We start from the raw sequence: 55,381 nt of genomic DNA, 5'->3' as shown, positions 1-55,381 counted from the left end.
ACCATACAACACCCAAGGGGTTTTGATGGACTCGATGTAAGAACATTGAATGTGTATAAATAGAACTTAACATCAGTTTTCCAGATTAAAGAATTTGCTTGGCGACCATAGCGATTTGGACCCACCTGATTTCCATTCCGAACTCAGAAGTGAAACGAATTAGCGCCGATGGTAGTGTGGGGCTTCCCCATGTGAGAGTAGGACATCGCCAGGCTTGCTTACTGTTTTTAGATTTTAAAAAATCTAAAGGCAAAACTGAGATTTAGCATTATTTAAGTAAGACTAAATTTTAGTAAAAATTTGTGGAGAGATGGCTGAGTGGTTGAAAGCACCGGTCTTGAAAACCGGCATACGTTAATAGCGTATCTAGGGTTCAAATCCCTATCTCTCCGCCACTATTAAGAAGCCTCGCTAGAAATAGCGAGGCTTTTTTCATTTCTGACGTTTGAGAATTAGACGGGATTTGCATCAAATCTCAAGTCAGTCGCGACTTAGGATTAGTCGTCCTCGAACTCAGTCACTACAAAGAAAGCCTGTTGAGAAAACAACGGGCTTTTGTCGTTTCTGATTCTTGGAAAGTAGCTTTGAGGCGTCTGAATCAACCTCCCAACCGAACACGCTCCAAACTAAGCGCCTTTACTCTTCGTCTATTGAGAAGTCTTGTGCTACGCGTACCTTGAGGCTTTCTGCCATCTTCGCCTCGTAGGGTTATAGAAACTGTCCTCCAGAGAAAGTGATTGAGCTTTCTCCTTGCCATTCCTATCTCTATTGCATCAGCAAAAGAGCGTTTCTACTCGCAGCAGCATTCAATGTGTATTAGCGCTTCTGAGCCTCCTCTGATGATGAATATGACTTTGCTTTAGCTTTTACAACAAACGTTACCCAAGCGCTATATGGGGTTCTCACATCGAATAAGTGCATAACATTACTCCTAGTTACTTCTTTGGCCATCACTACGCTTTACTGTGTTCTGAAGGAGGTTTTCCCTCCTAACCATTTAAAACCAGTCGCTATGTCTTGCAGAAAGTGATCGCGGTTGCTTCACGTGGTTCTTAGTGACACGAAGAAGAGCAGCTTGGAATGAACGACATAAGCTTTGATGATTATTTCTAATCAGGTGCAGTCAGTAGAGAGAACTCTGCTCTTGGGGGAGTCAGTCGTACGATGATAGGGCATGAAGAATTGCAGGCAATAAAAAAGCCGACAGTAATCTGTCGGCTTTCTACTTTCGGAACCGCTTAGTTGTTTTGAACTAGCGTTAGCGCTTTACGAGAGACCTCGTGAGCCGCTTTTGTTAGGTTTTGCTTCTCTAGTGTGTCTGCTAGGTAAGCATAGTCAGAAACGTCTGAGCGAAGTTTTAGCGCAACCTCAAAGTGCTCTTGCGCTTCTTGCCATTTTTCTTGGCGGAAGAAGAAGTGCGCTAATGCACTTTGCGCCGCTGCGTTTTCTGGTTCACGCTTCAAGACACCTTCCAAGAATACGATGACTGGGTGGCTATCCGGTAAGTTTAGCTCTGGCAGTAATTGGTAGAGCTCTGGTGTTGGGCTTTTCTTCAGCGCTTCTTTGATTACTGTGAATGCTTCGTTATCTGCTTTACGTGAGATGAGCTCGTGAGCAAAACAACCGATCAAATGAGCGTCTTGTTTTACCTTACGTGGCAAACCATTCCAGTGTGAGATAAGACCTTCGCTGCCTTGCTGCTGAGCAACTTCGTGTAGCAAGCCGCATTGTGCTTTCTGAATCAGTTCCGCTTGCTCTTCTTCAGTTACCAGTTTCGCTTTGCTTAACTGAGGCATCAGATCGATCAGCGGTTGCCACAGCTTAAGCTGCATGTAAGTGGTTTTCAGCAGGTTAAGAACAATCGAGTTATTCGCGTACTGACCTTTCAATGCTTGCAGTGTATCGAATGCAGATTCGAATTCGTTATCACGAATGAACTGTTTCGCGCGAGTCAACTCTACCGCTAGGTGCGCGTTTTCTTGCTGGCTTGCCAGTTCTAGGTACTGGTCACGCTTGGCTTTGTCACCTTGACCTTGCGCAGCTTCTGAAGCCACTAAGTAACACAGAAGAGGCATATCGTGGTGGTTTGCCCAGCGTGTTACTTTCTTCTCTGCGCCTTTCCAGTCACCTTCAAGTAGCTTGATGATACCTTCGTTGGTGTAGCGACGAGAGCGACGCATTTTGCGCACACTAAAGTAATTCCATGTGCTTGAGCTTGCGTAAACCACTTTCTTGACCACGTATTCTAGGAAGAACAGCGCCGCCAAGGCAGCAATCACGAAGATCACTAGAGTGGTTACACTCATCTCAATGGTTTTGTTGGCAATTGAGATCAGGACATAACCTTGCTGACCTGAGAATTGAGTGCCAACGAATAAGCCAGCACCAAGAACAACAAATAGGAAAATAAGACGAACCATTACTTATCCTCCGTACCTGTCATTGTGGTCACTTCACGACGTAGGCGCTCACGAATCACGTCGGAGAGTTGGTTTTGGCTTTCTAGCTTCGCAGGGTATTCAACTTGAATGTCTTGCTTGCTCAGTTGGCTCAGTGTTTTGTTGAATTCTTTCACCGAGTTATCGTCTTGGTTGAAGAATGCCATTGCCCATTTGTCTGCTGTCTCTAAAGAGGTGGTGTAGATTTCACCTTGCTCTTGGTAAACCGCTTTGATTGCCGTCTCTAACTTCGCTTTGATGTTTTCTTTCAAGTAGAAGTGTTGTTGTGGTGACAATAGAGGGATTACGTTGCCGTCACGAGTGCGGAAGGTGATGAAGTTTTCTGAGAAGTCTTTTAATGACGTCATCAGGTTATCTTGCCAGTTTGCAATGTCTTCAGACACTTGTTGCTTCTCTACCGCTGCCGCTTCTGGTAGCAAAGCATTCGCAAGTGGCAGTTTGTCGACTTGCTGCTGTAGGGCAGTGAGGCGCAACACCAAGCCATCACGGTCTACCAAAGGAACAACACGCAGCTTAGTAATGTCATTTGCCATGGCTTTACGCAGACCGACCAAGCTTGGGTCGTTCAGCGCTGCGATACGTTGGTCCGCGCTTTCCATCAATTGAGTAGCACTTTCTACGTCGTGCTCTAGGAACAATTTACGACCTGCCAGTTTTACTAGGTAGTCAGCTTCTGCCAGTAACCAGTCGTTTGGACGACGACCTTTCACATCAGCGACTGCCAGTTGCAGGCTTTCGATGCTCTTTTGTTGCTGACCCAGTACCACTTCAGCTTTGTGAGTGACAGTGGTCGCTTTTTCAATGGTTTCTTCTTTTACTTGGCTAAGCTCTTGCTTCATTGCTGATTGAGCTTGTTCCAGTTGGCTTTGCAGTTGAGCGATCTGAGTTTGGTATTCAGATTGCTGCTCAAGCATTTTGTAAGTGAGACCACCACCAAAAATCAGTGATAAGACGATAGCGACAGTACCCAGCTTGACGCCGCGTTTGCCTTGCTTCTCTTCAAATTCAACTTTGTTTGGCTCTGCTGGTTTGGTTGGCTCTGCAGGCTTTGATTCTGCCTTGCTTGGCTCAGATTCCTTCTTAGGCGTGTCTTTTTCAGCTAGCGGTGCCGATGTAGTTTCTTCGGAAAGGTTTTTATCGTTATTCTTTTGGTCGTTATTTTTACTTGTCATGCCTATATCCTGTGTAGCTAGGGCTGGAGAGCAGCCAGTAATTCTTGGTTGGATGCGCTTCCTGTGCACCTGACCTGAGTGAAGCCCCGTTGAATTGCGATGTCAGCGATTCGCTGACTGGGGATATACAACTCTTGTTGATTAAGCCAAGTCAATTGCTCTGACGTCAATTGGCTGCACAAATAATCCAGTTGTTCACCACTGGTGACGATAATCTGGTCGATTTGTTGGGTTTTCCATAGTGAGACACAGCTTACTGGATCGAATGGGATAAATTCTCTCTTATAAGTCTCACTATAGTGAACTTTTGCTCCACGTCTCACCAATGCATCTTTTATCAGCTCTCTACCACCGTTGCCACGAAGGATCAGAACTGTTTGTTTTTCTACATTGTTTAGCTCGGGAAGCTGCAACAAGTGTTCACTATCACTGACTTGTGGATAGTGTACTTTCTGTTGGGTACATTTGCTCAAATAGTGTGCTGTTTTTTGACCAACGGCAAGGTATACAGCCTGCTTAGACCATGATTTAGCGTGGTTCTGCAAGATTTGCTCTGCGCATTGCACCGCATGTTGGCTAACAGCAATGATGATTTGAGCGGTTTCAATGTATTTGGAGAGTTGTGTGTCGCTGAGATCGGCGACGATGTCGATCAGAGGATGATGAATTGCAGTTTTGCCGTGCCTTTCGAGCAGAGAGCAAAGCGCCATGCCTTGCTCTCCCGGACGAGTGACCAACACTGCCATGATTATTCGTGGTCTGCGTACAGTTTGGTTAGGATGTCGCGCGCACCGTTTTCAAGTAGCTCGTTAGCCAGTTGAACTCCGAGTGCTTCGGCATCGTTGCGGTGACCGCGAATTTCACCACGCACAATTAGGCTGCCGTCTGGTTCACCAACCAGTGCGCGTAGCCAAATGTTGTCACCATCAAGCAGTGAGTAACTGCCGATTGGCACCTGACAACCGCCTTCAAGGGTGAGGTTCATCGCGCGCTCACAGCGTACGCGATCTGCTGTGTCTTGGTGGTTTAGTGGCTCAAGCAGTTTAAGTAGACGCTCGTCATCCACACGGCACTCAATACCCACCGCACCTTGACCTACTGCTGGTAGTGATTGCTCTGGCTCGATAAAGCTACGGATGCGCTCTTCTAGCTCAAGGCGTTTCAGACCTGCCGCTGCAAGAATGATTGCATCGTATTCACCTGCATCTAGCTTACCTAGACGAGTACCTACGTTGCCACGCAACTCTTTGATAACTAAGTCTGGGCGGTATTCTTTTAACTGACACTGACGACGCAGGCTACAAGTACCTACAACTGCGCCTTGTGGCAGTTCATCAATGTTGTTGTAAGTGTTAGAAACGAACGCATCACGTGGGTCTTCACGTTCACAAATCGTCACTAAGCCAAGACCCTCAGGGAAGTCTACTGGTACATCTTTCATTGAGTGCACCGCAAGGTCTGCACGACCTTCGAGCATTGCCACTTCTAGCTCTTTCACAAACAAGCCTTTACCACCGACTTTAGCTAGCGGTGTATCCAAAATGATGTCGCCTTTGGTCACCATAGTAACCAGCTCAACTTCCAGACCTGGATGAGCGGCTTGAAGTGCGTCTTTTACATAGTGAGCTTGCCATAGGGCAAGAGGGCTTTTTCGAGTTGCAATGCGAATTGGCGTAGATTGTGTCATGGTCTTCTCAATGCTGTTTTAGTTTTGCCTAATCCTACCACTCAACGCGTGAAAGTCTTAATGTTAGTTAGGCTTCTCTTGGTGTCATGAATCGAATTACATGACGTTATGAAAATAGTGTGACTGGATTCTCATTTAGGCTAAGGACTATTATTAGTTATAGGTGAATACAAGCGACACTACTGCGCTATCGATTTTTGCGACTAGTGTGGGGTTTTCAGACCACAACTATTTGCGGGTGGAAATCTTTACCAACTCTGATGAAAGTGTTAAATTGATCACGTTTTTACACCATTTTGGTTTAAAACATCAGCAGATTTTCGTGATTGTTCAACCAAGGAACTTCCCTTGCAGGCTTACACCCAAAAACTTATTCAGCGATTAGATAACCTGAACCAGCAACGGATCGACCGTGCGCTGGCGCTTATGGATTCGCAAAGCCAGCAAGTCTTCCACTTGATTCCTGCCTTGTTGAACTACAACCATCCTGTTATTCCCGGCTACTACGATGCAGACGTCCCTTATGGTGTGTTTGGTCTAGAGCTGAACGATCTCCAACAGCAATTCCTTGATGATACCCAACTGACAATCGGTCAACCGCTTAAGGCAGCAGAGCAACCTGCGATCTTAGGTTTGTATACCATGGGCAGTACCTCTTCTATTGGTCAAAGTACTTCAAGTGATTTGGATATTTGGGTGTGTATCTCACCGGAGATGGATAACGACCAACGTGAACTGCTGACCAACAAATGCTTGCTGATCACCGATTGGGCACAAAGCCAAGGTGTAGAAGCGAACTTCTTCTTAATGGATGAAGAGCGTTTTCGTAGCAACCGTTCTGAAGAGATGACCGGCGATAACTGTGGTTCTTCTCAGCATCTATTACTGCTGGATGAATTCTACCGTTCGGCGGTTCGTCTGGCAGGACAGCGTTTGTTGTGGCAAATCGTGCCACCAGAAATGGAAGAGTGTTACGACGAGTACGTTGCACAACTTTGTAAAGATGGCTACATCAACTGTGATGAGTGGATCAACTTTGGTCAGCTTAACCGCATTCCTGCTGAAGAGTACTTCGGTTCGAACTTGTGGCAGCTGTACAAGAGTATCGATTCCCCTTACAAGTCCGTGTTGAAAGCGATCTTGCTTGAAGCTTACTCGTGGGAATACCCGCACACACAACTTCTTAGTATCGACACCAAACGTCGCTTCTTTGCTCACGAGCCTGACTTGTACGGCATGGATGCGTACTACTTGATGCTAGAGAAAGTAACGCGTTACCTAGAGCGAATCCAAGACGACACACGTTTGGATTTAGTTCGCCGCTGTTTCTACCTTAAAACCCATGAAAAGCTGTCTCGTGAACCTGATGTAGGTTCTGTAGCTTGGCGTCGTGAAGCCTTGAGCGACATGATTGCGAAATGGGATTGGGATGAAGCGGTATTGGCGGAGCTCGACGATCGCCGTAACTGGAAAGTAGAACAAGTGAAAGTGGTGCACCATGCACTGTTGGATGCTTTGATGCAAAGCTACCGTAACTTGATTCAGTTTGCGCGTCGTAACGACATTACTTCAGCGATCAGCCCGCAAGACATCAGTATTCTTGCTCGTAAGCTGTACGCAGCATTCGAAGTGCTGCCGGGTAAAGTTACCTTGCTTAACCCTCAGATTTCGCCAGATTTGCACGAACCCGATTTGAGCTTCATTGAAGTAAAAGAGGGTGGGGTGAACAAATCAGGTTGGTACTTGTACAAGCAACCACTGATTGCGCACCGCATTCTTGGTCAACCTTGTCTCGAGCACCATGAGTACTTGAGTAAGTTAGTTTCTTGGGCGTTCTTCAACGGTTTGATTACCGAGTCAACACGTTTGCACGCAGTGGTACGTGAGGCGCAGTTAGACATCGATAAGTTCTACCAAATGGTGAGTGACCTACGTAACACCTTCTCGTTACGCAAGCGTCGCCCGACCATGCAAGCGTTGGGTAGCCCGTGTGAAATTAGTCAGATGGCGATGTTCATCAACTTTGAAAATGACCCGACGGCAGAGTTGTCTGGTCGCTCACTCAAAGTGGATGTGAAAAACACCGATATCTTCAGCTTTGGCCCTGAGCAAATTAACTTGGTCGGCAGTGTCGATTTGGTTTATCGCAACTCATGGCACGAAGTGCGAACCCTGCACTTCAAAGGTGAAACCGCGATGTTGGATGCATTGAAGACCATTCTTGGCAAAATGCACCAAGATGCGATTCCGCCAGAGTCGGTGGATGTATTCTGCTACGCGAAGAACATGCGTGGCGTGATGCGCAATATGGTGTATCAGCTATTGGCAGAGTGTATCGACTTACGTTTGAAGCCGGTTGAGCAAGAGAAACGCCGTCGCTTTAAAGCCATGCGTCTTGCTAACCAAACTTACGGTTTGTTCTTTGAGCGTCGTGGTGTATCGGTTCAGAAACTGGAAAACTCGGTCGATTTCTACCGCAGCATTTCAACCAACAAGCTGAAAGGCTCGCCGTTGTTGATGCTGGATCGTGAGCAAGAGTATCAACTACCAGAAGTAGTGGATGGCTTCGCCAGTGAAGGTTTGGTGCAGTTCTTCTTTGAAGACACTGACGATGGTTTCAATATCTACGTATTGGATGAGTCAAACCAAGTTGAGGTTTATCATCAATTCAGTGGTTCGAAAGATGAAATGATTGCGTCAGTGAACAGCTTCTACACCTCGGTGAAAGATGATAATCGTGTATCGTCGAAGTTTATTAACTTTAACTTGCCGCAGTACTACCAAATTATTCATCCGGAAGAAGGGAACACCTACATTATCCCTTACCGTAATGATGGCTGTACGCCGACTCGCCCAACCAAAGCGGTGAACGCGTAAAACGAATAACAAAAAAGAGCACCTCGGTGCTCTTTTTTTCGTTTAGGTGACTGGTCGTCAAGAAGACCCATTTGGCTTATGCCCAATCGATCGTTTCACCAGCGTGTTTTTCACACTCTTCTTTCACCATTTCAAACAGTTCCATGCCCGTTTTAGAGCAAGTCCATTTGTTGCCGACTAGCTTGAAGTGGAAGCCACCAGACTTCGATGCCAACCAGATCTCATGCATTGGCTCTTGGCGGTTAATGATGATTTGGCTGCGGTCTTCAAACTCTAATGTCATTACGTTGCCAGTGACTTCGTAGTCAATGTCTGCACCTGAATCATCGATGGATTCTTCGATGAGTTGCATCTGCGCATCCACGAGTTGATGAAATTCAGTATCGTTCATCCGTCTATCCTATTGCTTTTCCTGAGTGTGGTGCGATTATAGGGGGCATTGGTTTAATAATCACGATATGCAAAATGAAAAAATTACTTACTGTGTTGTTTGTGATGGTTGCAGCGACACTTGCTGGTTGCGGTCAATCAGGTTCACTTTACATCCCAGATGACGCTCAGCAGAACGAGCAGTCACAATAATTAGCCACCCTTAGGGTGAAATCAGGGTTTAGCAGTCGAATTAATTAAGGGAAGCAAATTTTGGATTACTTCAACTATCAGGATGATGGCCAGCTTTGGGCCGAAGACGTCTCACTTCAAGCTCTTGCCGAGCAGCATGGCACTCCTCTTTATGTTTACTCACGCGCGACGTTAGAGCGCCATTGGAATGCGTTTGACAGCGCTGTGGGTCAGCATCCTCATCTTGTTTGTTACGCAGTAAAAGCAAACTCAAACCTTGGCGTATTGAATGCACTGGCTCGTTTGGGCTCAGGCTTTGACATCGTATCGGGTGGTGAGCTTGAGCGTGTTATCGCGGCTGGCGGTGATGCGAAGAAGGTGGTGTTCTCAGGTGTTGGTAAAACGCCTGCAGAGATGAAACGCGCACTGGAGTTGGGCATTAAATGCTTCAACGTGGAATCAGAACCTGAGCTTGAGCGCTTGAACAAAGTCGCGGGCGAGCTAGGTGTGGTTGCCCCGATTTCTCTACGAATTAACCCTGACGTAGACGCTAAGACTCACCCTTACATTTCGACTGGCCTGCGTGACAACAAATTTGGTATCGCTTTTGACCGTGCGCCTGCGGTATATAAATTTGCTCAGAGCCTACCAAACCTAAATGTTCAAGGTATCGACTGCCACATCGGTTCTCAGCTGACTGAGATTGAACCTTTCATCGACGCAACAGATCGTCTATTAGCGTTGATTGATGACTTGAAAGCACAAGGCATCAACATCCGTCACTTGGACGTTGGTGGTGGTCTAGGCGTGGTATATCGTGATGAATTGCCACCACAGCCTTCTGATTACGCGAAAGCACTGTTAGGCCGTCTTGAGAACCATCAAGATCTTGAACTGATTTTCGAACCAGGCCGTGCAATCGCAGCTAACGCCGGTATCTTGCTAACGCGTGTGGAATTCCTAAAGCACACAGAGCACAAGAACTTTGCGATTATCGATGCGGCGATGAACGATTTAATGCGTCCTGCGCTTTACCAAGCGTGGCAAGATATTGTTCCTGTAGCACCGCGTGAAGGTGAAGCACAGACTTATGACTTAGTCGGCCCTATCTGTGAAACGGGCGATTTCTTGGGCAAAGATCGAGCACTAGTGCTGCAAGAAGGTGATCTACTCGCGGTTCGCTCTGCAGGCGCCTATGGTTTTGTGATGTCTTCGAACTACAATACTCGTACCCGAGCGGCGGAAGTGATGGTGGATGGCAATCAAAGCCACCTTGTTCGCCAGCGTGAGGAGCTGACCAGTTTGTGGCAGCTGGAACAGATTCTACCGGAGTAACACACAACAAATGCATTTCCACTTTTCCAAAATGCACGGTTTGGGCAACGACTTTATGGTCGTCGACTGCATTACCCAGAACGTGTTTTTCTCGCAAGATTTGATCCGTCGTTTGGCGGATCGTCACACGGGCGTTGGTTTTGACCAATTGCTCGTGGTTGAAGCGCCTTATGATCCTGAAAGCGACTTCCACTATCGCATTTTTAATGCAGATGGCAGTGAAGTTGAGCAGTGTGGTAATGGCGCTCGCTGTTTCGCACGTTTCGTCCGTTTGAAAGGCTTGACCAACAAGTACAGCATCAGCGTGAGCACCAAGAAAGGTAAGATGATTCTTGATGTTGAAGACGATGGTGAAGTTACGGTGAACATGGGCGTACCTGAGTTCGAGCCGAACAAGATCCCTTTCAAAGCGAAGCAAAAAGAGAAAACCTACATCATGCGTGCAGGCGATAAGACCCTGTTTTGTGGCGCAGTGAGCATGGGTAACCCGCACGTGGTGACCGTGGTTGACGATGTGGATACGGCAGAAGTGGAAACACTTGGCCCGCTATTAGAATCACATGAGCGCTTCCCTGAGCGTGTGAACGCGGGCTTTATGCAAGTTGTGAATCGCAATCACATTCGCCTGCGCGTGTATGAGCGTGGCGCGGGTGAAACGCAAGCTTGCGGGAGCGGTGCCTGTGGCGCAGTTGCAGTGGGCATCTTGCAAGGTCTACTGGATGAGAACGTGAAAGTTTCACTTCCTGGTGGTGACCTACGCATCTCTTGGCAAGGTCCAGGCAAACCGCTGTTTATGACTGGCCCTGCAACTCACGTATTTGATGGTCAATTGTCGTGCTAGTTGAAGAGCAAGAAAACCAAATCTCAGAAGTTGAAGCGGATGCGCTGACTGCAGAAGTGGTGGCGCAATATTTAAAAGACCACCCAGACTTTTTTGTTCAGCGTCCTGAGTTGGTCGATCGCCTATCTTTGCCACACACGGATTTAGGTACGGTTTCTTTGGTTCACATTCAAATGAACCGCCAGCGCCAGCGTATAGAAGAGCTAGAAGAAGAAATCACTACTCTGATGTCTTTGGCCGCGAACAACGATCGCACCTTCTACGAGTTCATGGATCTGCAAGGGCAAATCCTTAAGTGTGGTGACTTCAAGCAAGTCATCAACGCCATTGAACTCAAAGCCAAAGACCTTGGTTTGAAGGCGTATGTGCGTCTATTGAGCCAGTGTGATGCTGCGACTCAATTGAGTAAGGAAAGCTACCAACGTTTTGCTACTAACCACTTAAACGGCAAAGAGGCGTACTTAGGTCGTCTGCGTAAAGTGGATCGCGAAGCGTTGTTTGGGGATATGGACGTTCCAGAAATGGGTTCCTATGTGGTGTTACCGCTTGTGAAAAAACAGACGCTTGGCGTACTGGCATTTTCTAGCGAGGATGGCGGTCATTTCCAACCAGATATGGATACCTTGTTTTTGCGTCACCTATCCTTAGTAGTGACACATCTCGCTCAAACATTGGTATGGCAAAGTCACGATGACGACAACTCCCAACACTCCTCTGCCAAATAGTCTTCAAAAGCCTCTTGAACGCTTCTACGAATTCCTGCGAAGCGAAAAGGGGCTTAGCCTGCACACCCAACGCAACTACAAACAACAATTGGAAACCATGGCTCACCACTTGGCTGAGATGGGTTTGAAAGATTGGTCGCAAGTCGATGCGGGTTGGGTGCGTCAATTGGCAGGTAAAGGCATGCGTGAAGGCATGAAAGCCAGCAGCTTAGCGACGCGCTTATCTTCTCTACGCAGCTTTTTCGATTTCCTGATCCTACGTGGAGAAATGTCAGCGAACCCAGCCAAAGGGGTTTCTGCGCCACGTAAGCAACGCCCACTGCCGAAAAACCTCGATGTGGATGAAGTTAACCAACTGCTCGAAGTGAATGAGGACGACCCGCTAGCGGTGCGCGATCGTGCCATGATGGAGCTAATGTACGGCGCTGGTCTGCGTTTGGCAGAACTGGTTAGCGTCGATGTGCGTGATGTTCAGCTACGCAGTGGCGAATTACGAGTGATTGGTAAAGGTGACAAAGAACGTAAAGTACCGTTCTCTGGTATGGCAACCGAATGGGTTGGTAAATGGTTACGTGTGCGTGGTGATTTAGCTGCGCCGGGTGAGCCTGCACTGTTTGTTTCTAAGCTGGGTACTCGAATCTCACACCGCAGTGTGCAAAAGCGCATGGCGGAGTGGGGGCAGAAACAGTCGGTAGCGAGTCACATTAGCCCGCACAAACTGCGTCACTCGTTTGCAACGCACATGCTGGAATCGAGCAATAACTTACGTGCGGTGCAAGAGTTATTGGGGCATGAAAACATCTCCACCACCCAAATCTATACCCACTTGGATTTCCAACATTTAGCGCAAGCTTATGATCAGGCGCATCCAAGAGCGCGTAAGAGAAACGACGACAAGTCGGATTAACCAAGGAATCCCATGAAATTCTACCGCCGTATTGCGCCTGTAAAGGCGATGACGTTTGACCTTGATGACACCCTCTATGACAACTACCCAGTGATAGTTCGTATGGAGCGTGAGTTTTTATCTTGGCTTCAACACCATCATCCGGCGGTCGCTAACATGGATAAAACCGATTGGTTTGCACTCAAGCAGCGTGTCGTGCAGCAACAACCTGAGCTGAAGAGTGATGTCACTTTGTGGCGTTTGGTGCAGCTCAAGCAAGCCTTCTCTCAAGTTGGGTACGATAACGAAGCCGCGCACACCGCTGCGCAAGCCGCAGTAGAGGTTGCTTTAGATTGGCGTAACCGTTTTGAAGTACCACAGCAAAGCCTCGACGTACTTGCTGAACTGGGGCAAGAAATCCCGTTGGTAGCAATCACCAACGGCAATGTGGATTTAGATAGAATTGGTCTTACGCCTTATTTCCAGCAAGTACTGAAAGCAGGGCCCGATGGCAGCGCGAAACCTGCGTCGGATATGTTCACCAAAGCGCAGCAGTTTCTGGATTTGCCTAGTGAGCATATTCTTCATGTCGGTGACCACTTGGTAACAGACGTTCAAGGCGCGAAACTCGCGGGTTTTGCCGCATGCTGGTTCAATGATATGAATAAAAATGTCATTACTCAGGCAAAAACGCGAACGTTACCTGACATTGAAATCAATAACTTGCAGTCGTTACTCGCGCTTTTGTAATCGCTTTCGCATTAATCCACGCAATCTTAATTCTGACCCTAGAAAAGCCGCCTAAAGCCACGTAAATTACTCTCATCAAAGTAAAATAATAAAACCACTTTCATGTGGTGTGGCTTGATGACGGCAGTGGTAGGGTAAATGCGAGCATTCTCTCAACTGGTTCAAAATGTGGATCAGCTTAATGACTTTTTAGTCACTTCTCAGTGTTGTGCAGATAAACGTTATCTGGTGCAACTCCTATCCATCCAATCACGCGACTCCGCCGTCTCGCTCGCTCGGGCAATACTCGAAAGATTACCCAACACGCACATCATCGGTCACAGCACCCGTCACGTTATCTTGGAAGGTGAGATCCTCAACCATGGCTGCTTAGTGTGTGTGATGGAGTTTGAACAAACCACGCTCACGTCTGCGGTTCAGCATTATTCCTTCTCGCCAGATATCGATGGCTACGATCTCAAGCAAGCTTTACAACTGCAAGATAACTCCAAAGCCATTATTAGCTTTTCTGTCCAAATCGAACGCCGTGATTATCCGGTGTATCGCGTATTTGATGCCGACGGTCCGAAGGTTTCTGGCGGTTTGGCTCAAACCATCGATGACGGTTGTTGGGTTCTGCATCAAGACCAAGTTTATGATGAAGCGGTTGTCGCGGTTGCCTTGCACAGCAATACTTTGAAAACATGGACGAGCGCGTATTCTGAGTGGAACCCAATTGGTATGCCGCATAAGGTTACTCACGCCAAAGGGACGCGTTTGTATCGTCTAGGAGAGCGAAAAGCGTTGGAAGTCTACAAGCACTATCTTGCTGACGGGCACGACCTGACGCTTAGTCAACTGCTGAATTTCCCACTTTATCGCGAATCCATTGGGCGAAAAGAGGTGTGTGCCGTGACGGAAATCCATCCCGACGGCAGCATGAGCTTCGACCGCCCTTGGTGCTTGGGTGATGAAGTGCAGTTCTGTTACAACCATCCTTCGTTAACGCTTGAGCAAGTTCGCCATGGGGTGGTGGAGCTTTCCATGCATCAGCCTGAAGCGGTGATGATTTATAACTGCGCATCGCGACTTGATTTTATTGATAGCAGCGATGAAGTTCGTGCCTTCACGGACATTTCCCACACGTCGGGCAGTTACTGCATGGGTGAGTTGTACGGCGAGAATCACCAACAAGAAATTCTGCACCATAGCCTGACTTACTTGGCGATGCGTGAAGGGGATGAAGTTACTGCGCTTAACATGCCACAGCAAGAAGTGACTACCTCTATCTCTCCCTTGTTTAGCCTGATTCGCAATGCGATTGGCGATCTCAACAACATGAATGCTCATATGGGGTATCAACTCGATCGCCAAGCGAAAAAACTAGAACAGAGCTTCCGCCGAGATAGCCGCACAGGATTACAAAATCGTGTTGCGCTGCAAGAGCGTTTGATCAGCATTGATGCAGATGAACATTTACTAACGCTCAAACTGCTTAACTTTAGCCATATCAACGAAAAGTACGGTTATCGCGTTGGCGACCAACTGTTGAAAGACTTGTCGATGCACTTTAGCAATCGCCTGCGCAAACGTCTTGGTAAACCGGCTGCGCTTCAACTTTATAGCATTGGTGTTGGTGAGTGGGCGTTCTTATTTAAAGCTGACACCAGTAGTGAAGCGATCAAGCAACACTTTACTCGCTTTGCTGACGCAGTAGAGCAAACCAACTTTGAACCAAGTGGCTTACGGGACATTGATTACCTTTCGATTTCATTGTGCGGTGGCTTAGTTAGCCGTCGTGATTTTCCTACTGCATCGCCGGATGAATTGCTCCTCAAAGGCATTGAAGCACGAAGAGCAGGGGTGCGAAGTAATACTCACATCTGCAATGCCAAAGACATTGAGGTCAATGACGATGTGCGAAAAGAGCAGTTGGGTTGGCTAAGCTGTGTGAGTCGCGCCATCCTCAAGCAGAACATCATTACCTACAGTCAGCCAATTGTACATGCTTACAACCATCGTCCCGCGAGCCAAGAGTGTTTGGTGCGTATCATGGAAGAGGATGGCAGCATCATAGCGCCGGGGCGTTTCTTGCCGATTATCTCTGATACGCATTTGTACACGCGTTTGAGTCGTCACATGATTCGCTCGACGCTCAACTACATGCAAGACAAGCATGGTGACTTCTCAATTAATTTGTCACCTCAGGATTTACTCAGCGATAAAACCTTGATGTTGCTTGAACATGCTATTACTCAGCTGAACGACCCAAGACGGATTGGTTTGGAAGTGTTGGAGTCAGAGCAAATCAAAGACTACGGACGAATGATTGAGGTGTGCAGCCACTTTAGAAGCCTAGGCGCACGCATCATTGTTGACGACTTTGGTTCGGGTTACTCCAATATTGATGAGATACTCAAGTTAGAGCCGGAAGTCATTAAGCTCGATGGCAGTTTGATTCGCTACATCGATAAAGACCAAAAGCAGCGCAAGATAGCTTCGCAGTTGGTGCGTTTGTGTCAGGTGTTTAACGCCAAGACCGTCGCTGAGTTCGTGCACAACAAAGAGGTGTGTGACATTGCTCAGGACATGGGTGTGGACTATCTGCAAGGTTATTACTTAGGTGAACCGACACGTTTGTTTTAATGTGCTTTGCTCTAATTATGCTTAAGTGCTCTAAAGTTTTGTTTCACGTGAAACAGCATCCAATAAAAAACGCAGCATTAAAGCTGCGTTTTTTTGATTCTTAAGAATGTTAGGCTTTGAACTCGTGACCACTTTTCTCGGCTTGGAAACGAGGAAGGTATTGTTCGAAGAACGCTAGCATCTGTTGCTGGTTTTGCTCTTCACCAAGTTGTCCGAGCAATTGAGCTGCCACTTCAAAGGTACATAAGTTGCCTTCTTGTTGGTTGCGGCGCAGTTGATACTGGGAATCGGCCTGAGTGGTTAAGCCCATCATCGCGACGCCTTCTAGCCAACGGCTTTTGTTGATCATCTTGCGCGCTTCTTGCCAAGTTGCATCAAGAATGATGTACAGCGGTTGTCTGTCTTGCTCGGTACTTTGTTGCTGCACTTGTTCAAGCGTTAGGCTTTCTTCACTTGGGAATAGCAGTACTGGCAGCAGGTTTGGATTAGCTAACGTTTCTAATAGCTCCGCTGGTGGCGCTTTACGATCCCAAACGACTTGAGTCACGTTCAGTTGGCACTGGGCGAGCAGTTTGCCTGTGTTGGTATCGCGCGTCAGTTCATTAGGGTGCATTAACAGCATTAGCGATTGTTCACTGCTTAACTTAGGCAGCAGTGAACAGATGCAGTTGAACTGGAAGCCACAATCTGGACAAGGCTGCACCATTACAAGCGCACTCCATCGCGAACAGGGCTGATGCCGTCTGAGAACAGACGTACGCCGCTGACTTGCTCTTTGTTCGCTTTTGGCGCCAAGCTTGGGTTGATTGGGTAGCTCACGCCTGTATATTGCATCACGTGTTGCCCCGGCGTTGCGCCGCCACCGCTGACATTGAAAATAAGATCACGCCAGCCGTGCGAGGTTTGTTGACCAAGGATAATTGGGCTTTGCACTAGCGTCATACGGCTGTTGAAGCGCCACTCTTTCTCGTAGTTTTCGAAGACGAGTAGAGTACAGCCGCCAGAGCCACACCAATCAAGTTGCACCAGTAATTCTTCATCACCATCGCCATTCAGATCATAGGTCAGCCAACGGTATTGGTTATTGCTTGGGTTGGTTTGATTAATGAAAAAGTAGTTACGTACCGCCGCATCCACTTTTGAATTAAATTCGGCACTGGATGGAATGTCCGCAGCTGCAATTGGCGCACTGCCGCGTTCAGGAGCCGCTTGCTCAATGCCTGAGTGACGCACTGTTGCTGGGTATAGCACTAAACCGCCATCGGCAATGGGATAAACCAAATTGCCCACTTTCTCTTTGACTGCTTTCAGCTGGTTGCCTTCGCGAGTAAAAAGGCGCTCGGTCATTAAGCGTTGTTGCTGGTGGTGAGTCATCAATACTTGTACTTGCGATGGGCTCAGCTGTTGCCAGTAGCCGCGTTCAATCAATGGCGGTTGCCCGTCTGAATAGCTGTATTTGGTGATAGCACTGTGGTCGCTGTTGAGTGTCATCTGCACTTCGAACCCTTGCGACTGGGTTGACGTTGCCACGTAAGTGTTTACCCACTCGAGTGTTGAGTCTACGTTGGCCGCCATACCGCAACCTTGGTAGGTTTTATCGTCATGCTTTAGCGTCGCTTTCCAGCCGTAGAGAGAGTTGCTCATGGTGTCAGAACACAAGTTCTCGGTCATGCGCAGTTCACCATCGTTAAGTTGGTAGGTACGTTGGCGAGGCTGCAGTTTGCTGCTGTCGATTTCGAGCGTTTGTGTCGACTTGCCCATTTGCTGGAACTTGAGTGTGTTGCCTTCAAAGCTGGCTGACCACGATGGCTCGTTACCAAAGACTCGTGTTGGTTTACTGGTTTGTTTGCAGCGTTGTGGGTTTTCTGTGGTGAGGAAGTTTACTTGTTCTACCACGAAGTTCGCGTCGAAGTCTGCAGAGAAACCATCAACACCAGGTGGATTGAGGTGACCAATCACTTCTCCATACATGGTTTGATAAGGTTCATTGGTTAATGCGATGGCTCGTTGCACCTGCTGTGGTGATAGTTGCAGCCAGTATTGTTTGTCGCTGCCACAAGGTGTGATGTACTGGCTTTCATGCCCAATCACGACTTCACCACGCAGCATAAAGGTTTGAGGTAAGATGGTTTCTGGCTTATCTAAGGACGCAGGCGGAGTTGTTGGTGTGTCTGCATCGGACTGCTGTGGTTGCATGCTACATGCTTGCAGCACCAGCAGTGTGGCTAATGCCACTGGGTTTTTCAAAGCCTTCATGTTATATCTTCCTCATTACTCAATCTGCATCGGATGGCATTATGGCATATTGGTTATTTAAAACAGAACCAGATACCTTTTCTATTGACACGCTTCGAACCCAAAAGGTTTCATGTTGGGAGGGAGTTCGTAATTATCAGGCGCGTAATATGATGCGTGACCAAGTCAAATTGGGCGACTTGGTGCTGATTTACCATTCCTCTTGTAAGAACGTGGGTGTGGCTGGTATTGCCAAAGTGACCCGTGAAGCGTATCCCGATCATTTCCAGTTTGACCTAGAGAGCGATTATTACGACCCGAAATCCGACCCAGAAAATCCGCGTTGGATAATGGTGGATATCGAGTTTGTACGTAAGACTGAACGCTTGATTCCGTTGTCGGTCATGAAGGCAATGCCAGAGCTAGAAAACATGCCATTGGTGAAACGCGGCAATCGCTTATCGATCATGCCGGTGAGCGAAGAAGAGTGGCAAGCAATCCTCGGCAAAGAGAAGTTGCCGAGTCAGCGATAAAAGAAAAGGGCTGCATAGTGCAGCCCTTTGTGATTTTGCCGATAACCTGCTGTTGGTAGCCAATACTGGTTATAGCAGATGATCTTGCAGGTAGTGTGCAACCGCATCGTCGGCGTTACTGCCGATCACTTCATTGTTTGGTAGTGCTTTCATCACTTTTTCGTGAGAGGTGCCCATCACCAAACCTTTACCCGCCATGGATAGCATTTCTACGTCGTTCATGCCGTCACCAAACGCAATGGTGTTTTCTAGTGTCAAACCAATTGACTCTGCTACTGCTTTTAGAGCGTCACCTTTAGAAACACCCGCACTCATTACTTCCAGACACCAAGGTGTTGAGAATGCGATGTTTAGTCGATCGCCAAACTGTTCACGCAGCTTCGTTTCGAAGCTAACAAGGTGTTCATGGTCTTGCGCTGGGTGGGTGAAGAAAACTTTTGCAATGCCGTCTGTTGGCGCATTGTCTTGGTCGTACAACTTGTAAGTGAACTCTTCGTGGAAATCACGCAGTTGTTCATCGTCTTTGTTCAGCAACCAGTCGTCGTTTTGGTACATGTGGATAAGTATTTCAGGATCCGTTTTGATCGTGTCGATCACTGGCTGCACCAAATCTTCCGGTACGTTCTGGCTGTACATCTCTTGATCATTCTGGTCGTGCACACGTGCACCGTTTGAAGTGATCATGTAAGCCGGAATACCTACCGTGCGACGAATGCTTGCGACGTCTACGTGGTGGCGACCCGTTGCAAAGACAAATGTGTAGCCTTGTTCATGCAGCGCTTTGAGCGTCTCTTTCGAGTAAGCGCTTAGCTGGTGGTTTGGTGCGAGTAAAGTGCCATCCAGATCTGAGGCAACGATTTTAGTGATCTCTTTGCAAGGTAGCGATGTGCTCATGAAGCCCTCGTAAACGGTTCGGATAGAGTAGAACAGGTTGATTGCACACGGAGCGCAGTAGATTGACTAGGTCGTACTGCTCCGAGTGCGGGGAACATGATGAAGTTTACGCCAAAATAAGGAGGAAAAAGAGGGTAAATCGCAGACCTCGTATTTCCTCTTTAATTCATTTTATGCACTTTGAGCACGCATAAAGGAAAAGACAGCGTCCAGAGCTTGGTTACGATACTGGTCTTTTTCGAACAAAATTTCGTGCTCTGCACCAGCAATCGAAACTAGGCTGGCATTGGGGTTGGTCTTACTTAGCTTATCTATAAAGCGTTGCTGCGCGGCGTTACTCACGATGCGATCGTTACCTGACTGAACCAATAAAACCGGAACTTTAATTTGGCGTGTCAGCAAAATACATTGCTTAGCAGCCATTAACCCTTGCCATACCCAACGTGTGCTTGGCCCCCCGACTTGCAGTTCGGGCTTGTCGTTGTATAAACCACGGAACCAATGATAGCGATCGTAGCTTTGGCTAAGGGGGTTATCTTCAAACGGTTTTGTGTAATACGCTTTATGTCCCGGAGCATAGCTAGGCTTTGTCGAAACTGCCGCTAAGATTTGGCTGACCGGAATCGCGATAGGGCTGAGATACCAAGGTAGGTTGATACCAAACATTGGGGAACTCAGAATCAAACCATCAAAGTTGTGTTCTGGATGCGTTTGTAGGTAGCGCGTGGCGATCGCACCGCCCATAGAGTGGGCAATGATAAAACGCTGTTGGTATCCGCTTAAATCAAGCTGCTGCAGCACCAATTCCATATCTTCAATGTAATCATTAAAGTCATAGACGTGACCCATGTCTGAGTCTGGAATTAGGCGATCTGATAAACCTTGTCCTCGGTGGTCAAACGAATACACGTCATAACCCTGTCGGTACAGGTCGTAGAACAGTTCTTGGTATTTCCAGGAAGCTTCAATGCGACCGTTGACGATCAGCACGGCTTTTGTGTGCTCAGGATTGGTGAGTTTGCACCAGTAGATTTTCTTTTTCTCTGTCCCTTTTACAAAGCCTTCTTGGCGTTCTTGCCAAAGTGCTGCGATCGGACCACCTATTGCTTGCTCAAATAAAGTCTCTTGAGTATAAGTCAAAGGTGAATGGTTAATAGCCATTAGTCGATTACCTGAAGATACGTTGTTTACGCGATGTATCATCGAAGAATTATTGAGGAAATGCAATGGATACCCACGTTTGGTTAGCCTATGTGGTAACAGCAATCGTTTTTAGTCTGGCTCCGGGATCTGGTACCGTCAACTCAATCAGCAATGGTTTGAGTTACGGCACGCGCAAGTCATTGGGTGCTATCGTTGGTTTACAAATCGGTTTGGCGATTCATATTGCTCTGGTTGGTGCTGGTATCGGTGCGTTGGTCGCGCAATCGGCAACGGCATTTACCGTGATCAAGTGGGTGGGTGCGGCTTACCTTGTGTGGCTTGGCATTCAAAAGTGGCGTGATACGTCCGGCTTGGTTGCAACTGAAAGTCACAAAGCCATGTCAGGTACTTCTCTGTTGTACAAAGCCATTCTTATTAACCTGACAAACCCAAAATCGATCGTCTTCTTGGTGGCACTGTTTCCACAGTTTATCGACCCAGCGAAAGACCAATTGACGCAGCTATTGGTATTGGGTGTGACCACAGTAACCATTGATGCGTTTGTGATGCTGGGTTACACCAGTTTGGCTGCACAAATGGGGCGCTTTATTCGCTCAGATAAGATCATGGGCAAAATTAATAAAGTATTCGGTTCAATGTTCATGGGATGTGGTGCATTATTAGCGGCAGCTAAGTAACAAATTATAAAAAGCACAATAATTTCGAATGAAAAATGCGTATGTCGCCCGCCAGCCTATCTTTAATCGAAAAAGACAGACGCTGGGATATGAGTTGTTGTTCCGTGATGGTGAAAGTAATGCCTATCCTGCACACATCGATTCAAACAGGGCGACATACCGATTGATAGTAGAGAACTTTCTCTCTGTCGGAACCAATCCTCTGATTGCATCTTCGCGATGCTTTATCAATTTTCCTCACCAAAGTTTGTTGCGTCGGCTGCCAAGAAGCTTGCCGAAAAACAAAATCGTGGTTGAGGTACTCGAAACCTGCCAACCAACCGATGAACTGCTTGAAGCCATTCGTGAACTGTACCGTGAAGGCTACTTGATCGCGCTCGATGATTTCACTTTGACTGACGAATGGCGTCGCTTTCTGCCTTATGTTCATATCGTGAAACTCGACATCATGGCGATGGGGCTGAAAAATGCGTGCGATTTAGTTAAGAAACACACCAAAAAGCGTACCAAATACCACTTCTTAGCTGAGCGGGTCGAAACCGAAGCTGAGTTTGAAGCGACCAAAGAGGCGGGCTTTAAATTCTTCCAAGGCTACTTTTTCAGTAAGCCGGAAGTGATGCAGACTAAATACGTGAGCCCTGAGCAAGTACTGGCGCTTAAGTTATTTAGAGAAGTGTGTGTTCCCGATCCTGACTTCGACCGGATTGAAAACATCATTACTCAAGATGTCACGCTGTCGTACAAGTTACTGCGTTTTGTGAACACGCAATCGACCACATTAGAAGTGACCATTACTTCATTCCGCCAAGCTTTGATTTACCTTGGGCAAGAGAAGCTCAAAATGTTTGTCTCGCTGGTGGTGGCGTCTTATATCTCCAGTAAGAAGCCGCGTGAGTTGTACAACTTATCTTTGCAACGCGCTCAATTCTGCGAAGCCATGTCGCGCTATCAACCTCTTTCGCATCTCAACGAGCAGGGCTTTATGGTTGGCTTGTTGTCGATTCTCGATGCCATGCTCGATTTGTCTGTCGAATCTTTAGTTGGCCAGTTACCGTTAAGTCCTTCCGTGCAGCAAGCTTTGTTGCATCGCCAAGGTGAATACGGCGCGTTGCTGGCAATTGAAGAGTGCTACGAGCGTGCTGACTGGGCTGGCGTGGAGCAATTCTCCCAGCAACTCGGTCTTTCTGTCGACGATGTGAAGTCTGAACTTGGCGAAGCTGTGCGCTGGAGTCAGACCTTTTCTGGCGCCTAATCTGATCAAATATTAAACTTTTATTACAGTCGAGCACGATCGCTTGACGGCATCCTATTTTCAAATAACTATATACGCATATCCATATATAGGTATGTAAGTATGCTTCCACATCAGTTCTTCAAACTTCTTTCCGACGAGACTCGTGTGCGTTGCTTAATGCTGGTGGTTCGTGAAGGGGAAACCTGTGTTGGTGATTTAGCCCATGCGCTACAAGAAAGCCAACCAAAGATTTCTCGCCATCTGGCTCAGCTAAGATCAAATGGTATTTTAGTTGATAAACGCCAGGGGCAATGGGTGTACTACGAGCTGTCAGATCAATTACCGGGATGGATGCAAAAATTGATTGATGACTTGGTGGCCTCGAACTGCTTAAAGCAAGAGTACCAAGACGATATTTCACGTTTGCAAGACAAAGCTCGTGCAGCGTGCTGTTAACCAGCGAAAGCTTAAAGGTAGAAGATTATGACGATTAAAGTAGGTATTAACGGTTTCGGTCGAATTGGTCGTTTGGCATTACGCGCAGCGTTTGATTGGCCAGAGCTAGAGTTCGTGCACATCAACGATGTTGCGGGTGATGCAGCGACTCTTGGCCACTTACTTGAGTTCGATTCAGTTCAAGGTCGTTGGAACCATGCAGTGCAAGTTGAAGGCACAGACATGGTGATCAATGGTAAGCGCATTACGACTTCACAAGAGCGTGATATCGATGCTGTGAACTGGGGTCAATGTGATGTTGTGATTGAAGCGACGGGCGTTCATCGCAAAACCTCATTCCTAAACAAATACCTAGAACAAGGCGTAAAACGTGTTGTTGTTAGCGCACCAGTAAAAGAAGACGGCGTAGCTAACATCGTCGTGGGTGTGAACGACCACATCTTCGACCCTGCTCAGCACCGCATCGTAACCGCAGCGTCTTGTACAACGAACTGTATTGCACCAGTCGTGAAAGTGATTCACGAGAAACTGGGCATTGAACAATCGTCATTTACAACGATTCACGATTTAACGAACACACAAACGATTCTGGATGCGCCGCACAAAGACCTACGTCGTGCACGAGCATGTGGCATGAGCCTAATCCCGACCACAACGGGCAGTGCAAAAGCGATTGTTGAAATCTTCCCAGAGTTGAAAGACAAGATTAACGGTCACGCGGTTCGTGTTCCTCTAGCAAACGCCTCACTTACTGACATCATTTTTGATGTGAAACGTGACACCACGGCAGAAGAGGTTAACGCACTACTGAAAGAAGCTTCTGAAGGCGAGCTAAAAGGCATCCTTGGTTTTGAAGAGCGTCCGTTGGTTTCTATCGATTACAAAGGCGACCAACGTTCAACGATCGTTGATGCGCAATCAACCATGGTTGTGGGCTCTCGTATGGTGAAGATTTACGCTTGGTACGATAACGAAATGGGTTACGCGACGCGTACTGCAGAATTGGTTCGTAACGTTGGTATGGCATAAGGAGTTTTAAGATGTCTCATCCTACATGGCAATTAGATTTAGAAACGGGCGCTTTGGTACTGACTCCATGTCCTGGTACCAAAGGTGTTGAACTGCAAGCTTCGCTAGAGCAACTAAAAGCGCAAGGCGTAGAAGCGATTGTTACTGCTCTGGATAATGCTGAACTAGCAGCAAAAGACGTGTCTGCGTTGGGTGAATTGACTCAACAACTGGGCATGAAATGGTTCCAAATTGAGATTGAAGATGACTGTGCTCCGGGCGAAGAATTCGCGGCAAAATGGTCACAAGCGAGTCCTGAACTGCATGCGATTCTAGCTCAAGGTGGCAAGGTTGCAATGCACTGTATGGGTGGCTCTGGTCGCACAGGTTTGTTTGCTGCGCACCTACTGTTAGAGAAAGATTGGGCGCTAGAAGACATCGTACGTGAAGTGCAAGCTCTGCGTCCTGGTGCTTTCACAAAACCAGTACAAGTTGAGTACATCGAGCGTGTAGCTCAAAACGCTTGATCAGCTTATAGAGCTTTTGGAACATCATGATCTAAAAGCTCTCTTTATGCCGTAATGGCTTACCAATTTATGTGATTTTTGCTTACTGATGTTATATTTAACTCATTGTTTATTAATAAATAATATTTATATTTCTCATCAGTTCTTGTTTCACAATTTAGCGCCAGTATTGAGATGACTCAATGTTGGTGTTCAGGTCATAGAGCATTTGGAACATCATGATCTAAATGCTCTAAACGCTGTACATCTGAGGTCGTTATGATTTCAAAACTAAGTAAAAGTATCCGTCAGTATATGCTGGTGACGTTCAACTATTGGAACTTCACTGTGACGGATGGTGCACTCCGTATGCTGGTGGTGCTTTACTTCCATGACTTAGGCTACTCAAGCTTAGCCATTGCTTCGCTGTTCCTTTTCTATGAATTTTTTGGCGTAGTGACCAACTTGGTTGGTGGCTGGCTAGGTGCTCGACTTGGTTTGAACAAAACCATGAATGTCGGTTTAGGGATGCAGATTTTTGCCTTGCTGATGTTGGCAGTGCCCAATGCTTGGTTGACCATTCCTTGGGTAATGGCGGCGCAGGCAATTTCAGGTATTGCCAAAGACTTAAACAAGATGAGTGCCAAGAGCGCGATCAAAACTTTGGTGCCAGACGAGCAGCAAGGTGCACTTTATAAGTGGGTTGCGATCTTAACGGGCTCGAAGAATGCGCTGAAAGGTGCGGGCTTCTTCGTTGGTGGTTTGCTGCTGTCGGCGTTTGGTTTCCAAACTTCGATGGTCATCATGGCAAGTGTGCTGGCTGTTGTGTTTGTATGCAGCTTGATCTGGCTAGAAGCGGATATGGGTAAGGCGAAGAGCAAACCTAAGTTTCGTCAGATTTTCTCTAAGTCAGAATCGGTGAACATTCTTTCCGCTGCACGTATGTTCCTATTTGGCGCTCGTGATGTGTGGTTTGTTGTTGCACTCCCGATTTACCTTGGCAGCGTGTTTGGTTGGGATCACCTGATGGTAGGCGGCTTCCTTGCGGCTTGGGTGATTGCTTACGGATTCGTTCAAGGTTTTGCACCTCGTATTACTGGTAAAGCGCAAGGTCGAGTGCCAGATGGCAGCGCGGCTCTTATTTGGGCAGGTATCCTTGCCGTCATCACTGGTGCGATTGCTTATGGCGTGCAAATCGGTTGGCAACCAGAGCTTGTTATTGTGGTGGGCTTGATGATTTTCGGCGCTGTGTTTGCGGTGAACTCATCTCTGCACTCTTACCTGATCGTTAGTTATGCGAAAGGCGATGGAGTATCGCTGGATGTCGGCTTCTACTATATGGCGAATGCGATGGGACGTTTGATCGGTACGGTTTTGTCTGGTTGGATTTACCAAGAAGCAGGTCTAGCGGCATGTCTGTGGGTGTCATTTGCTTTCTTAGCACTAACAACGCTAATTTCTATCAAGCTACCAAAGGCCAAAGTGGCTACGGCTTAAATCGGTTTACGACTTAGAAATAAAAAATGGCTCCATATTGGGAGCCATTTTGTTTTTACGATTCAGTATCGCAAATCAGCAAGTCTTGCTTATGGGCAAAGACGACCTTGTTGTGCCGGTTGCGTCATTTCCATATCACCTTTCAGTGAGCGGTAAACGATAGTGTTCCACACTTCACCATTGTCCATTTCGAATTCAATGGCGTAGTTAAGACCATTCACCACTTGAGTTCGTACGCTCAAGATCTCTTTTAGCTTAGCCGCGGTATTCATCTGACCAAGTACAAAGTCGAGTGCTTGCTGAGCTTCAGGTGTTACTTCACCTTGTGACCAGCCGCCAGCAAGGTTTTCAGCGCTGCAGATAGGGTTCGCTTCCGGTTGCGATTGTGTTGGTGCCACGGTCTCTTCCTTTTGATTACATCCAGCTAAAGCCACTACACAAACCAGTGACGCTAATAATGTTTTCTTCATAAAGACTTCTCTTAATAATCTGTCCAGCATCCTAATGGAATAAAACGGTTAAATCTGTTTCATATCCGAGAAAGCTTAGGGGTGCTGATCCTATTTGTACAATAGGATTTATCGCTAACCATTGTGCAAATCAATGATATTGGTGCGTCATCGCTGAGTTAAAAATAAGCAAAAACAGATTGTTAACTATTTCACTGGATGAAAATTACCCTATGCTATAGACGTAAAGCCAATCAAAGTAGGTAAGGGTATGAGAGAAAGGGTTCTGTTTTTCGACTTATTACGTTGTGTCGCTGCGGTCGCGGTGATTGCCATTCATGTGTTAGCGCCATATCGTAATGAGTTGGGAGTGATTCCATTTGACCAATGGTTGACAGCGGTAGGCGTAAACAGTGTGACTCGCTGGGCGGTGCCCGTATTCATTTTGATCACTGGTGCGCTGATGCTCAGTGATACGCGTCCTTTTGATGCCAAGTACTACGTTAAACGGCGTTTGGGGAAAGTGTTGGTGCCTTTCTTAGTTTGGTCGATGTTCTACGCCTATCTATCCGGTTGGACAGCGCAAGGTTTTGATTTCGAGACCGTCAAAGAAGTCGTTGGTAATAGCCCACATCATGCGACTTACTACCACCTTGGATTCTTCTACTACTTTATCCCGCTCTATTTTGTTATTCCGTTATTCCAATGGGTGGTCCGCAATTGCGATGATAACGTCCTCTATGCGTATCTTGCTGTTTGGCTGCTGACCAGCACTTTGTTCCTATTTAAGATTGATGGTCCATGGAGCAATCAATACTGGCTTTACATGGGGTATTTGCCGCTCGGCTATGTGCTATTTAAAAAGATGCCTCTCAGTCGCTCTACCGTTTCGATCTTTACTGGCTTAGGGTTAGTCGCTTTGGCCGTGACTTTCACCATGGTGGTGACCAACAGTTTGGAATTGGATAAATACACCGTAGGGCGCTGGTTCTCTTACAAAACATTGAATGTGATTTTAGCGGCATCAATGATCTTTATGTTATGTCGCTACTTCGGTGAAGGTTTGGCTCCGAAGACACAAAAAGTAGTGAGCTTTATTAGTCAGCACAGCTTAGGGATTTATTTGTTACATCCAATCTTTTTGTGGCCGATGAAAGCATTTGGTTGGTATGAAGGCCACCCTGCGTGGGTGATTCCGGTGTGGATTGTTTTGAGTGGTGCAGGAGCCTTGGGGATGAGCTATCTATTCTCGAAGTCCGCCAAGACTCGTTGGCTGTTGCCGTAGGTTAGCGTTTTAGGGCGAAGTGTAAAAACTTGTCGCCACGGTAGGTCAGTGTGCCTTTATCACCAGGATTCAACGCGTGGTAATAGTGCACACCGATTTGGAATTCGCGCTTAGGGCCAATAGCGCCACGTTGAACGTAGATCCAATATTCTTGGTCGTCTTGACCTAACTCGGCATCCGGAACTTCTATGGCTTGCTTGTCTAAGATGGTCACTTGCGCGCTTTGCTCTGGCGCGTCTTCACCAAAGTAATGTTTGCTATAGAAGCGGAAAAATGCCCATGCACCGAGTGCGATCAGGGCGAACAGAGCCAAAATAAGTGAGATTGGCATGATAACCTCCAATGTTTCATTGGTGCCTATTTTACAGAACTCCCTGATTAAACTATGAGTTGAGATAAATTATTCGTGATCTAGTAAAAGTAACGTAGATTTTATTCGGCGCACTTCACATTTTATATGCGTGCAAGAGCACAATTTAAAAGGAAATTTGCACCTAACCGCTCGAAAAAGCTCTAAATTTATAGAAGAATGAAATGACGGACAAAGGAAAGTTCAGTAAGGAGGGTTACGATGTCAGATATTGAGAAAGTAGTCATGCGTACCCGAACGATCGAAAAACTTCTGCGCACGCAATACCATGCAGAAGGGAAAGGGCTACATCAATTGATCACTAGCTGCGAGGAGCGCTTACCACATGATGTGGTAGCAAAGCTGCGTTTTATCGCAACAGTGCGGAATAAGGTTGTTCACGAAGAGGATTATAAACTGGACGATCGAAAAGGCTTTTTAGCGGCGTGTGATGCATGCGAAAAAGAGCTGACACCGAGAAGTTCACGCTTTATTTGGCGAGCGGCGATTTTGTTAATGGCCTTGATAACGCTTGCTGCACTCGGCTTTTACTACATGCATTGGGACATTCTGGTTAAGCATTTGTAGATAGCAAAATTTGAATAACAAAAAAGGGATGCGAAAGCGTCCCTTTTTTATTGGAAACAGTAACTTAGTACATCATTGGCAGTGTCATTAAACCAACAACCACTGCAATCATTACCAGCCCTTGTTTTTGAGAAGAAGAAATCATAACACTACCCCTAAAATCATTGATGAACTCGATGTAAATAATATAGCACTGTTTTTGAGCTTTGATCAACTTCAAAGCGGAAAAGTTTTCAAAACTCACACTTAACTTAAGTGTTTTTACCCTAAATTGACTAATAAAACTGTGTTTTTGTGCTGTTCTTTAAGTGTTCGACTTGTTGTTTTTATCTTCTTTTGTGGCTTAAGTGTATGATTTTAATGTGTTAAATATGAGTAATCTTATGCTGAAATAGTGTTTCTTGTGTCAGTGGGGAGGTTGGTTGGCTATTTTTACTGAATTTCTCAAAAGTTGAGAAAATTGGCTTTTATGCTAATGAGGCTCACATTTATGGACGTCCATCTTGTTCGTTTTTTCCTATCCAATGAGAAAATCTCAGCACCAAAAGGGTTTAGCTTTAATCCACAATAGCTAAGGTTAGGTTTTTATTGTTTTTCTGGATTATGTTTTGTTATATCAGTCAGTTAAGTGTAATCGTTTGAATTTTTACTCTACGCAATTGTTGAGCCAATAGTTGTTTATCTTGTTATGGGACGGTGTTTTTACCTTTCTGAGTGGTCAGAGGTGGTGGATCTAGCTTTTGTGTCGGTTATTTGCCCATAACGGTTGTATGGCGAACAGATTGGTGGTTTGTTTTTCAATTTCTGAAGGTTAGGTCTTTTGATGAAATTATCCATAACATTCAAAGTTAGATAGTTGGGCTCAATAATTGTGAGAAAAACGATAATCACTAATTGAGTAAGTTCCGTTTACAAAATGTCGTGATTCGCTATCGAGATCCAACTTTCACTGATTGTGTCTTTACATCAAGATTGGTCTACCTAGACTAGCGGCGAGATTACGTGAAAGGTGTATCGGCATGTGGAGTTGGTTAGCGATAGGGCTATCAGGAGTATATTCCGTGTTGGGGGCGAAACAGGCCAATCCGACACAGTCTCTGGCATTTAAAATCTTTACTCTGCTATTGTTGCTGGTTCTGGCGCTCACGGAGGGGGCTTCGGCACCTCACACCTATTGGATTGCTGGTGGCTTATTGGTTTCAATGTTCGCCGATACCCTCCATTCGTTTAAATCTCGAAAACCTCTCTATTTTGCTGGTTATCTACTGGCACAAATCTGTTATAGCAAATCGTTCTGGGTTCAGCTCAATGGTGACATCGTTTGGTGGCTGTTAGCTTTGCTTCTTGCAGCGAGTATCGTGGCCTTCTTCTTGTTGCTCCCTCAACTGGATTCTATGGTCTTTCCTGTTGTTATCATGGGTATCATGTTGGTTCAGCTAGCTTGGGCAGCAGGAGAGGTGTGGTTACAAGTACCGAGCTTTGCCAATGCTCTCGGCTTTAGTGGCACTCTAGTCATGATTTATTCCGCCTTAGCCTACGCGATACATGGATATCGTAAACCGATGAAGCGAGCGTATGTTTGGGTGAGTGGCAGTTACTTCTTGGCTCATGCACTTATTGTTGCCTCTATCATTTACTAACTTAGGTCAAAGTCAGCGGCTACGTTTTGAGTAAACTGAGTGGATTCCATTTAATGACTGGAGTCGATAATGACTGAAATTCATGCTCACAACTTACTGAACCTACTTCGTGAAACCCCAATGAATCGTGATGAGCTGGCGGCTCACTTCGGTAGTGAAGTGCGTTTTCATACCTGCAAGCTGAATGATCTAGACTTAGACGCATTGCTAGAGTTTTTACTAAAGCGTGAAAAAGTACGCGAACTGGAAGGTAAGTTTGTCGTCAATATGGCGCGCGTTTGTAATCACTAAGCGGCGGCTAACCCATCATCAATGAAGGCGATACATTCATTTCGCCTTCAACCATATATTCACTCAATCACTTTGTTATACTGGCCGCCAATTTTTCCGTCGAGGTCAGAACATGGACATTCTTTCTGCAGCGACCATGCTGTTTCTTATTATGGATCCGCTCGGTAACTTGCCGATTGTGCTCTCCATTCTTAAACACCTTGATGCGAAGCGTCGCAGAAAAGTATTGATCCGAGAGTTGCTGTTCGCCTTGATGATTTTGATGCTGTTCTTGTTCGCAGGGCAAAGCATCATGAGCTTCCTTCATGTTCAGCCTGAAACCTTGAGTATTTCTGGCGGTATCATCCTGTTTATCATCGCCATTAAGATGATTTTCCCAAGCGCTGGCAGCATTACTGGATTGGCTGCCGGCGAAGAGCCGTTTATTGTACCAATGGCTATCCCGATGATTGCGGGACCTTCGGTGATTGCAGCGCTGCTTTTACTTTCTTCTCAGCATCCCGATAAGATTATGGAGCTGTCTGCCGCCGTGTTAATTGCTTGGGGCGCGACTTTCTTTATTTTGATGTTCTACAGCTTCTTCCACCGTATCCTAGGAGAGCGTGGCTTAAAAGCCGTTGAGCGATTGATGGGACTACTGCTAGTGATGATATCTACCCAAATGTTCCTTGATGGGGTGAAGAGCTACATGGGCTGAGCCATTACCGAGATGATAAATACAAAAAAGCCGCTCTTATGAGCGGCTTTCGTTTCTCTGTCTTATTACATCATGTGCTTACGACGAATATCGAGCAGAGCAAAAATACCAAAAATCAAAATGGAGTACTTTTCCCATGCGCTCATCTTAATCTTGTCGCCAAATGCACCAATGAAGATCGCCATTTGCAAACCGTGCATGATGAACAAGAAAGCGGTCATGATGTACAACGCAATCGCTGCTTTACCAGGGAATGGCATAAAGAAGTTGAGGATCAACACGAACCAGACAAAGGCGATGGCCGCTTTAGCCAGTATCAATAATGCTTTCATTTAACTATCCTTTTAAATCGAGGCTTTAAGCTGGTGAGCGTTCGTATAAACGGTAGTTCACTTGACCTGCGGTTTTCTCGCGGTGTAGGTGCCAGCTCTCTGGTAGCCCAGCAATGCTTAGCTCTTTTTCAGTTTCAATATAAATCATCGCATCTTCAGCAAGCCAGCCGTTTTGCTCTAGCAAGGTCACGGTTTCATCCAATAATCCTTTGCGGAATGGCGGATCGATGAATACTACGTGGTGAGGTGTCCCTGGTTGCTGCAAAAAGCTAATTGCATCAGTGTTCACTACTTGAATGTTGTTGGCATTCAAGGAAGTTACGTTCTTTTGCAGTTGCTGAAATGCTTGTGGATTTAGCTCAATCATAGTTACTTGGTCAGCTTGGCGTGAAGCTGATTCAAAGCCTAAACCGCCTGAGCCCGCAAACAAGTCGAGACACTTCGCCTGCGGTACATCTTGAGCTAACCAGTTAAACAGGGTTTCTTTTACGCGATCCGTGGTTGGGCGTAAGCCCTCTGCATCATGAACAGGGAGCTTTCTACCTCTCCATAAGCCACTAATAATGCGTACAAAGCCCGTTGTTGGCGTTTTTTGTGATGAGTTTTGCTGGCGACGTCTTACCATAGATTTTTTGACCGCTAATAAAGTGATACTATACCCAATCGCCCAAGCTTTGAGCTTGGATACAGCCCAGAATATTCAAGATGACAGAGTGTAACACTAATAAGATTAGATTTACCTAATTGGAAAGTTTTCACAACTTTGTCATTCGCCTTTTCTGTAAAGTTAATATTCTTGTCAGAAAAGAGTCATTAATAGATAAGAAGACAATCTAGGATAGCCCCAGATGACGGAAAAAAAGAAGCGCGGATTACTTTCGTGGCTAGGTTTTGGTGATGAAGAGCAAAGCCAAAAACCGACAACTGAAGAATCAGTAAAAGAAGAAGCAGCGGAAGCTCCTGCCGCCGAGCAACAACCAACAGAAGACGTTGCCGAGCAAGCAGAAGAAAAAACAGCGGTTGAAGTGGAGCCGGAGAAAGCCGAGGCTGCCCCAGCAGAAGCAGAAGCAGAAGCAGAAGCAGAAGCAGAAGCAGAAGCAGAAGCAGAAGAGCCACAAGTACCAGTTGCACCTCGCGTTCAAGAACAAGAAAAACCAACCGAGAGCTTCTTTGCTCGCCTGAAGCGTAGCCTAAGCCGCACAAAAGCAAACATCGGTGCGGGTTTCTTTGGTTTGTTCAGCGGTAAGAAGATCGATGATGACCTTTTCGAAGAGCTAGAAGAACAACTGTTGATTGCTGATGTAGGCATGGAAACCACCACAAAAATCATCAACAATCTGACTGAAAAAGCCTCTCGCGGTGATCTTAAAGATAGTGAAGCACTTTACGGCCTGCTGAAAGAAGAGATGGCAGAAATCCTTGCGAAAGTAGAACAGCCTCTCGAAATCGACAGCAGCAAAACCCCTTACGTTATCTTAATGGTTGGCGTGAACGGTGTCGGTAAAACCACCACAATCGGTAAGCTGGCGAAGCAATTCCAAAACCAAGGTAAGAAAGTCATGCTTGCGGCGGGTGATACCTTCCGTGCGGCTGCGGTTGAGCAGCTACAAGTATGGGGTGAGCGTAATAACGTTCCTGTGATTGCTCAGCACACTGGCGCGGACAGTGCCTCGGTTATCTATGATGCGATTGAAGCGGCAAAAGCGCGTGGCGTCGATGTCGTGATTGCCGATACTGCCGGTCGTCTACAAAACAAAGCGAACCTAATGGAAGAGCTGCGTAAGATTGTACGTGTAATGAAGAAGATTGATGACTCAGCGCCACACGAGATCATGCTGACGCTAGATGCAGGTACAGGTCAAAATGCAATTAGCCAAGCGAAACTTTTCAGTGATGTTGCCCCTCTAACCGGGATTACATTGACTAAGCTGGATGGTACAGCGAAAGGTGGCGTGATCTTCGCTATCGCTGATCAGTTCGAAATCCCAATTCGCTACATTGGTGTAGGCGAAGGCATCGAAGACTTGCGTCCATTTGAAACTCAAGAGTTCATTGACGCTCTGTTTAGTCGTGAAGAGTAACAAGAGTTAGAGGAAATCAACGGTGATCAAATTTCAGCAAGTGAGCAAAGCTTACCGAGGTGGTCGACAAGCCTTACAGAAAGTCGATTTTCACCTTCGACGCGGAGAAATGGCGTTTTTAGGTGGGCATTCCGGGGCAGGTAAAAGTACCTTGTTGAAACTGATATGTGCGATAGAGCGACCAACCGATGGCAAAATCCATTTCAATGGTCACGATATCACTCGTATCCCAAACAAAGACATTCCCTTCTTGCGTCGCAATATCGGGATTGTTTTCCAAGATCACCGTCTATTGATGGATCGCAGTGTGTTCGACAACGTTGCACTGCCGATGCGCATCGAATCGATTTCTGAAAACGAAATCAAACGCCGTGTTTCTGCGGCGTTGGATAAAACGGGCTTGTTGGATAAAGCCCGTTGTTTGCCAAGTCAACTTTCGGGTGGTGAACAACAACGTGTTGGTATTGCACGCGCTGTCGTAAACCGACCAACTCTACTGGTGGCCGATGAGCCAACTGGTAACCTTGATCCAGAGCTGTCTAACCGTGTGTTACGATTGTTTGAAGAATTTAACCGTGCTGGCGTAACGATTCTCCTTGCGACGCACGATATCGGGTTAGTAAACACTCGCCCACAATATCGCCATTTTGAATTGAACCAAGGCTTCCTAAGTGAGGTAGAAGACTATGGTAGGTAACAAGCGCACCCAGAAGAAAGGGAAAGGTCGCAGTGCCAAGCGTGCAAATACCGATGGTTTTTTCTCTGTCCATGCAAAACAAGCAAAATCTTCTTTTGGCGCGTTATGGCGTCGTCCTTTAGGTAACATTCTTACCTTAGCTGTTATTTCAGTGGCATTAGCGATGCCAGCTTGCTTGTACTTGCTGGGTAAAAACGTGGCGAGCGCAGCACAAGACGTCGCTTCACCATCGCAAGTTAGTGCTTACTTAGTAGAAGGCATGCCTGATGCGCGTGTGATGGTGTTAAAAGACCAAATCGAAACGTGGTCTTTGGTAAAAGAGGTGGAATATATTTCGCCGCAACAAGGTCTATCTGATTTAAGCCAATACGCTGGCTTTGACCAAGCGTTGAGTCTGTTGAGTGGTTACGCACTACCAGGCGTGTTGGTGATCACACCGGATTCAGAAGTAAAGAGTGATATTCAGTCGATAGCCAAGCAAGTCCGTGAGCAACAAGACGTTACTGACGTTAGGCTCGATGAAGATTGGCTGGCGCGTCTTGATGCCATAAAAACCCTTGCTGGCATTATTGTCATCACCCTGACAATACTGATGTTAGGTGCTGTATTTTTAATCGTTGGCAATACATTGCGCTTTAATGTGCTGGCGAACAAAGAAGAAATTCAAACCATGAAGCTGATTGGTGCGACCGACGGTTTCATTCTGCGTCCTTACCTGTACACGGGTATGTGGTTCGGTGTGCTGGGGGCGAGCATTGCTTGGTTAGTCACCGCATTGATTACTGTGGTGATGAACAATGCCGTTGAGCAATTGGCTTCACTATACGACAGTCAGTTCCGTTTGATTGGTCTGAGTTGGGATGAATCTCTGCTATTGATTATCACTGGTAGTTTGCTGGGTTGTATCGCCGCACGAGTATCCGCGCAGCGTCATCTAAAAGAAATTGAACCAGTTTAGGTGATAAAGGTCTTATACTTGGAATTTATTAGCACAAGCTAATTTTTACCTCTTGTTTAGACAATTTGTTTATGGATAATTACTCGCCCTTCTTGAAACTTGTTCATTTTAAGTTCAAGATGGCCAAGCTAAATTGCAATGTAATGCTCCAGATCAGAGATTGATGAGGAATTGAATGACAAAAGAAGCGTATCCGATGGCTCTAGTCACGCAAGATAGCCTTGATAGCTATATCCGTTCTGTAAACAGCTACCCAATGCTAACTGCAGACGAAGAGCGTGAGCTTGCAGAACGATTACACTACAAGGGTGAAATTGACGCGGCGAAAGGCCTTATCTTGTCACACCTACGATTCGTTGTTCACGTTGCTCGTGGCTACTCAGGCTACGGTTTGCCAATGGCAGATCTAGTACAAGAGGGCAACATCGGTCTTATGAAAGCGGTTAAGCGTTTTAACCCTGAAGTGGGTGTACGTTTGGTTTCTTTCGCTGTTCACTGGATCAAAGCTGAAATCCATGAATACGTATTGCGTAACTGGCGTATTGTTAAGATCGCGACAACCAAAGCGCAACGTAAGCTGTTCTTCAATCTACGTAAGTCGAAAAAGCGTCTAGGTTGGTTCAACAACGGTGAAGTTGAAACCGTAGCTCGTGAGCTAGGTGTCGAGCCTTCAGAAGTACGTGAAATGGAATCGCGTCTAGCGGCAGTGGACTCAACGTTCGATATGCCAATGGATGACGACGACAATGTAAACTCGTACACAGCGCCAATGTTGTACCTAGAGGACAAATCGTCTGATGTAGCAGATAATATTGAAGCTGCTAACTGGGAAACGCATACTAATAATCGTTTAGGCCACGCTCTTGCGAGTTTGGATGAGCGTAGTCAACGTATTGTCCGTTCTCGTTGGTTGGATGACGAGAAAGCAACACTTCAAGATCTAGCGGATGAGTTTGGTGTATCTGCCGAGCGTATTCGTCAGCTAGAAAAGAACGCGATGAAGAAACTGAAACTTGCTGTCGGTGAGTTCTAACTTTCGCTTCTAATCTAAAGTAAGATTTTCATAGAAAGCCGAGATCATGTGATCTCGGCTTTTTTGTTTTCGATCGAAAATCGATAGTGTTTGCGATCTAATCTATCTGTGCTACCTGTGTATAACTCTGTGAAGTAATTATTCATCAACTGTTCGAAAGCCGGACTAAATAAGGCTTAGGCGTGGTTTTTCACTTGGGGATAGTTGTAAATATACACACAGTTAGATCAAGATCATTACTACATCTTGTGGATCAAGTGATCCAAATATACTTTATCAACGCAATCCACAGATTTATCCACAAACGGTGCGAATGTGTACAGCTTTCAATGACCTGACTATCTCTGTGTCTAAGTTTGGCTTTGGATAGGTTACAATGGCGTCAATAACGAAAACGACATAGAGAAAGTAAATGGACCAGTTTCAACATATCGATGTTCAAGGCGCTCAGGCATTGCTCGAACAAGGTGAAGCAAAACTTGTAGATATTCGTGACCCTCAATCTTTTGCTGTCGCGCATGCAGAATCCGCTTTTCATCTGACTAATGATTCGATCGTTCCTTTCATGAACGATGTGGAATTCGAACAACCAATCCTAGTGATGTGTTACCACGGCATCAGTAGCCAAGGTGCGGCACAATATTTGGTTAACCAAGGCTTCGAACAGGTGTACAGTGTGGATGGCGGCTTTGAAGCCTGGCAACGAGCAGAACTACCGATAGTGAGAAGTTAATGAAGAGATTGGTAACGTTAAATAATCCACGTATGGCGCAAGCCTTCATTGATTACATGGCATCACGCAAGATTGATATTCAGATGATGCCGGAAGGTGAAGGACAGTTTGCACTTTGGCTGACGGATGCGCAGCATGAAATTGAAGTCGAAGCCGAGCTAAAACAATTCTTAGCCAATCCATCAGCGTCGAAATATAGCGCCGCTTCGTGGGACGTTGCCGATACTCGTAAGAGCAAATTTCATTATTCCAGCCCGAGCATTATGGGTATGGTAAAAGCTAAGGCGGGCCCAGTGACCTTGCTGATCATGGTTGTCTGTGCCGTTATCTACTTTTTGCAGATGTTCGGCTTTGGTGATGGTGTGTTTGCTTTATTGCATTTTCCTGCGTTCGAAGGGCAGCAATGGCAGCTCTGGCGCTGGGTTAGCCATGCGTTATTGCACTTTTCTGTTACCCATATTGTGTTCAACCTCTTGTGGTGGTGGCAATTGGGAGGCGATATCGAGCGCCGTTTAAGCTCTGGAAAGTTACTGCAAATCTTCCTTATTTCTGCTGCGCTCTCCGGCGCGGGTCAGTTTTATGTTGAAGGAGCAAACTTCGGCGGTTTATCTGGTGTGGTTTATGCGCTACTTGGTTATTTGTGGATCCTTGGTTACCGTTGTCCACATCTTGGCTTAACACTGCCTAAACCTATTATTGGCTTTATGCTGGTGTGGTTGGTTCTTGGCTATGTTCAACCATTTATGGCGATTGCCAACACGGCCCACTTAGTTGGCTTACTTTCTGGTATGGCGATAGCGTTGTTTGATTCTGGTAAACAGAAATACCAACAAACCTCCTAAGTTAATGATTTACAGACACCAACAAAAAGACCACCAATCGGTGGTCTTTTGTTTATCTGTCTTTCGTTTAATAGGAGCAGCTCGTCAGCTTTAACTGTTCATATTATTGATAAAGGTATTTGGTAAACAGCAAATCAGCGATGATGGTTTTACCCGTCTCTGGTAGTAGGGTTTCATTGAGTTCTTTCACCAACGTTTTGCGCAGATCCTCACGACCAGATAAAGACTTAATCGTATCTTCTGTTTGTTTACCTAATAGTTCGATCACCGCATCTCGGATCAATGGTTGGTGGTGTTCGACAACGGCGAGGTCTTGCTGACTCATCACCATGATATCGATACGCACCTGTACATAACCCAGTTTATTACCCTTGGTATAGAAGTTCGTAGTTAAATCGGGTTCGAGCGTAAAGTAAGCTAACTTAGGTGCTGCCTCTTCAGATTCAGCCCAACTCGGTGCTGAAATAAGCAGACTTAGCGCGAAAATAATTTGGGCTATATAACGTTTGTACATATTTCTAACTTTTCTTTCTCTGGATCGCGATATTCGAATCGCTTCAGTCTTGATACAATAGACCGTCTAAAACAAATAACGGAACTTACGGTTTCAATAAGACGGTAAGTTGTTGCTTTATTGTACGCATAAAGCCTCCAATTGAATACTAGTATGAATCAGCCGACATCACTCTATCTTACTTCTTTATTGGAAGTAGAGTGGCAAAACCCCGAAGATTTTGAATTCCCTAGCGAATTCGCCAAGCATTGGCTTGAAGAACAGGGCTCTTTGTCACGTCGTTTAGGTCAGCATTGCCAACGCTTAACAGTGGAATTGCTGCACAATCAGATCGTCACAGCCAAGACGTTAAAACAGGATGAGAGCCAGCTATTGTCTGAGCAAGATTGCCTACTGAGAGAGGTGATTTTATGTGGCGACAATACGGATTGGGTCATTGGCCGCACGCTCATTCCTCGTTCAACCTTGGTCGATCAACAATATGACTTAGCTCAGCAAGGAGATATCCCGCTGGGTTTAACTGTGTTCAGCGCCGATAACGTTGAACGCGATGCTCTGCAAATGGGATGGGTTAGTTTGCCACAGGGGCGCTTTTTAGCGCGACGCTCAAGACTGTGGATGAATCACAAACCCATGCTGGTTGCTGAGTTATTCTTACCAAATTCACCAGTTTACGCTAAGGAGAAGGTGTAAATGTCCGCAGACAAAGCCAAAGCATATTGGCAACTGATGCGAATGGATCGCCCAATTGGCTCACTCTTGTTATTGTGGCCGACGGTTTGGGCACTTGTGATTGCCGCCCAAGGCATACCAAGTTGGAATGTACTCATCGTGTTTGTGTTAGGCGTGTTCCTAATGCGTAGCGCCGGTTGTGTGATTAACGACTTTGCCGACCGTAAAGTTGATGGGCATGTGAAACGCACCAAACAGCGCCCTTTACCATCGGGTAAAGTGACCTCGAAAGAAGCGATTGGTCTGTTTTTGGTTTTGGGTATCAGCTCTTTCTTATTAGTGCTGACCATGAACCCACTGACGATCAAGCTCTCCTTCGCTGGCATCTTTTTGGCGTTCATTTATCCATTTATGAAGCGTTACACCCATTTGCCGCAGCTGTTTTTAGGCTTGGCTTTTAGTTGGGCGATTCCGATGGCGTGGGCAGCACAAACAGGCGAATTGCCTTTGATTGTGTGGTTTGTGTTTGCGATTAATGCTTTGTGGACTATTGCCTACGACACTCAATACGCAATGGTCGACCGAGACGATGATCTAAAGATTGGTATCAAATCAACGGCTATCTTATTTGGTCGCCACGATAAACTGGTGATTGGCGTTCTACAGTTGATTACCTTGGCGATGTTGGTGTTGCTTGGTCAGCACTATGAACTTGGCCAAAGCTACTACTGGACGATTCTGGTGGCTGCTTCATTGTTTGTGTACCAACAACATTTGATTCGCCATCGAGATCGCGACTTGTGCTTCAGAGCCTTCCTTAACAATAACTATGTGGGAATGGTTATTGCGGTCGGTCTGGTTATCGCTTTCTGGTAACGGCATAGTACAGACATCCAGATAGAAAAAAGGCATCCGATTGGATGCCTTTTGTGTTTTTGTCGAGATGAGTATCGAGCTTAAGCGAACTATGCTTGCAACTGGTGGATACTCTCTTCGATGGTCAACTTCACTTCTGGGTAAAGCAGAGCAAACAGCAGTTTGGCAAATTGCTGTGTCTTCTCAAGGTCACAGTTACCGTCGCTATCTAGATATTGCTGCTCTTTCAGCGTATTGAACATCGCAGTAAATACGCCTTTATCGAAGAACTCTGGTGCGTTGATGCCGTGCAGACGACCCAAACGCTGTGCAATGTCTTGGCTCTTCTGCTCAAGGTCAGATTTACCCAGCTCTTGGTCTGCCACCAGTAGGTTCATCGCGATGGAGTAACGTTGCAGTGTTTCTGTGATAGTACGACCTAACAGAACCAGTGATTGGTTGTTTGACTGGTTGATTTCCAGTTTGTCACCATCTTGGCAAACCATCTTCTGCTCAATGAACTCGTTCAAAATCTTCAAGACCAGCTCATTCAACTCTTCTTCCTTATAGCTTAGGAACAGCTCTTTTTTCAGGAATGGGTAGATTTGAGCGACGTTTTCTTGAATTTTCTCTACGGTCACGTTGCGCTGACGAATAATCATCTGAGCAATCAATGAAGGTAGGGCGAACAGATGAATGATGTTGTTGCGGTAGTAAGTCATCAAAATCGACTGGCTACGATCCAGCGAAATGATGTCACCCATGGTGTCGGTTTCAATCACAAACTTATCAAGTGAGATAGCGTGATCCACCAACTCTTCAGCCGTTTCTGTTGGAACCGTTGAAGTGTTTGAGTATGGGTTGTTCTTAAGTAGCTTCAGGTAGCATTCAATCTGGTTAATCAAAGAGTCACGAGACAATGCGCGCTGACGAGAAGCCAACAGCGCGGTCGCACATAGAGTTAGTGCGTTAGTCGCTGCCGCATCGTTAATGTGCGTCATCATCTTGTTTGCCAGACCGTTCACCACAGGGTTCATCCATTGTGGTTTGCTGCCGCCCATGCGATCGATGTCTTTCGTCCATTCTGGCGCATGTTCGTTCAGGTATTGGTTTAGCTGAATTGGCTCACCGAAGTTCACGTAACCAAGACCAAAATTGCGCAGCTTACGCAGAGTTCGCAGCACAAGACCTGCGTTTTCTTTCTCTTTGCGTGAGCCACGAAGCTCTTTGGCGTAAGTACCCACTTCCATTACGTGCTCGTAACCGATGTAAACAGGCACTAACGTTACTGGACGGTTTAGACCGCGTAGCATGGCTTGAATTGTCATTGCCAACATACCGGTTTTTGCTTGAAGCAGACGACCAGTACGTGAACGACCACCTTCACTGAAGTACTCAACTGAGTAACCTTTAGCAAACAGTTCTGATAGGTACTCACGGAAAATCGTTGAGTACAGCTTGTTGCCTTTAAAGCTACGACGAATAAAGAACGCACCACCACGACGGAAGATTGGACCCGCCGGGAAGAAGTTCAGGTTAATACCCGCAGCAATGTGCGGTGGCACCATACCTTCATGGTACAGAACGTAAGAAAGCAGTAGGTAGTCCATGTGGCTGCGGTGACATGGCACATACACGATCTCATGACCATCTTGCGCTAGGCGACGAACGGTCGAAGCGTTGTTGATGTGCAGACCTTGGTACAGCTTCGTCCACAACCAGCCAAGAATACGATCGCCGTTTTTCACCAAACCATAAGAGAAGTCCGCTGCAATCTCATCCATGATGTCATGGGCTTCTTTGCGTGCTTTCTCGATAGAAATGTTTTTGCTTTGCGCTTCGTCTTCAATTGCTTTTTCAATTGCTGGCGATTTCATTAAGCGTGCAAACAGCACTTGGCGTTGAGGCAGGTTTGGACCAGATGCCGCAAGCTTCTGACGAGAGAAGTGGATACGTGCAACGCGCGCTAGCTTGTGTGCGATAGCGCTGTCGGTACCGTGAGAGTCTGCCATGTAACGCAGTGAAACCACTGGGCTAAAACGTACCAAACAGTCACGACCAGCTGCCATGACCGCTTTTGCTTTTTGCGGACCATTCATTGGTTGCAGGTACGGCTTATGGTTTTCTTCTTTACCAGGTTTACGACCCCAAAGCACAGTTGCTGGGATCATTTGCACGTCTAGCTCGCTGTCGAGTTTGTGCAGTTCTAGTAACTCTGTAAACAGAGAAACAGACTCGCTTGGTACATCGTTATCGTTGCTCATCACAGTTGGACGAGACGCGATAAACACGTAACGAGTTAGTGTCTTTCCATTGATTTCCAATGGACTGAGCGGGTCAGGCAGACCAAGACTCAAAGCTTGTTTTTGCAGTGTCAGCAAATCCACGTTCGAACGGAACGGCAAGGCATACACAATCGGTTTAGTGAGGTCGATGTTGAGATCATCAATCGGATTCGATGGGATTGTGGTGCCCTTTACCATTACCGATAAAGGTAGTTTTAGTAATGAACGTGAAAATGATTGTCCAGAAGACATAAAGTTCACAGCCTCAATAGGTATTCAAACAAGCCTAACCTTATTTCAGTGTCCGCTTTGCCTTCTTCTAAAGAGAAGGTAATAGATACGGCTATAGAAATAAGCCTAGGCGATAAAATTTAAGCGCAGCAAGGATACCAGAAACTGGTCAAACCTTTTAATTTTATTGAGCGGAAATTAGTCGAACCCCTAGGTTGTTGCTTTCATTAGACGAATTGCTTATTGCGTGTTTAAAACGCATGCTTACTTGAGGTTTGTGGATAGGATCTGAAACTGGCGTAAATAAATTAAAAAACAACCAATTGGGTTTTCATTTGTCCATTTACTGGATATACTCACAGTTAACTGTATAAAAAGACAGGTGACATATGAAGCCGTTAACGCCACGCCAACAACAAGTCTTCGATTTGATTAAAAGCAAAATCGAAGACACCGGAATGCCACCAACTCGTGCAGAGATTGCGCGTGAGCTTGGCTTCCGCTCTGCGAATGCCGCAGAAGAACACCTAAAAGCGCTTGCTCGTAAACAAGCGATTGAAATTATTCCAGGCGCATCTCGCGGGATCCGAATCCTACTTGAAGGTGCGGCAAACGACGATCAAGGTCTGCCTTTGATTGGTCAAGTTGCTGCTGGTGAGCCGATTCTGGCTCAAGAGCATGTGGAGTCTCACTACCAAGTGGATCCTGCTATGTTCAAACCAAAAGCAGACTTCCTACTTCGCGTAAACGGCGAAAGTATGAAAGACATCGGTATTATGGACGGCGACTTGCTGGCTGTACACAAAACCCAAGACGTGCGCGACGGTCAAGTTGTGGTTGCACGTGTTGATGATGATGTGACGGTGAAGCGTTTAGAGCGCAAAGGTTCTACGGTTCTACTGCATGCAGAGAACGAAGAGTTTTCACCAATCCAAGTTGACCTAACATCGCAACATCTGACGATTGAAGGTCTGGCGGTTGGCATCATCCGTAACACCGACTGGATGTAGGTTTTTACCTCAAGCATTCTAATAAAGCCCAGTGTTCTGCTGGGCTTTGTGTTTTCTGCACTTTCTATTCCCGTTTTTATTTTCTTCCTAGCATAGTTACGTTCGGCCTGATTCAGAGTGTTTGGCTGTTACGTTAAAACTTGCAAGTGATATTGAGATTTATTATCATCTAATTCCATTTAACCATTTTCTTTTCGGCGCAAGGAAATGCCCATGTCCAAGCCTCAACATCACGTACCTAATCATCTGTTGAAACCGTTGTTTTTGCGTAGCCGCGAAAGCTTGGTCGATAACGGCTTGGTGTACGATCCGATCGCTGCAAAAGCGTGCTTGAGCTGCAAGATGGCGCCAGATTGCATCAGTGGCGACGTCGATCAGAAGCAGCTGCTGCATGTGACTTTAACTCAGTTGTGCGATCAGCAGGTCAGTCACTTTCTTCAACAACACTCAGACGCTTGGATCATTAACGTTGGTGCGGGCTTAGATACGCGCTTCTACCGTTTGGACAATGGTCGTTGTCACTGGATTGAACTGGATGTCACCGAGAATCTGGTTTGGCGTCAGCGATTGTTCCACAAAAACGAACGTTACGAGCATCGTTGCGGCAGCGTAGAAGACATGAGTTGGTTAGATGAACTGCGCATCCCTGAAAAAGCGCCAGTATTGATTCTATGTGAGATGGCTTTACTCGATTGCGATGAATCGCGCGTTGCAACCTTCATCCAAACACTGGGGCGTCATTTTGTTTCCGCAGAAGTGTGCATGGTATTAGCGGGTGATCTAACCGAAAGTAAATGGGGTCAGAAGCTCGGTTCAGATACTTATGCACATGGTTTTGAAGCACCAGCACAACAAGTACTGCATTGGCTGCCGTGGGCGCAATGGGTCAAAGCCTTCTCGCCATTCGACCGATTCTGCTCACGTTGGAAAGCATGGCAACGTTGGTTGAATAAGATCCCAATGTTGAAGCATCGCCTCACACCAGTTCTCGTTCAAATCAAGTGGTAATTGGCTAGGCATTAAACACTCAGGTACACTCGCTGATCTAAACAACGAGGTGCCTGTGACAAACTCTATCTTCTCTCCTTTATCGAATCCTCAAGTGCATCGCCAAGTGTTAGCGCTCGCTATCCCTATGGTGCTGTCGAATATTACTGTTCCACTCTTGGGCTTGGTTGACGCTGCGGTGATCGGTCATCTTGAACACGCTTGGTATTTGGGTGGTGTTGCGTTGGGCAGCACCATGATCAGCGTGACGTTTTGGTTGCTTGGCTTCTTACGTATGTCGACCACTGGGTTGGCGGCGCAGTCCTACGGTGGTGAAGACCGAAAACAACTTGCGTTGGTGTTTATGCAAGGCTCACTGATGGCACTGCTGTTTGCGTTGGTCTTCCTTATTGCCCATAACCCGATCGCGGATCTGATCTTTGGTTGGAGTGATGCCAGTGCTGAAGTGAAGCACTACGGCATGCAATATTTCTCTATTCGAGTGTGGAGTGCGCCCGCTGCGCTGATGAATTTTGTGTTGTTGGGCTGGCTACTCGGAACGCAAAACTCCAAAGCCCCAATGTGGATGGTGATCATCACTAACGTGACCAATATCGCGCTCGATTTACTGTTTGTGATTGGTTTGGGTTGGAAAGTAGAAGGCGCAGCACTGGCATCGGTAATAGCTGATTACTCAGGCATGGCGTTTGGCTTAATGTGTGTTTGGAAAACATGGCGTGTCCGTCAATTGCTATCCCCTAAGAGCCTGTTAACTGATACTCAACATGGGTTAGGGCGGTTCGTAAAACTCAATCGCGATATCTTTTTACGCTCGCTATGTTTACAAGCTACGTTTAGCTTTATGACTTTCCAAGGTGCGAGCTTTGGTGACGATGTAGTTGCGGCTAATGCGGTATTGATGAGTTTCTTGATGATGATTTCCTATGGCATGGACGGTTTTGCTTATGCCATGGAAGCCATGGTCGGCAAAGCGATTGGTGCCAAAGACCGAGCGCAGCTCAGTGCTTCGTTGATTGGTACTTTCTTCTGGAGTCTGATCATCTGTTTAGGTTTGACTGCGGTATTTGGTTTGGCGGGATCGCACTTGATCGCCATGATCACTTCGATTGAAGCGGTGCAGCAACAAGCGTCGGTGTATCTGCCTTGGTTGGTGGTTATGCCATTGGCGTCGATGTGGTGCTTCCTGTTTGATGGCATCTTTGTTGGTGCCACTAAAGGTAAAGACATGCGAAACAGTATGTTCGTGGCGACTTGTTGTTTCTTTGCGATTTTCTTTTTGTTCTCTGATTGGCAAAACCATGCGCTGTGGTTTGCGATGACCAGTTTTATGGCAATGCGAGGGATTGGACTCGGCGCGATCTTCTTCTATCAATGGCGCAAGGGAAGCTTTCTTGCCTAGTTACACATAAAAAAACAGCAGGTCGAAACCTGCTGTTTTTGCTTTTGGATCATGGCAACCCAATTGAATTAGAATAATCGGTTCAACCCGTTCAGTGCTGCTACGCGATACGCTTCTGCCATCGTCGGGTAGTTGAAGGTGGTATTGACGAAGTATTCAATCGTATTGGCTTCACCTTTTTGTTCCATGATGGCCTGACCGATGTGGATGATTTCCGCAGCGCGCTCACCAAAGCAGTGAATACCAAGAATCTCTTTGGTTTCGCGATGGAAGAGGATTTTCAAGCTGCCGATGTCTTTACCTGCAATCTGTGCACGAGCGAGATGCTTAAACGAAGAGCGTCCCACTTCGTAAGGTACTTTCGCCGCAGTCAGTTCTTGCTCAGTTTTGCCCACTGAGCTGATTTCTGGAATGGTGTAGATACCCGTTGGGATGTCATCAATCAGATTGCCGTCAGCTTGTCCTTTAGTGATGGCTTGTGCCACGAAACGACCTTGGTCATATGCTGCACTCGCTAGGCTAGGGTAACCAATCACATCACCGACTGCGTAGATGTGTTCCACTTCTGTACGGTAGTTACCATCTACTTTGAGCTGTCCGCGCGAATCACCCTCAAGCCCAACCGCAGGTAAGTTAAGTTTGTCTGTGTTACCCGTTCGACCGTTAGCATACAGTAGGCAATCGGCTTTCATCTTCTTACCTGATTGAAGATGCACGATAACACCATCTTCAGTGCCTTCGATTTTCTCGAATGTTTCATCGTTACGAATTACCACGCCACTGTTCCAGAAGTGGTAAGACAGAGCATCTGAGACTTCGTTATCTAGGAAAGAGAGCAGACGGTCGCGAGTGTTAATCAAGTCGGTCTTCACGCCTAAACCGCGGAAAATAGATGCGTATTCACAGCCAATCACGCCCGCACCGTAAATGATGATGTGGCGAGGGTCGTGTTTCAGGCTCAGGATAGAGTCACTGTCGTAGATACGTTCATGCAAGAAGTCGACGTCATTTGGTTGGTATGGACGAGAGCCTGTCGCGATAACAAATTTATCCGCTGAGTACACTTCTTCCGTACCGTCACTTTGCATGACGGCGATGGAGTAGTTATCGATAAAGCGCGCAGTACCAAACAACAGTGTGCATGAATTGCGATCATAAAAGCCCTGACGAAGTCGAGTTTGCTTATCAATGACCGATTTCGCATGACCTAAAATGTCAGAAAATGTTGCATGAAGGCTGGTGTTATTGCGGCAGAATAACGGGTTGCTATTGAATTCAATGATACGGCTAACCGCATGACGCAATGCTTTGGATGGTATGGTTCCCCAGTGCGTACAACCGCCACCAACACTGCTTTCCTTTTCTACGATGGCAACATTCAGTCCGGCTTTGGTCAATCCCATCGCCGCCCCTTCACCGCCCGGGCCACTACCAATTACGATCACGTCATAGTGATTAGCATGCGCCATGATGTCTTCCTTGTTATATTTGCTTAACATTGCTGTAGCGGGATTTTAACTCATTTACTCTATTGGGAACACGTAATGCCTGCTAGAGAGTGGAAGTGATCACGCAGAATCGCCCAAAAGAACTAATTGGTATGCTGTATGTCTACTATTTGAAGTGAGGCGATTGCAATTAGATGCATGGCGATAGTAACGTGCTCGCCGCTTATCGGCAGATAACGTCGCTTTATACGTGGGGGCGATATGCGTTATATTGAAGCTCTCGTACCCAATAGAAAAAGAGCAAGTTAAAGAATGAAATCGATGGGAATCCGCGCGCAGCAAAAAGAAAAAACACGTCGATCGTTGATCGATGCGGCATTTAATCAACTCAGTGCGGATCGCAGCTTTTCCAATCTCAGCTTGCGTGAGGTTGCCCGAGAGGCAGGAATTGCACCAACTTCTTTTTACCGTCACTTCAAAGACATGGACGAGCTAGGCTTAACCATGGTTGATGAAGGTGGTCTGTTGTTGCGACAACTGATGCGTCAGGCGCGTCAGCGTATTGTCAAAGAAGGCAGTGTGATTCGAACTTCAGTTGAAACCTTTATGGAATTCATTGAAAGTAGTCCTAACGTTTTCCGCTTATTGTTGCGTGAGCGCTCCGGCACTTCCTCTGAATTTCGTACTGCTGTCGCTCGAGAAATTCAGCATTTTGCGGCAGAATTAACTGAGTACTTAATGAGCACCGGAATGACCAAAGAAGAGGCGTTCACTCAAGCAGAGGCGTCGGTTACTTTGGTGTTTAGCTCTGGTGCGGAAGCTTTAGATTTAGATCGACGCGAGCGCGATGAACTCGCCGAGCGATTGATCATGCAATTGCGAATGATAGCCAAAGGGGCCTATTGGTATCGCAAAGAACGTGAACGTAACCGATTAAAAGGCGGGATAGAATAATGTCGAATGGAAATAAATCTGAAAAGAAAACGCTGATTTTGGCACTGGTTGCAGGTATGTGTGGTGATGCTTTGTTGTCATGGTTGACCATGAGCGAAGTGTCTTTTTCAATCTTCCCTCTGATTGCACTCGTGCTAGCTGTACAGGCGCTGTACCAAGAATACCTTAACAACCCAGTATCAGAAGATATCCCACTTGTTGGTCTGGCGTGTTTCTTCGTAGGTGCATTTGGTCACTCTGCGTTTATCAAAGCGCAATACCCAGAAGCAGGCTCTAACTTCTTCGCCATTCTGGTTTCAATGATTCTCCTAGCGTGGATCGGCAAGAAACTGGGTTTTATGGAAAAGAAGACCACTGCTGAATAAGCAAAGCGAATCTAACAAAAAAGCGAGCCGTTGAGCTCGCTTTTTTTATGTCTGAGGCTGGTGGATTACGCTTTACGTTCCAACAGTACACCTGCTTCCATGTGGTGTGTGTAAGGGAATTGGTCAAACAGAGCAAAACGCGTCACGTTGTGGGTTTCGCATAGAATGTCCAAGTTCTCTTTAAGTGTCTCTGGGTTACAAGAGATGTACATGATGCGCTCGTAACCTTGCACCATCTTACAAGTGTCGACATCCATACCTGAGCGTGGTGGATCGACAAAAATCGTATTACAGTTGTAGCTCTTCAGATCCACACCTGCATCTTGTAGGCGGCGGAATTCACGCTTACCTTCGATTGCTTGAGTAAACTCTTCTGCTGATAGACGTAGGATTTGTACGTTATCAATCTCGTTTGCTGCAATGTTGTATTGCGCAGAAACCACAGATGGCTTCGCCAATTCAGTTGCGAGAACGCGATCGAAGTTTTGTGCCAGCGCCAGAGAGAAGTTACCGTTACCACAGTAAAGTTCTAGTAGGTCGCCAGTGCTTTCTTGAGTACAGTCGACTGCCCATTCCAACATTTTCTCTGCTACTTTACCGTTTGGCTGAGTGAAGCTGTTTTCAACTTGTTGGTAGATGTAGCTTTGACCATTCACGTCTAGCTTCTCGATCACGTAGTCGCGGTCTAGGACAATCTTCATTTTACGAGCACGACCAATGATGTTTAGGTTAAAGCCTTCATCATTCAAACGTTGCTTAAGGGCCTTTGCGTTTTCAATCCACTCTTCATCAAGTTGGCGATGGTAAAGCAGTGAAACCAGAATCTCACCGCTTAGCGTCGATAGAAAATCTACTTGGAACAGTTTGCGACGTAGCGATTCGTTGTCTTTCATCGCTTCAACCAATAGTGGCATCAGGTCGTTGATCAGACGGCTTGCTGCTGGGAATTGGTCAACGCGGTATTTTTCACGAGTTTCTTGGTTGAACATGATGTAGTAAAGGTCTTCACCCTCATGCCAAACACGGAACTCAGCACGCATACGGTAGTGCTGCTCTGGTGATTCAAACACTTCCAGTTCTGGCACGTTGTATGGCGCGAACATATCAGTGAGACGTTCGACTTTTTCAGCCAGTTGTTCTTGGTAGCGTTGTGGATTTACATCAAGAGTAGCCATGATCTTACCTTTTATGGTGCATTCAATTTAAGAGCGCAGATTTTATTCAATCTCAATAGGATGTCCAGTTTTGTGCCCCAATTGATTTAAAGATAGTGTGTTCTGTGTCAGTTGATACACCAATGAACCAAATCGTTACGATTGTCAGAGGTAATATTGGCTGGACAAATAATCAATAGCTTAATAGTATTTGCCCCAAGCTGGTGCTATCTAGCAATCTAGATGGCTGAAATGGGAATCTGGTGAGAATCCAGAACTGACGCGCAGCGGTAAAAGAGAACGAACGCTCATCAAGACACTGCATTAGTTTATGTGGGAAGTCGAGTAAGTAGGCGGTACAACCTTGCTCTTAAGTCCGAATACCTGCCAGCAACTGAGCCAAAGCACTGGACTGCTCAACACGAGTAGGGCTCGGTAGGAATTACGCGACTTAGGACAATACAATGAGAAAAACATTTCTTGCGATCACGTGTGCATCGCTGCTTTCACCTACCTTTTATTTACAGGCCCAAGAAGTTTCCGCAGATGAAACGGTTGTGGTTACGGCAAACCGCTTCAAGCAAATTGATGGTGCTGTTCTTGCACAAACCGTTACGGTAACCAAAGAAGACATTAAACGCCTGCAAGCAAATAGTCTGTTTGATGTGTTCCGTACACTGCCGAGTGTTGAAGTTGCTCAGTACGGTGGGCGTGGTCAATCCGCATCTATCTACGTTCGAGGTGGTAGCTCGTCTCAAGTACTCGTTCTAGTTGATGGGGTGCGTATGCCTCGTGCAATCATGGGTGGTATCGACTTTAACCAATTTCCAATCAACTCTGTCGAACGTATCGATTACATTCGTGGTGCACGAGCCTCTATCTATGGTTCAGAAGCGATCTCTGGCGTAATCAACATTATTACTCGTGCAGACATTGATAATGACGCGAGCCGTGTCTCGGCAGGGTATGGGTCGGAGAATCACAAGAAAGGCACGTTTGTTGTCTCTAAGCCCGTAGGTGACGGTAAACACTTTAAGGGTGTGCTCGGTTACGAGAAAACAGATGGTTTTAACGTTAAACCTCTACCGGGTGTGAACGATGGTGACGAGCACGGCTTTGAAACGCTCAACCTTAAACTAGGCTACCAACAAAACTTCTCTGAGAACTTATCTGGTTACGTTGGGTTGAGTGCTTACGACAATGAATATGACTACGACAATAGTAGCTATGGCAACCCAGCTTGGGGCACGGTTGATAAGCACGAAAAGAAAACCGGTGAAGTAGAATATGTCGGCGCCGACTTGTCGTTGGAATACAACAAAGACGTTTACTCATCTGAATTGAAGTTGGCTTATGGTCAACAAGACAACTACGACCACAAATCAGGTCAAAGCAAAACGGCGGGCGATCACGTTGCTATTGAGCAGTTCAATGCGATTTGGTTGAACTCGTACAGTGTTACCGAGGAGCTGAGTGTTGGTGGTGGTTTGGATTACCGCACAGAAAAACTCGCAAAGGGCTACATTGCACCAAGTGATTGGGGACCTTCTCAGAGTTACGATCCAGAAAAGAACCCAAGAACCAACTTCGGTGTTAGCGCTATTGCTCAATACGCTTATGATGTATGGACATTAGAGGCAAGCGTACGTAATGACGACAACAACCAGTTTGGTAACAATACTACGTGGCAAACTGCTGCGGGTTGGACGTTTTACGAAGGTTACGAGTTAACGCTGAGCCACGGTACCGCTTTTCGCGCGCCGAGTTTTGTTGACTTGTACTATCCGGGTTACGAAATGCCAAACCTAAAACCGGAAGAGTCAGAAAACACGGAGATCTCTGTCTCTGGAGGCGTATCAATTGTTGATTGGACGGTGACGGGTTACTACAACCAAATTGAAAACATGTTGATTTGGGAAGGCTCCGGCATGCAAAACGTCGGTGAAGCCGAGATCAAAGGCGTCGAACTAGAAGTGAAGCTCGATACAGATATCGTATCTCATGAGTTCTACCTAGATTATAAAGACCCTGTCGATAAATCTGGTGCAGAAGATACCCAGCTAGCATACCGCTCTAAGCGTGGTGCTAAGTGGAACGCTTACGCGACGTTTGACCAATGGACGTTGGGCTCGCAGTACCTTTACCAAGGTGAACGCTTTAATGGCAACACAAGACTGCCGAGTTACAGCCTATGGAACTTCACTGCGTCTTATGCGGTGAACCAAAACTGGGATGTGAATGCGAAACTAAGTAACGCTTTTGATAAAGATTACGAGATGTACACGGGTTACGCTACACCGGGTCGTCAGTACTTTGTCTCTGCGGATTCCCGCTTCTAATTGATTCCAACAAGACCGCCACATCGGCGGTCTTTCTTATTGTGAGTCGGGTACGGGTGGAAATAGGTAACAAGGAAAATAGATGACAAAACCGAAACGTGTCGTGATCAGCTGGTCGAGTGGAAAAGACTCCACGTTAACGTTAGAGCGACTAAACGAAAATCCGCACTATCAGGTAGTTGGTTTGTACACCACCTATGTAGATGAAGAAGTGCCTTTCCAAGCAACCCCGCTTGAGGTCGTGCAAATGCAGGCTGATTTACTTGGCCTTCCGCTCATAACTATCGAACTGCCTGAAGTGTTTCCGAGTAACGACATTTATCAATCAACTATCGTTAATGCATTACAAAGCAGCGGACTGAATGTAGAAGCGGTCGCGTTTGGCGATATGTTCTGTAATGGCATTGCAGACTATCGTCGCAGCTATATTGAACCTGCCGGTTGGGAGTGTGTATTCCCATTACTGGGGGAAGAGAGCAAGGCATTGGCATTTGAAATTGTCGAGCGTGGTATTCAAACCATGTTAATTACCACCGATGGAAACGTGTTGCCGCCCGAGTGGTGTGGGCGTTGGTATGACAAAACGCTAATTGAGTCATTACCCGGTCATATTGATCCCTGCGGAGAAGATGGTGAATTCCATACATTGGTGACATCAACCTCATCATTTCAAGGACATATAGAATTGACTAAGCTTGAAGTGGAAATAGGGGAGCGATTCAGCCATCAAAGATACCAAGCCAAAGCATTGCCAAAACAAATCTAACCAGTATGATCGCCGAGTCTCTAATTTGCAGGTAAGACTCGTGCGAACATCAAGTAAGAAAAAAGTCCTAGTGTTTGATTCCGGTGTCGGAGGGCTATCGGTCTTCCAAGAAATCCACCGACTTCTACCACACATGGATTATTTGTATCTGTTCGATAACGAAGCCTATCCGTATGGCGAACTCGACCAAGATGTGCTGATTACTCGCGTTAATAAGCTGGTGGCAGCATTGGTCGAAGAGCATCAAGCTGACATTGTCGTCATCGCCTGCAATACCGCAAGTACCATAGTGCTGCCATCATTGCGTGCGAATCTATCTATTCCGGTTGTCGGTGTGGTGCCTGCGATTAAGCCTGCCTCGTTACTCGCTTCTCAAGGTGTAGGACTCATTGCTACGCCTGCGACCGTAACTCGTCAATATACCCATGAACTTATCCGCGACTTTGCCCAAGGTAAACCAGTCGAGTTATTAGGCTCTACTCGATTAGTGGATATGGCAGAAGAAAAGCTACGTGGTGAAAGCATCTCTCTTCCAGAGCTGGAAAGCATTCTTCTCCCACTGCGTAATAAAGTGGACGTTGCAGTGCTAGGTTGTACTCACTTTCCTCTAATAAAAGACGAAATCCATCAAGCATTAGGTGGTGAAGTCACACTCGTTGATTCTGGTGAGGCCATTGCACGTCGAGTAAAGGCATTACTAATAAGTGATATGAAGGAAGAAAGTAAAGAGGAGGGGAGCAAGAAGATTTATGCCAGTGCACCTCCTTGGCAAGAAGATGCACTGAATACCTGTTTGGCGAACTTAGGATTTAATCCTGTTCAGGTTTACCGCCATCCGGGTGTTTAGGGTCGTTAGCGATACGTACTTTAAGCGTACGATCCATATATTCCTTCTCATTTAGTTTAGCGATAGCAGGTTTTGCATCTGCCGCGGCCATCACTACAAAACCGAACCCTCTTCTTTTACCAGTGCGCTTATCTTTCATTAAGCGTACTGCGTAAACCTGACCATACTCAGCAAACAAATCACGAACGTGACTCTCATTTGCCTTATAAGGAAGGTTGCCGACATACAGCGTTTTAGTTGAAGGATCGGAATCCGAAGATTGAAGAACAGGTGTTTTGCTAGAAAGTGAAAAAAGAAAAGCAGTAGCGACAACACCGATAACAAAGCTCAAGGCAGGTGGCACAGGTAACTGAGAGAAGATGATTCCCCCAATGACCGCCAACCCAGCACACAAGATCAGATTTTTTTTAGACGTCATTTTGATTACTACATATAGATGATAAAGAGATTGGCTGCCTATTAACAAAATAGACACATGAATCTTACGTATATGGTTGGTGTTTTTCCAACCAATTGCTGTGATATGTCTCAAATGTGACGAAGAAATATGCAGATATTACGCATTTGATGGATAAGTAACCGCTTGGAGTGTTTTTTTCAAAAAAAGGGTTGCGCTCATTTCTGGATTCCCTATACTGCGCATCCACCGACACGGAGTGAGACGAAAGTCACACAGCGAGTCGGGAAGAGAGAAAAAGAATTTGAAAAAAATGCTTGACTCTCAAATTGGGAAGCGTAAGATACGCACCCCTAACGACGAGGCGCTAAGGCGGCGAGTTAGTTAGAAAAGTTCTTTAAAAATATAGACCTATCAATCTGTGTGGGCACTCGTTGATGATAATCCAATTAGAAGCTTCGGCTTCAAATTAGGTTTCAATGAAACGAAGTGACCATTGAATCGAAAGATTCAGCACAGTCAATTCAAACATTACTTATGTAATGTTCAGTATTCATTGAGCCGAACAAAATCTTAAATTGAAGAGTTTGATCATGGCTCAGATTGAACGCTGGCGGCAGGCCTAACACATGCAAGTCGAGCGGAAACGAGTTATCTGAACCTTCGGGGGACGATAACGGCGTCGAGCGGCGGACGGGTGAGTAATGCCTAGGAAATTGCCCTGATGTGGGGGATAACCATTGGAAACGATGGCTAATACCGCATAATGCCTACGGGCCAAAGAGGGGGACCTTCGGGCCTCTCGCGTCAGGATATGCCTAGGTGGGATTAGCTAGTTGGTGAGGTAATGGCTCACCAAGGCGACGATCCCTAGCTGGTCTGAGAGGATGATCAGCCACACTGGAACTGAGACACGGTCCAGACTCCTACGGGAGGCAGCAGTGGGGAATATTGCACAATGGGCGCAAGCCTGATGCAGCCATGCCGCGTGTGTGAAGAAGGCCTTCGGGTTGTAAAGCACTTTCAGTCGTGAGGAAGGT

General features: G+C 46.3%; 53 protein-coding genes, 1 tRNA gene, 2 rRNA genes, 1 pseudogene and 1 riboswitch. Of the genes and pseudogenes, 39 read left to right on the top strand and 18 right to left on the bottom strand.

All coding sequences use genetic code 11. The features are described 5' to 3' along the window. Positions 1-97: 97 nt before the first annotated feature. Positions 98-214, top strand: a 5S ribosomal RNA gene (gene rrf / locus ATB78_RS25720). 90 nt (positions 215-304) lie between these two features. Beyond that, positions 305-395, top strand: a tRNA-Ser gene (locus tag ATB78_RS25715). Positions 396-1,238: 843 nt separating this feature from the next. Here ATB78_RS25715 and ATB78_RS25710 read toward each other — a convergent pair. The 4 genes from ATB78_RS25710 to hemC are packed head-to-tail and all read right to left on the bottom strand — an operon-like array spanning position 1,239 to position 5,318. Continuing rightward, the gene (locus tag ATB78_RS25710) at positions 1,239-2,420 is read right to left on the bottom strand and encodes a heme biosynthesis HemY N-terminal domain-containing protein (RefSeq protein WP_009695955.1); all 1,182 of its coding nucleotides are present in this window, start codon (positions 2,418-2,420) and stop codon (positions 1,239-1,241) included. Beyond that, positions 2,420-3,631 carry a uroporphyrinogen-III C-methyltransferase gene (locus ATB78_RS25705; protein WP_005452033.1) on the bottom strand — a complete coding sequence of 404 codons (1,212 nt, stop codon included), beginning with the start codon at positions 3,629-3,631 and terminating at the stop codon, positions 2,420-2,422. Before ATB78_RS25705 ends, ATB78_RS25710 begins: the two co-directional genes overlap by 1 nt. Positions 3,632-3,648: 17 nt before the next feature. After that, positions 3,649-4,377, bottom strand: a complete 729-nt coding sequence (locus tag ATB78_RS25700; protein ID WP_038890547.1) for a uroporphyrinogen-III synthase — start codon at positions 4,375-4,377, stop codon at positions 3,649-3,651. A gap of 2 nt (positions 4,378-4,379) precedes the next feature. After that, entirely contained in the window at positions 4,380-5,318 is a 939-nt protein-coding gene (gene hemC / locus ATB78_RS25695; RefSeq protein ID WP_005438556.1) for a hydroxymethylbilane synthase, read from the bottom strand. Between the two features lie 348 nt (positions 5,319-5,666). Here hemC and ATB78_RS25690 point away from each other — a divergent pair, with 348 nt between their 5' ends. Next, the gene (locus ATB78_RS25690) at positions 5,667-8,195 is read left to right on the top strand and encodes a class I adenylate cyclase (protein WP_061010969.1); all 2,529 of its coding nucleotides are present in this window, start codon (positions 5,667-5,669) and stop codon (positions 8,193-8,195) included. A 76-nt stretch (positions 8,196-8,271) separates the two neighbouring features. Here ATB78_RS25690 and cyaY read toward each other — a convergent pair whose 3' ends face one another. Then, on the bottom strand, positions 8,272-8,586 hold the full coding sequence (cyaY, locus tag ATB78_RS25685; protein WP_061010968.1) for an iron donor protein CyaY: 315 nt from the start codon (positions 8,584-8,586) through the stop codon (positions 8,272-8,274). Between cyaY and ATB78_RS28745 the strand changes: the two are divergent. The 7 genes and pseudogenes from ATB78_RS28745 (at position 8,566) to ATB78_RS25650 (ending at position 15,918) form a co-directional block, all read left to right on the top strand. After that, positions 8,566-8,777 (top strand): annotated as a pseudogene (locus ATB78_RS28745) (lipoprotein). The gene cyaY and the pseudogene ATB78_RS28745 sit on opposite strands and share 21 nt — an antisense overlap. Positions 8,778-8,837: 60 nt before the next feature. Then, on the top strand, positions 8,838-10,091 hold the full coding sequence (lysA, locus tag ATB78_RS25675) for a diaminopimelate decarboxylase (RefSeq protein ID WP_009705173.1): 1,254 nt from the start codon (positions 8,838-8,840) through the stop codon (positions 10,089-10,091). Positions 10,092-10,101: 10 nt separating this feature from the next. Beyond that, positions 10,102-10,932, top strand: coding sequence for a diaminopimelate epimerase (gene dapF / locus ATB78_RS25670; RefSeq protein ID WP_005438548.1), 831 nt, complete (start codon positions 10,102-10,104; stop codon positions 10,930-10,932). Continuing rightward, entirely contained in the window at positions 10,926-11,657 is a 732-nt protein-coding gene (locus ATB78_RS25665; protein ID WP_179947021.1) for a DUF484 family protein, read from the top strand. The genes dapF and ATB78_RS25665 overlap by 7 nt, the downstream gene beginning before the upstream one ends. Beyond that, positions 11,623-12,564, top strand: coding sequence for a tyrosine recombinase XerC (xerC, locus tag ATB78_RS25660; RefSeq protein WP_005533635.1), 942 nt, complete (start codon positions 11,623-11,625; stop codon positions 12,562-12,564). The genes ATB78_RS25665 and xerC overlap by 35 nt, the downstream gene beginning before the upstream one ends. A 12-nt stretch (positions 12,565-12,576) precedes the next feature. Next, entirely contained in the window at positions 12,577-13,293 is a 717-nt protein-coding gene (gene yigB, locus ATB78_RS25655) for a 5-amino-6-(5-phospho-D-ribitylamino)uracil phosphatase YigB (RefSeq protein WP_061010967.1), read from the top strand. Between the two features lie 138 nt (positions 13,294-13,431). Next, positions 13,432-15,918: an EAL domain-containing protein gene (locus tag ATB78_RS25650; protein WP_061010966.1), complete on the top strand. Its 2,487-nt coding sequence runs from the start codon at positions 13,432-13,434 to the stop codon at positions 15,916-15,918. Between the two features lie 109 nt (positions 15,919-16,027). On the opposite strand, the gene ATB78_RS25645 is transcribed toward ATB78_RS25650, so the two are convergent. After that, positions 16,028-16,624, bottom strand: coding sequence for a tRNA-uridine aminocarboxypropyltransferase (locus ATB78_RS25645; RefSeq protein WP_061010965.1), 597 nt, complete (start codon positions 16,622-16,624; stop codon positions 16,028-16,030). Next, the gene (locus ATB78_RS25640; RefSeq protein ID WP_061010964.1) at positions 16,624-18,174 is read right to left on the bottom strand and encodes a hypothetical protein; all 1,551 of its coding nucleotides are present in this window, start codon (positions 18,172-18,174) and stop codon (positions 16,624-16,626) included. Before ATB78_RS25640 ends, ATB78_RS25645 begins: the two co-directional genes overlap by 1 nt. Before the next feature lie 41 nt (positions 18,175-18,215). Between ATB78_RS25640 and ATB78_RS25635 the strand changes: the two genes are divergently transcribed. Beyond that, the gene (locus tag ATB78_RS25635; protein WP_005452022.1) at positions 18,216-18,686 is read left to right on the top strand and encodes an EVE domain-containing protein; all 471 of its coding nucleotides are present in this window, start codon (positions 18,216-18,218) and stop codon (positions 18,684-18,686) included. A gap of 69 nt (positions 18,687-18,755) precedes the next feature. Here ATB78_RS25635 and ATB78_RS25630 read toward each other — a convergent pair whose 3' ends face one another. Continuing rightward, the gene (locus ATB78_RS25630; protein ID WP_038896760.1) at positions 18,756-19,580 is read right to left on the bottom strand and encodes a Cof-type HAD-IIB family hydrolase; all 825 of its coding nucleotides are present in this window, start codon (positions 19,578-19,580) and stop codon (positions 18,756-18,758) included. A 171-nt stretch (positions 19,581-19,751) separates the two neighbouring features. Further along, positions 19,752-20,741 carry an alpha/beta fold hydrolase gene (locus tag ATB78_RS25625; protein WP_009705166.1) on the bottom strand — a complete coding sequence of 330 codons (990 nt, stop codon included), beginning with the start codon at positions 20,739-20,741 and terminating at the stop codon, positions 19,752-19,754. A 65-nt stretch (positions 20,742-20,806) separates the two neighbouring features. Here ATB78_RS25625 and rhtB point away from each other — a divergent pair, with 65 nt between their 5' ends. The 6 genes from rhtB (at position 20,807) to arsJ (ending at position 26,122) form a co-directional block, all read left to right on the top strand. Further along, entirely contained in the window at positions 20,807-21,421 is a 615-nt protein-coding gene (gene rhtB, locus ATB78_RS25620) for a homoserine/homoserine lactone efflux protein (protein ID WP_005430372.1), read from the top strand. Between the two features lie 28 nt (positions 21,422-21,449). Next, positions 21,450-22,673 (top strand): EAL and HDOD domain-containing protein, encoded by a 1,224-nt coding sequence (locus ATB78_RS25615; RefSeq protein ID WP_005438532.1) that lies wholly within the window; start codon positions 21,450-21,452, stop codon positions 22,671-22,673. A 102-nt stretch (positions 22,674-22,775) separates the two neighbouring features. Then, positions 22,776-23,111, top strand: a complete 336-nt coding sequence (locus ATB78_RS25610; RefSeq protein WP_009705162.1) for a metalloregulator ArsR/SmtB family transcription factor — start codon at positions 22,776-22,778, stop codon at positions 23,109-23,111. 27 nt (positions 23,112-23,138) lie between these two features. Beyond that, complete coding sequence (locus tag ATB78_RS25605) at positions 23,139-24,140, top strand: ArsJ-associated glyceraldehyde-3-phosphate dehydrogenase (protein ID WP_005430364.1); 1,002 nt, start codon at positions 23,139-23,141, stop codon at positions 24,138-24,140. An 11-nt stretch (positions 24,141-24,151) separates the two neighbouring features. Further along, positions 24,152-24,646, top strand: a complete 495-nt coding sequence (locus ATB78_RS25600; RefSeq protein ID WP_038881516.1) for a cyclin-dependent kinase inhibitor 3 family protein — start codon at positions 24,152-24,154, stop codon at positions 24,644-24,646. A gap of 258 nt (positions 24,647-24,904) precedes the next feature. Further along, entirely contained in the window at positions 24,905-26,122 is a 1,218-nt protein-coding gene (arsJ, locus tag ATB78_RS25595) for an organoarsenical effux MFS transporter ArsJ (protein ID WP_020197735.1), read from the top strand. Positions 26,123-26,211: 89 nt separating this feature from the next. Here arsJ and ATB78_RS25590 read toward each other — a convergent pair whose 3' ends face one another. Continuing rightward, positions 26,212-26,592, bottom strand: coding sequence for a cystatin domain-containing protein (locus tag ATB78_RS25590; RefSeq protein ID WP_038896757.1), 381 nt, complete (start codon positions 26,590-26,592; stop codon positions 26,212-26,214). Positions 26,593-26,842: 250 nt separating this feature from the next. On the opposite strand from ATB78_RS25590, the gene ATB78_RS25585 reads away from it, so the two are divergent. Then, positions 26,843-27,856, top strand: a complete 1,014-nt coding sequence (locus tag ATB78_RS25585) for an acyltransferase family protein (protein WP_020197733.1) — start codon at positions 26,843-26,845, stop codon at positions 27,854-27,856. 1 nt (position 27,857) lies between these two features. On the opposite strand, the gene ATB78_RS25580 is transcribed toward ATB78_RS25585, so the two are convergent. Continuing rightward, positions 27,858-28,187, bottom strand: coding sequence for a DUF2500 domain-containing protein (locus ATB78_RS25580; protein WP_005438509.1), 330 nt, complete (start codon positions 28,185-28,187; stop codon positions 27,858-27,860). A gap of 240 nt (positions 28,188-28,427) precedes the next feature. Here ATB78_RS25580 and ATB78_RS25575 point away from each other — a divergent pair, with 240 nt between their 5' ends. The 4 genes from ATB78_RS25575 to ATB78_RS25555 all read left to right on the top strand — a co-directional run bounded on the left by ATB78_RS25575 (position 28,428) and on the right by ATB78_RS25555 (position 31,421). Then, the gene (locus tag ATB78_RS25575) at positions 28,428-28,793 is read left to right on the top strand and encodes a hypothetical protein (protein ID WP_005430355.1); all 366 of its coding nucleotides are present in this window, start codon (positions 28,428-28,430) and stop codon (positions 28,791-28,793) included. A 1,019-nt stretch (positions 28,794-29,812) separates the two neighbouring features. Further along, positions 29,813-30,433 carry a lysoplasmalogenase gene (locus ATB78_RS25565; RefSeq protein ID WP_020197731.1) on the top strand — a complete coding sequence of 207 codons (621 nt, stop codon included), beginning with the start codon at positions 29,813-29,815 and terminating at the stop codon, positions 30,431-30,433. Positions 30,434-30,502: 69 nt separating this feature from the next. Next, positions 30,503-30,724, top strand: a complete 222-nt coding sequence (locus ATB78_RS25560; RefSeq protein ID WP_005438506.1) for a YecH family metal-binding protein — start codon at positions 30,503-30,505, stop codon at positions 30,722-30,724. Positions 30,725-30,836: 112 nt separating this feature from the next. Further along, positions 30,837-31,421 (top strand): YhgN family NAAT transporter, encoded by a 585-nt coding sequence (locus tag ATB78_RS25555; RefSeq protein WP_061010963.1) that lies wholly within the window; start codon positions 30,837-30,839, stop codon positions 31,419-31,421. Positions 31,422-31,486: 65 nt separating this feature from the next. Here the strand turns inward: ATB78_RS25555 and ATB78_RS25550 are convergent, their stop codons facing one another. Beyond that, complete coding sequence (locus ATB78_RS25550) at positions 31,487-31,753, bottom strand: DUF1145 domain-containing protein (protein ID WP_005438504.1); 267 nt, start codon at positions 31,751-31,753, stop codon at positions 31,487-31,489. A 25-nt stretch (positions 31,754-31,778) separates the two neighbouring features. Next, positions 31,779-32,378, bottom strand: coding sequence for a 16S rRNA (guanine(966)-N(2))-methyltransferase RsmD (gene rsmD, locus ATB78_RS25545; protein WP_061010962.1), 600 nt, complete (start codon positions 32,376-32,378; stop codon positions 31,779-31,781). 223 nt (positions 32,379-32,601) lie between these two features. Between rsmD and ftsY the strand changes: the two genes are divergently transcribed. The 6 genes from ftsY to glpG all read left to right on the top strand — a co-directional run bounded on the left by ftsY (position 32,602) and on the right by glpG (position 38,097). Then, positions 32,602-33,834 carry a signal recognition particle-docking protein FtsY gene (ftsY, locus tag ATB78_RS25540; RefSeq protein WP_061010961.1) on the top strand — a complete coding sequence of 411 codons (1,233 nt, stop codon included), beginning with the start codon at positions 32,602-32,604 and terminating at the stop codon, positions 33,832-33,834. 22 nt (positions 33,835-33,856) lie between these two features. Then, on the top strand, positions 33,857-34,531 hold the full coding sequence (gene ftsE, locus ATB78_RS25535) for a cell division ATP-binding protein FtsE (RefSeq protein ID WP_005452005.1): 675 nt from the start codon (positions 33,857-33,859) through the stop codon (positions 34,529-34,531). Beyond that, positions 34,521-35,489 carry a permease-like cell division protein FtsX gene (gene ftsX, locus ATB78_RS25530; protein WP_053049954.1) on the top strand — a complete coding sequence of 323 codons (969 nt, stop codon included), beginning with the start codon at positions 34,521-34,523 and terminating at the stop codon, positions 35,487-35,489. Before ftsE ends, ftsX begins: the two co-directional genes overlap by 11 nt. A 175-nt stretch (positions 35,490-35,664) precedes the next feature. Then, a complete protein-coding gene (gene rpoH / locus ATB78_RS25525) occupies positions 35,665-36,522 on the top strand; it encodes an RNA polymerase sigma factor RpoH (RefSeq protein WP_005452003.1) in 858 nt (285 codons plus the stop codon). A 412-nt stretch (positions 36,523-36,934) separates the two neighbouring features. Then, the gene (gene glpE, locus ATB78_RS25520) at positions 36,935-37,255 is read left to right on the top strand and encodes a thiosulfate sulfurtransferase GlpE (protein WP_009701354.1); all 321 of its coding nucleotides are present in this window, start codon (positions 36,935-36,937) and stop codon (positions 37,253-37,255) included. Further along, positions 37,255-38,097, top strand: coding sequence for a rhomboid family intramembrane serine protease GlpG (gene glpG, locus ATB78_RS25515; protein WP_005451997.1), 843 nt, complete (start codon positions 37,255-37,257; stop codon positions 38,095-38,097). The genes glpE and glpG overlap by 1 nt, the downstream gene beginning before the upstream one ends. A gap of 103 nt (positions 38,098-38,200) precedes the next feature. Here glpG and ATB78_RS25510 read toward each other — a convergent pair whose 3' ends face one another. After that, positions 38,201-38,611 carry a flagellar basal body-associated protein FliL gene (locus ATB78_RS25510; RefSeq protein ID WP_005451996.1) on the bottom strand — a complete coding sequence of 137 codons (411 nt, stop codon included), beginning with the start codon at positions 38,609-38,611 and terminating at the stop codon, positions 38,201-38,203. A 153-nt stretch (positions 38,612-38,764) separates the two neighbouring features. On the opposite strand from ATB78_RS25510, the gene ATB78_RS25505 reads away from it, so the two are divergent. Both ATB78_RS25505 and ubiA read left to right on the top strand, forming a co-directional pair. After that, entirely contained in the window at positions 38,765-39,304 is a 540-nt protein-coding gene (locus ATB78_RS25505; protein ID WP_078608054.1) for a chorismate lyase, read from the top strand. Further along, positions 39,305-40,159 carry a 4-hydroxybenzoate octaprenyltransferase gene (ubiA, locus tag ATB78_RS25500; RefSeq protein ID WP_005438493.1) on the top strand — a complete coding sequence of 285 codons (855 nt, stop codon included), beginning with the start codon at positions 39,305-39,307 and terminating at the stop codon, positions 40,157-40,159. An 89-nt stretch (positions 40,160-40,248) separates the two neighbouring features. Here the strand turns inward: ubiA and plsB are convergent, their stop codons facing one another. Continuing rightward, positions 40,249-42,675: a glycerol-3-phosphate 1-O-acyltransferase PlsB gene (plsB, locus tag ATB78_RS25495; RefSeq protein WP_061010960.1), complete on the bottom strand. Its 2,427-nt coding sequence runs from the start codon at positions 42,673-42,675 to the stop codon at positions 40,249-40,251. A 368-nt stretch (positions 42,676-43,043) separates the two neighbouring features. On the opposite strand from plsB, the gene lexA reads away from it, so the two are divergent. The 3 genes from lexA to dinF all read left to right on the top strand — a co-directional run bounded on the left by lexA (position 43,044) and on the right by dinF (position 46,071). Next, the gene (gene lexA, locus ATB78_RS25490; RefSeq protein WP_017187929.1) at positions 43,044-43,664 is read left to right on the top strand and encodes a transcriptional repressor LexA; all 621 of its coding nucleotides are present in this window, start codon (positions 43,044-43,046) and stop codon (positions 43,662-43,664) included. A gap of 213 nt (positions 43,665-43,877) precedes the next feature. Continuing rightward, the gene (locus ATB78_RS25485; protein WP_061010959.1) at positions 43,878-44,672 is read left to right on the top strand and encodes a class I SAM-dependent methyltransferase; all 795 of its coding nucleotides are present in this window, start codon (positions 43,878-43,880) and stop codon (positions 44,670-44,672) included. A gap of 55 nt (positions 44,673-44,727) precedes the next feature. Next, positions 44,728-46,071: an MATE family efflux transporter DinF gene (gene dinF / locus ATB78_RS25480; protein WP_061010958.1), complete on the top strand. Its 1,344-nt coding sequence runs from the start codon at positions 44,728-44,730 to the stop codon at positions 46,069-46,071. 68 nt (positions 46,072-46,139) lie between these two features. Here dinF and sthA read toward each other — a convergent pair whose 3' ends face one another. Next, positions 46,140-47,570, bottom strand: coding sequence for a Si-specific NAD(P)(+) transhydrogenase (sthA, locus tag ATB78_RS25475; protein ID WP_012126563.1), 1,431 nt, complete (start codon positions 47,568-47,570; stop codon positions 46,140-46,142). Positions 47,571-47,831: 261 nt separating this feature from the next. Here sthA and fabR point away from each other — a divergent pair, with 261 nt between their 5' ends. Together fabR and ATB78_RS25465 are read left to right on the top strand one after the other, a co-directional pair. Then, positions 47,832-48,473, top strand: coding sequence for an HTH-type transcriptional repressor FabR (fabR, locus tag ATB78_RS25470; protein ID WP_005430912.1), 642 nt, complete (start codon positions 47,832-47,834; stop codon positions 48,471-48,473). Continuing rightward, a complete protein-coding gene (locus ATB78_RS25465) occupies positions 48,473-48,838 on the top strand; it encodes a YijD family membrane protein (protein WP_005430908.1) in 366 nt (121 codons plus the stop codon). The genes fabR and ATB78_RS25465 overlap by 1 nt, the downstream gene beginning before the upstream one ends. A gap of 65 nt (positions 48,839-48,903) precedes the next feature. Here the strand turns inward: ATB78_RS25465 and trmA are convergent, their stop codons facing one another. Beyond that, entirely contained in the window at positions 48,904-50,013 is a 1,110-nt protein-coding gene (gene trmA, locus ATB78_RS25460) for a tRNA (uridine(54)-C5)-methyltransferase TrmA (protein ID WP_005438477.1), read from the bottom strand. 184 nt (positions 50,014-50,197) lie between these two features. Then, a riboswitch (cobalamin riboswitch) is annotated at positions 50,198-50,399 on the top strand. 57 nt (positions 50,400-50,456) lie between these two features. Between trmA and ATB78_RS25455 the strand changes: the two genes are divergently transcribed. The 3 genes from ATB78_RS25455 to murI all read left to right on the top strand — a co-directional run bounded on the left by ATB78_RS25455 (position 50,457) and on the right by murI (position 53,944). Further along, on the top strand, positions 50,457-52,331 hold the full coding sequence (locus ATB78_RS25455; RefSeq protein ID WP_061010957.1) for a TonB-dependent receptor: 1,875 nt from the start codon (positions 50,457-50,459) through the stop codon (positions 52,329-52,331). A gap of 82 nt (positions 52,332-52,413) precedes the next feature. Then, complete coding sequence (locus ATB78_RS25450) at positions 52,414-53,097, top strand: ATPase (RefSeq protein ID WP_045417544.1); 684 nt, start codon at positions 52,414-52,416, stop codon at positions 53,095-53,097. A gap of 40 nt (positions 53,098-53,137) precedes the next feature. Next, positions 53,138-53,944 carry a glutamate racemase gene (gene murI, locus ATB78_RS25445; protein WP_045417541.1) on the top strand — a complete coding sequence of 269 codons (807 nt, stop codon included), beginning with the start codon at positions 53,138-53,140 and terminating at the stop codon, positions 53,942-53,944. Here the strand turns inward: murI and ATB78_RS25440 are convergent. Further along, the gene (locus ATB78_RS25440; protein ID WP_009705144.1) at positions 53,907-54,362 is read right to left on the bottom strand and encodes an RNA-binding protein; all 456 of its coding nucleotides are present in this window, start codon (positions 54,360-54,362) and stop codon (positions 53,907-53,909) included. The genes murI and ATB78_RS25440 overlap by 38 nt on opposite strands. Before the next feature lie 554 nt (positions 54,363-54,916). Here ATB78_RS25440 and ATB78_RS25435 point away from each other — a divergent pair. Then, a 16S ribosomal RNA gene (locus tag ATB78_RS25435) occupies positions 54,917-55,381 on the top strand; the annotation flags it as partial.

Origin of the sequence: Vibrio sp. CUB2, from assembly GCF_001557945.1 — a bacterium.
In the GTDB taxonomy this organism is placed as follows: domain Bacteria; phylum Pseudomonadota; class Gammaproteobacteria; order Enterobacterales; family Vibrionaceae; genus Vibrio; species Vibrio owensii.
This window is presented reverse-complemented; position numbering and strand designations above follow the sequence as displayed.

What these genes read in the sequence shown, in the direction of transcription:
- ATB78_RS25710 (WP_009695955.1), bottom strand. Translation starts at nt 2,420, where the DNA reads ATGGTTCGTCTTATTTTCCTATTTGTTGTTCTTGGTGCTGGCTTATTC.
- ATB78_RS25705 (WP_005452033.1), bottom strand. Translation starts at nt 3,631, where the DNA reads ATGACAAGTAAAAATAACGACCAAAAGAATAACGATAAAAACCTTTCC.
- ATB78_RS25700 (WP_038890547.1), bottom strand. Translation starts at nt 4,377, where the DNA reads ATGGCAGTGTTGGTCACTCGTCCGGGAGAGCAAGGCATGGCGCTTTGC.
- hemC (WP_005438556.1), bottom strand. Translation starts at nt 5,318, where the DNA reads ATGACACAATCTACGCCAATTCGCATTGCAACTCGAAAAAGCCCTCTT.
- cyaY (WP_061010968.1), bottom strand. Translation starts at nt 8,586, where the DNA reads ATGAACGATACTGAATTTCATCAACTCGTGGATGCGCAGATGCAACTC.
- dapF (WP_005438548.1), top strand. Translation starts at nt 10,102, where the DNA reads ATGCATTTCCACTTTTCCAAAATGCACGGTTTGGGCAACGACTTTATG.
- xerC (WP_005533635.1), top strand. Translation starts at nt 11,623, where the DNA reads ATGACGACAACTCCCAACACTCCTCTGCCAAATAGTCTTCAAAAGCCT.
- yigB (WP_061010967.1), top strand. Translation starts at nt 12,577, where the DNA reads ATGAAATTCTACCGCCGTATTGCGCCTGTAAAGGCGATGACGTTTGAC.
- ATB78_RS25650 (WP_061010966.1), top strand. Translation starts at nt 13,432, where the DNA reads ATGCGAGCATTCTCTCAACTGGTTCAAAATGTGGATCAGCTTAATGAC.
- ATB78_RS25645 (WP_061010965.1), bottom strand. Translation starts at nt 16,624, where the DNA reads ATGGTGCAGCCTTGTCCAGATTGTGGCTTCCAGTTCAACTGCATCTGT.
- ATB78_RS25640 (WP_061010964.1), bottom strand. Translation starts at nt 18,174, where the DNA reads ATGAAGGCTTTGAAAAACCCAGTGGCATTAGCCACACTGCTGGTGCTG.
- ATB78_RS25635 (WP_005452022.1), top strand. Translation starts at nt 18,216, where the DNA reads ATGGCATATTGGTTATTTAAAACAGAACCAGATACCTTTTCTATTGAC.
- ATB78_RS25630 (WP_038896760.1), bottom strand. Translation starts at nt 19,580, where the DNA reads ATGAGCACATCGCTACCTTGCAAAGAGATCACTAAAATCGTTGCCTCA.
- ATB78_RS25625 (WP_009705166.1), bottom strand. Translation starts at nt 20,741, where the DNA reads ATGGCTATTAACCATTCACCTTTGACTTATACTCAAGAGACTTTATTT.
- rhtB (WP_005430372.1), top strand. Translation starts at nt 20,807, where the DNA reads ATGGATACCCACGTTTGGTTAGCCTATGTGGTAACAGCAATCGTTTTT.
- ATB78_RS25615 (WP_005438532.1), top strand. Translation starts at nt 21,450, where the DNA reads ATGAAAAATGCGTATGTCGCCCGCCAGCCTATCTTTAATCGAAAAAGA.
- ATB78_RS25610 (WP_009705162.1), top strand. Translation starts at nt 22,776, where the DNA reads ATGCTTCCACATCAGTTCTTCAAACTTCTTTCCGACGAGACTCGTGTG.
- ATB78_RS25605 (WP_005430364.1), top strand. Translation starts at nt 23,139, where the DNA reads ATGACGATTAAAGTAGGTATTAACGGTTTCGGTCGAATTGGTCGTTTG.
- ATB78_RS25600 (WP_038881516.1), top strand. Translation starts at nt 24,152, where the DNA reads ATGTCTCATCCTACATGGCAATTAGATTTAGAAACGGGCGCTTTGGTA.
- arsJ (WP_020197735.1), top strand. Translation starts at nt 24,905, where the DNA reads ATGATTTCAAAACTAAGTAAAAGTATCCGTCAGTATATGCTGGTGACG.
- ATB78_RS25590 (WP_038896757.1), bottom strand. Translation starts at nt 26,592, where the DNA reads ATGAAGAAAACATTATTAGCGTCACTGGTTTGTGTAGTGGCTTTAGCT.
- ATB78_RS25585 (WP_020197733.1), top strand. Translation starts at nt 26,843, where the DNA reads ATGAGAGAAAGGGTTCTGTTTTTCGACTTATTACGTTGTGTCGCTGCG.
- ATB78_RS25580 (WP_005438509.1), bottom strand. Translation starts at nt 28,187, where the DNA reads ATGCCAATCTCACTTATTTTGGCTCTGTTCGCCCTGATCGCACTCGGT.
- ATB78_RS25575 (WP_005430355.1), top strand. Translation starts at nt 28,428, where the DNA reads ATGTCAGATATTGAGAAAGTAGTCATGCGTACCCGAACGATCGAAAAA.
- ATB78_RS25565 (WP_020197731.1), top strand. Translation starts at nt 29,813, where the DNA reads ATGTGGAGTTGGTTAGCGATAGGGCTATCAGGAGTATATTCCGTGTTG.
- ATB78_RS25560 (WP_005438506.1), top strand. Translation starts at nt 30,503, where the DNA reads ATGACTGAAATTCATGCTCACAACTTACTGAACCTACTTCGTGAAACC.
- ATB78_RS25555 (WP_061010963.1), top strand. Translation starts at nt 30,837, where the DNA reads ATGGACATTCTTTCTGCAGCGACCATGCTGTTTCTTATTATGGATCCG.
- ATB78_RS25550 (WP_005438504.1), bottom strand. Translation starts at nt 31,753, where the DNA reads ATGAAAGCATTATTGATACTGGCTAAAGCGGCCATCGCCTTTGTCTGG.
- rsmD (WP_061010962.1), bottom strand. Translation starts at nt 32,378, where the DNA reads ATGGTAAGACGTCGCCAGCAAAACTCATCACAAAAAACGCCAACAACG.
- ftsY (WP_061010961.1), top strand. Translation starts at nt 32,602, where the DNA reads ATGACGGAAAAAAAGAAGCGCGGATTACTTTCGTGGCTAGGTTTTGGT.
- ftsX (WP_053049954.1), top strand. Translation starts at nt 34,521, where the DNA reads ATGGTAGGTAACAAGCGCACCCAGAAGAAAGGGAAAGGTCGCAGTGCC.
- rpoH (WP_005452003.1), top strand. Translation starts at nt 35,665, where the DNA reads ATGACAAAAGAAGCGTATCCGATGGCTCTAGTCACGCAAGATAGCCTT.
- glpE (WP_009701354.1), top strand. Translation starts at nt 36,935, where the DNA reads ATGGACCAGTTTCAACATATCGATGTTCAAGGCGCTCAGGCATTGCTC.
- glpG (WP_005451997.1), top strand. Translation starts at nt 37,255, where the DNA reads ATGAAGAGATTGGTAACGTTAAATAATCCACGTATGGCGCAAGCCTTC.
- ATB78_RS25510 (WP_005451996.1), bottom strand. Translation starts at nt 38,611, where the DNA reads ATGTACAAACGTTATATAGCCCAAATTATTTTCGCGCTAAGTCTGCTT.
- ATB78_RS25505 (WP_078608054.1), top strand. Translation starts at nt 38,765, where the DNA reads ATGAATCAGCCGACATCACTCTATCTTACTTCTTTATTGGAAGTAGAG.
- ubiA (WP_005438493.1), top strand. Translation starts at nt 39,305, where the DNA reads ATGTCCGCAGACAAAGCCAAAGCATATTGGCAACTGATGCGAATGGAT.
- plsB (WP_061010960.1), bottom strand. Translation starts at nt 42,675, where the DNA reads ATGTCTTCTGGACAATCATTTTCACGTTCATTACTAAAACTACCTTTA.
- lexA (WP_017187929.1), top strand. Translation starts at nt 43,044, where the DNA reads ATGAAGCCGTTAACGCCACGCCAACAACAAGTCTTCGATTTGATTAAA.
- ATB78_RS25485 (WP_061010959.1), top strand. Translation starts at nt 43,878, where the DNA reads ATGTCCAAGCCTCAACATCACGTACCTAATCATCTGTTGAAACCGTTG.
- sthA (WP_012126563.1), bottom strand. Translation starts at nt 47,570, where the DNA reads ATGTTAAGCAAATATAACAAGGAAGACATCATGGCGCATGCTAATCAC.
- fabR (WP_005430912.1), top strand. Translation starts at nt 47,832, where the DNA reads ATGAAATCGATGGGAATCCGCGCGCAGCAAAAAGAAAAAACACGTCGA.
- ATB78_RS25465 (WP_005430908.1), top strand. Translation starts at nt 48,473, where the DNA reads ATGTCGAATGGAAATAAATCTGAAAAGAAAACGCTGATTTTGGCACTG.
- trmA (WP_005438477.1), bottom strand. Translation starts at nt 50,013, where the DNA reads ATGGCTACTCTTGATGTAAATCCACAACGCTACCAAGAACAACTGGCT.
- ATB78_RS25455 (WP_061010957.1), top strand. Translation starts at nt 50,457, where the DNA reads ATGAGAAAAACATTTCTTGCGATCACGTGTGCATCGCTGCTTTCACCT.
- ATB78_RS25450 (WP_045417544.1), top strand. Translation starts at nt 52,414, where the DNA reads ATGACAAAACCGAAACGTGTCGTGATCAGCTGGTCGAGTGGAAAAGAC.
- ATB78_RS25440 (WP_009705144.1), bottom strand. Translation starts at nt 54,362, where the DNA reads ATGACGTCTAAAAAAAATCTGATCTTGTGTGCTGGGTTGGCGGTCATT.